The organism is Campylobacter sp. RM5063, from assembly GCF_024723655.1.
Classification (GTDB): domain Bacteria; phylum Campylobacterota; class Campylobacteria; order Campylobacterales; family Campylobacteraceae; genus Campylobacter_D; species Campylobacter_D lari_D.
Genome location: NZ_JANQDA010000016.1, coordinates 1 through 41,751, shown reverse-complemented (window position 1 = coordinate 41,751; position 41,751 = coordinate 1). Strand labels below are relative to the sequence as shown.

The 41,751-nt window shown below is 28.6% G+C and carries 40 protein-coding genes, 1 tRNA gene and 3 pseudogenes; 14 read left to right on the top strand and 30 right to left on the bottom strand.

All coding sequences use genetic code 11. The annotated features are described in order from the left end of the window. Positions 1–379: pseudogene (locus tag CAMP5063_RS06395) on the bottom strand (sodium-dependent transporter); the annotation flags it as partial. Positions 380–574: 195 nt separating this feature from the next. Here CAMP5063_RS06395 and CAMP5063_RS06390 point away from each other — a divergent pair. From CAMP5063_RS06390 to cetZ, 4 genes are all read left to right on the top strand, one after another. Next, entirely contained in the window at positions 575–898 is a 324-nt protein-coding gene (locus CAMP5063_RS06390; RefSeq protein WP_012661906.1) for a F0F1 ATP synthase subunit C, read from the top strand. Positions 899–927: 29 nt separating this feature from the next. Further along, a tRNA-Leu gene (locus CAMP5063_RS06385) sits at positions 928–1,013 on the top strand. A 30-nt stretch (positions 1,014–1,043) separates the two neighbouring features. After that, on the top strand, positions 1,044–1,478 hold the full coding sequence (locus CAMP5063_RS06380) for a hypothetical protein (RefSeq protein WP_263659757.1): 435 nt from the start codon (positions 1,044–1,046) through the stop codon (positions 1,476–1,478). A gap of 64 nt (positions 1,479–1,542) precedes the next feature. Next, positions 1,543–2,838, top strand: a complete 1,296-nt coding sequence (cetZ, locus tag CAMP5063_RS06375; RefSeq protein ID WP_337195025.1) for an energy taxis response protein CetZ — start codon at positions 1,543–1,545, stop codon at positions 2,836–2,838. An 11-nt stretch (positions 2,839–2,849) separates the two neighbouring features. Here cetZ and CAMP5063_RS06370 read toward each other — a convergent pair whose 3' ends face one another. The 9 genes from CAMP5063_RS06370 to CAMP5063_RS06330 all read right to left on the bottom strand — a co-directional run bounded on the left by CAMP5063_RS06370 (position 2,850) and on the right by CAMP5063_RS06330 (position 13,370). Further along, positions 2,850–4,013: a metal-dependent hydrolase gene (locus CAMP5063_RS06370; RefSeq protein ID WP_337195024.1), complete on the bottom strand. Its 1,164-nt coding sequence runs from the start codon at positions 4,011–4,013 to the stop codon at positions 2,850–2,852. Continuing rightward, the gene (locus tag CAMP5063_RS06365) at positions 4,010–4,912 is read right to left on the bottom strand and encodes an NAD(P)H-dependent glycerol-3-phosphate dehydrogenase (RefSeq protein ID WP_133319694.1); all 903 of its coding nucleotides are present in this window, start codon (positions 4,910–4,912) and stop codon (positions 4,010–4,012) included. Before CAMP5063_RS06365 ends, CAMP5063_RS06370 begins: the two co-directional genes overlap by 4 nt. 2 nt (positions 4,913–4,914) lie before the next feature. After that, positions 4,915–6,333, bottom strand: coding sequence for an Asp-tRNA(Asn)/Glu-tRNA(Gln) amidotransferase subunit GatB (gene gatB, locus CAMP5063_RS06360; RefSeq protein ID WP_133319695.1), 1,419 nt, complete (start codon positions 6,331–6,333; stop codon positions 4,915–4,917). A 123-nt stretch (positions 6,334–6,456) separates the two neighbouring features. Then, positions 6,457–7,137 carry a F0F1 ATP synthase subunit A gene (locus tag CAMP5063_RS06355; RefSeq protein ID WP_258107998.1) on the bottom strand — a complete coding sequence of 227 codons (681 nt, stop codon included), beginning with the start codon at positions 7,135–7,137 and terminating at the stop codon, positions 6,457–6,459. 60 nt (positions 7,138–7,197) lie between these two features. Beyond that, complete coding sequence (locus CAMP5063_RS06350) at positions 7,198–8,706, bottom strand: phytoene desaturase family protein (RefSeq protein WP_258107999.1); 1,509 nt, start codon at positions 8,704–8,706, stop codon at positions 7,198–7,200. Next, complete coding sequence (radA, locus tag CAMP5063_RS06345; protein WP_258108000.1) at positions 8,697–10,037, bottom strand: DNA repair protein RadA; 1,341 nt, start codon at positions 10,035–10,037, stop codon at positions 8,697–8,699. Before radA ends, CAMP5063_RS06350 begins: the two co-directional genes overlap by 10 nt. A gap of 41 nt (positions 10,038–10,078) precedes the next feature. Continuing rightward, positions 10,079–11,914: a motility associated factor glycosyltransferase family protein gene (locus tag CAMP5063_RS06340; protein ID WP_337195023.1), complete on the bottom strand. Its 1,836-nt coding sequence runs from the start codon at positions 11,912–11,914 to the stop codon at positions 10,079–10,081. 44 nt (positions 11,915–11,958) lie between these two features. Next, complete coding sequence (gene ftsY / locus CAMP5063_RS06335; protein WP_337195022.1) at positions 11,959–12,825, bottom strand: signal recognition particle-docking protein FtsY; 867 nt, start codon at positions 12,823–12,825, stop codon at positions 11,959–11,961. Next, entirely contained in the window at positions 12,825–13,370 is a 546-nt protein-coding gene (locus CAMP5063_RS06330; protein WP_220566674.1) for a TlpA family protein disulfide reductase, read from the bottom strand. Before CAMP5063_RS06330 ends, ftsY begins: the two co-directional genes overlap by 1 nt. Positions 13,371–13,436: 66 nt before the next feature. Between CAMP5063_RS06330 and CAMP5063_RS06325 the strand changes: the two genes are divergently transcribed. Genes CAMP5063_RS06325 through CAMP5063_RS06310 form a run of 4 tightly spaced genes read left to right on the top strand, consistent with a single transcriptional unit; the run spans position 13,437 to position 17,371 of the window. Beyond that, entirely contained in the window at positions 13,437–14,066 is a 630-nt protein-coding gene (locus tag CAMP5063_RS06325) for a 5-formyltetrahydrofolate cyclo-ligase (RefSeq protein WP_263681077.1), read from the top strand. Then, complete coding sequence (gene rny, locus CAMP5063_RS06320; protein ID WP_337195021.1) at positions 13,990–15,543, top strand: ribonuclease Y; 1,554 nt, start codon at positions 13,990–13,992, stop codon at positions 15,541–15,543. The genes CAMP5063_RS06325 and rny overlap by 77 nt, the downstream gene beginning before the upstream one ends. 8 nt (positions 15,544–15,551) lie before the next feature. Beyond that, positions 15,552–16,115, top strand: coding sequence for a DedA family protein (locus CAMP5063_RS06315; RefSeq protein WP_133319703.1), 564 nt, complete (start codon positions 15,552–15,554; stop codon positions 16,113–16,115). Then, positions 16,112–17,371 (top strand): ComEC/Rec2 family competence protein, encoded by a 1,260-nt coding sequence (locus CAMP5063_RS06310; protein WP_337195020.1) that lies wholly within the window; start codon positions 16,112–16,114, stop codon positions 17,369–17,371. The genes CAMP5063_RS06315 and CAMP5063_RS06310 overlap by 4 nt, the downstream gene beginning before the upstream one ends. Here the strand turns inward: CAMP5063_RS06310 and CAMP5063_RS06305 are convergent. The 3 genes from CAMP5063_RS06305 to CAMP5063_RS06295 are packed head-to-tail and all read right to left on the bottom strand — an operon-like array spanning position 17,318 to position 20,222. Next, complete coding sequence (locus tag CAMP5063_RS06305) at positions 17,318–18,130, bottom strand: YihY/virulence factor BrkB family protein (protein ID WP_133319705.1); 813 nt, start codon at positions 18,128–18,130, stop codon at positions 17,318–17,320. The two genes, CAMP5063_RS06310 and CAMP5063_RS06305, sit on opposite strands and share 54 nt — an antisense overlap. After that, complete coding sequence (locus CAMP5063_RS06300) at positions 18,130–19,512, bottom strand: FAD-linked oxidase C-terminal domain-containing protein (protein WP_337195019.1); 1,383 nt, start codon at positions 19,510–19,512, stop codon at positions 18,130–18,132. Before CAMP5063_RS06300 ends, CAMP5063_RS06305 begins: the two co-directional genes overlap by 1 nt. Continuing rightward, positions 19,512–20,222: a plasminogen-binding N-terminal domain-containing protein gene (locus CAMP5063_RS06295; protein ID WP_442863213.1), complete on the bottom strand. Its 711-nt coding sequence runs from the start codon at positions 20,220–20,222 to the stop codon at positions 19,512–19,514. The genes CAMP5063_RS06300 and CAMP5063_RS06295 overlap by 1 nt, the downstream gene beginning before the upstream one ends. A 127-nt stretch (positions 20,223–20,349) precedes the next feature. Between CAMP5063_RS06295 and CAMP5063_RS06290 the strand changes: the two genes are divergently transcribed. The 3 genes from CAMP5063_RS06290 to tpx are packed head-to-tail and all read left to right on the top strand — an operon-like array spanning position 20,350 to position 23,382. Then, complete coding sequence (locus tag CAMP5063_RS06290) at positions 20,350–21,507, top strand: M23 family metallopeptidase (protein ID WP_337195017.1); 1,158 nt, start codon at positions 20,350–20,352, stop codon at positions 21,505–21,507. Position 21,508: 1 nt separating this feature from the next. Then, entirely contained in the window at positions 21,509–22,852 is a 1,344-nt protein-coding gene (gene mgtE / locus CAMP5063_RS06285; protein WP_263666405.1) for a magnesium transporter, read from the top strand. 11 nt (positions 22,853–22,863) lie between these two features. Beyond that, positions 22,864–23,382 (top strand): thiol peroxidase, encoded by a 519-nt coding sequence (gene tpx, locus CAMP5063_RS06280; protein ID WP_133319710.1) that lies wholly within the window; start codon positions 22,864–22,866, stop codon positions 23,380–23,382. Here tpx and CAMP5063_RS06275 read toward each other — a convergent pair. The 4 genes from CAMP5063_RS06275 to CAMP5063_RS06260 form a co-directional block, all read right to left on the bottom strand. Next, complete coding sequence (locus tag CAMP5063_RS06275; protein WP_133319711.1) at positions 23,379–24,764, bottom strand: replicative DNA helicase; 1,386 nt, start codon at positions 24,762–24,764, stop codon at positions 23,379–23,381. The genes tpx and CAMP5063_RS06275 overlap by 4 nt on opposite strands. A gap of 12 nt (positions 24,765–24,776) precedes the next feature. Beyond that, on the bottom strand, positions 24,777–25,679 hold the full coding sequence (gene cysK / locus CAMP5063_RS06270; RefSeq protein WP_263661221.1) for a cysteine synthase A: 903 nt from the start codon (positions 25,677–25,679) through the stop codon (positions 24,777–24,779). 96 nt (positions 25,680–25,775) lie between these two features. Continuing rightward, on the bottom strand, positions 25,776–26,078 hold the full coding sequence (locus CAMP5063_RS06265) for an HU family DNA-binding protein (RefSeq protein WP_039619003.1): 303 nt from the start codon (positions 26,076–26,078) through the stop codon (positions 25,776–25,778). A 92-nt stretch (positions 26,079–26,170) separates the two neighbouring features. Continuing rightward, positions 26,171–27,085, bottom strand: coding sequence for a glycosyltransferase family 9 protein (locus CAMP5063_RS06260; protein WP_337195016.1), 915 nt, complete (start codon positions 27,083–27,085; stop codon positions 26,171–26,173). Between the two features lie 52 nt (positions 27,086–27,137). Here CAMP5063_RS06260 and CAMP5063_RS06255 point away from each other — a divergent pair, with 52 nt between their 5' ends. Beyond that, positions 27,138–27,938 (top strand): glycosyltransferase family 2 protein, encoded by an 801-nt coding sequence (locus tag CAMP5063_RS06255; RefSeq protein ID WP_337195015.1) that lies wholly within the window; start codon positions 27,138–27,140, stop codon positions 27,936–27,938. A gap of 4 nt (positions 27,939–27,942) precedes the next feature. Here the strand turns inward: CAMP5063_RS06255 and CAMP5063_RS06250 are convergent. The 11 genes and pseudogenes from CAMP5063_RS06250 to CAMP5063_RS06200 all read right to left on the bottom strand — a co-directional run. After that, positions 27,943–29,670: pseudogene (locus CAMP5063_RS06250) on the bottom strand (motility associated factor glycosyltransferase family protein); the annotation flags it as partial. Positions 29,671–29,725: 55 nt separating this feature from the next. Beyond that, entirely contained in the window at positions 29,726–29,866 is a 141-nt protein-coding gene (locus CAMP5063_RS06245; protein WP_337195013.1) for a hypothetical protein, read from the bottom strand. Then, the gene (gene ptmA / locus CAMP5063_RS06240; protein WP_258108291.1) at positions 29,866–30,630 is read right to left on the bottom strand and encodes a flagellin modification protein PtmA; all 765 of its coding nucleotides are present in this window, start codon (positions 30,628–30,630) and stop codon (positions 29,866–29,868) included. The genes CAMP5063_RS06245 and ptmA overlap by 1 nt, the downstream gene beginning before the upstream one ends. Beyond that, on the bottom strand, positions 30,630–31,337 hold the full coding sequence (locus CAMP5063_RS06235) for an acylneuraminate cytidylyltransferase family protein (RefSeq protein ID WP_337195012.1): 708 nt from the start codon (positions 31,335–31,337) through the stop codon (positions 30,630–30,632). Before CAMP5063_RS06235 ends, ptmA begins: the two co-directional genes overlap by 1 nt. Further along, the gene (locus CAMP5063_RS06230; RefSeq protein WP_337195011.1) at positions 31,330–32,232 is read right to left on the bottom strand and encodes a Gfo/Idh/MocA family protein; all 903 of its coding nucleotides are present in this window, start codon (positions 32,230–32,232) and stop codon (positions 31,330–31,332) included. The genes CAMP5063_RS06235 and CAMP5063_RS06230 overlap by 8 nt, the downstream gene beginning before the upstream one ends. After that, complete coding sequence (locus CAMP5063_RS06225; RefSeq protein ID WP_337195010.1) at positions 32,229–33,257, bottom strand: nucleotidyltransferase family protein; 1,029 nt, start codon at positions 33,255–33,257, stop codon at positions 32,229–32,231. Before CAMP5063_RS06225 ends, CAMP5063_RS06230 begins: the two co-directional genes overlap by 4 nt. After that, the gene (neuC, locus tag CAMP5063_RS06220) at positions 33,254–34,414 is read right to left on the bottom strand and encodes a UDP-N-acetylglucosamine 2-epimerase (RefSeq protein WP_337195009.1); all 1,161 of its coding nucleotides are present in this window, start codon (positions 34,412–34,414) and stop codon (positions 33,254–33,256) included. Before neuC ends, CAMP5063_RS06225 begins: the two co-directional genes overlap by 4 nt. Then, on the bottom strand, positions 34,404–35,414 hold the full coding sequence (gene neuB, locus CAMP5063_RS06215) for an N-acetylneuraminate synthase (RefSeq protein WP_337195008.1): 1,011 nt from the start codon (positions 35,412–35,414) through the stop codon (positions 34,404–34,406). The genes neuC and neuB overlap by 11 nt, the downstream gene beginning before the upstream one ends. After that, a pseudogene (locus tag CAMP5063_RS06210) lies at positions 35,401–36,523 on the bottom strand (N-acetyl sugar amidotransferase). The gene neuB and the pseudogene CAMP5063_RS06210 overlap by 14 nt, the downstream one beginning before the upstream one ends. Before the next feature lie 2 nt (positions 36,524–36,525). Next, entirely contained in the window at positions 36,526–37,089 is a 564-nt protein-coding gene (locus CAMP5063_RS06205) for a NeuD/PglB/VioB family sugar acetyltransferase (protein WP_263661232.1), read from the bottom strand. 7 nt (positions 37,090–37,096) lie between these two features. Then, positions 37,097–38,104, bottom strand: a complete 1,008-nt coding sequence (locus tag CAMP5063_RS06200; protein ID WP_337195007.1) for an NAD-dependent 4,6-dehydratase LegB — start codon at positions 38,102–38,104, stop codon at positions 37,097–37,099. A gap of 106 nt (positions 38,105–38,210) precedes the next feature. Here CAMP5063_RS06200 and CAMP5063_RS06195 point away from each other — a divergent pair, with 106 nt between their 5' ends. Continuing rightward, a complete protein-coding gene (locus CAMP5063_RS06195) occupies positions 38,211–38,996 on the top strand; it encodes a hypothetical protein (RefSeq protein WP_337195006.1) in 786 nt (261 codons plus the stop codon). Continuing rightward, complete coding sequence (locus CAMP5063_RS06190) at positions 38,993–39,913, top strand: glycosyltransferase family 2 protein (protein WP_337195005.1); 921 nt, start codon at positions 38,993–38,995, stop codon at positions 39,911–39,913. Before CAMP5063_RS06195 ends, CAMP5063_RS06190 begins: the two co-directional genes overlap by 4 nt. Here CAMP5063_RS06190 and CAMP5063_RS06185 read toward each other — a convergent pair. Next, positions 39,908–40,972 carry a glycosyltransferase family 4 protein gene (locus CAMP5063_RS06185; RefSeq protein WP_337195004.1) on the bottom strand — a complete coding sequence of 355 codons (1,065 nt, stop codon included), beginning with the start codon at positions 40,970–40,972 and terminating at the stop codon, positions 39,908–39,910. The genes CAMP5063_RS06190 and CAMP5063_RS06185 overlap by 6 nt on opposite strands. Next, the coding region (locus CAMP5063_RS06180; RefSeq protein ID WP_337195003.1) for a glycosyltransferase family 2 protein at positions 40,969–41,751 on the bottom strand (783 nt) is incomplete at its 5' end. The genes CAMP5063_RS06185 and CAMP5063_RS06180, both read right to left, overlap by 4 nt.

Here is a 41,751-nt window from a genome sequence, read left to right as displayed (position 1 = left end):
CACTTTCTTCTATGCTTTTTGGTAAAGGAAAAAACCCAAAATAAGCATACTTAACAATCCATCCTATTATCACGCTATAAAAAGAAACAATCAAAATAGCACCTATTAAAGAAAAACCAACTATAGACCAAGCTCTTTTATGTTTTGGAGCTAAAGTATAATAGGCATTTACAGGATCTTTTTCACTAAGTTTTCCTATGCTAAGTTCAGCCAAAAATATTACAAACCCTACCCCCAAAGTCAAAAGCAAATATAAAAGTACAAAAGCTGAACCTCCATTTTGTCCTACCAAAGTTGGAAATTTCCAAGCATTTCCAAGTCCAACAGCTGAACCTGCTACCGCTAATACAAAGCCTATTTTAGAAAATTTTTCATTCATAAAGATAACCTTAAATTTATAAAACTATAAAAAACTTTTAATGTAGCTAAAAAAAACTTTAATTTATTTTAAAATATATAATATTAATTTAAATTTCAATAATTTTAAAGTTATATTTGTATATAATTTCGCTTTTATAAATCACGAGTAGGGATACGCAAGCCGAAAGGATTTAAATTTTTACAAGGAAAAACTATGAAAAAAATCGTATTTTTAATGCTAGCTTTAAGCGGTTTTGCATTTGCAGCTGAAGGTTCTATGAATCAATGGTTAGCTTCTTTTTCTATCTTAGCAGCAGGTTTAGGACTTGGTGTTGCAGCTTTAGGCGGAGCTATCGGTATGGGTAATACTGCAGCAGCAACTATAGCAGGTACTGCTAGAAACCCTGGTCTTGGTGGTAAATTAATGACTACTATGTTTATTGCTTTAGCGATGATTGAAGCTCAAGTTATTTATGCACTTGTTATTGCTCTTATCGCTCTTTATGCTAATCCATTCCAAGCATTAGTAGCAGCTTAAAATTTTCAAAGCCCTCTTGTAGGGCTTATGCGGTTATGGTGGAATTGGTAGACACGCCATCTTGAGGGGGTGGTGCGCTCAGCGTGTGCGAGTTCAAATCTCGCTAACCGCACCATTTTTATTTTTTAAGGATTATCAAAACAAAATGACTTTCTATATTTTAGTCAGTGCAATAGCTTTTTTAATTCTTTTTTTTGCCATAAAAAAATATACTCTAAAACTAGATGAACAAGCCTTACTTGAACCTATTAAAAATGATATTTATCCTGAATTTTGTGATCTAATTAACGAAGAGATAAGAAATATAAAAAATAATCTTTTGCAAAATACCTTTACACTCCAAGATGAAAATTATAAAGATGAATTTTTAGAGAATTTAAGCAATATGAGTAGAAAACTTAATCATATCCAAACAATGAATTTAAGTAAAAGAAATAATGCTTTGTGGGAAGAAACACTTTTTGGATTTTTAAAAGAGCTTGAAGAACTTAACAAACAATATCTAAATGACAATGAGAAAATTAACGATGAAATAAGAAATTCTCTCCAAGAAAAATTTTATAATTTAACAAAAAGCTAATATAAACAAATTATTTATTTTAAAAAGCACTATATAATTCCGAATTATTTTATAAAGGGGTTTTATGTTTATCAACAAGAAAAAAATTAATGAACAAATTACTCAATTAGAGCAATCTAATCAAGATTTTCAAGATATACTTAATGCTATTAGCAAAACTATGGCCATGATAGAATTTCAAACAGATGGAACTATTATTAATGCTAATGAAAATTTTCTAAAAACTATGAATTACTCTTTAAATGAAATCAAAGGTAAACACCATAGTATGTTTTGTTTACCAGAGGTTGTAAAGTCACAACGCTATGTTGATTTTTGGAGAGATTTAAAAAGTGGTATATCAAGAAATGGACTTTTTAGACGTATTGCAAAAGGCGGGAAAGATATTTATCTTGAAGCCAATTATCTTCCTATTTTAAACCAAAACAATGAAGTGTATAAGGTTATTAAATTTGCAAATGACATTACTCAAAGAAACTATGAAATGCTTGATCTAAAAAACACCATAGATGCCGCTAATCGTTCTATGGCTATTATTGAATTTAATCCTTATGGAGAGATTTTAAATGCTAATGAAAACTTCACTCAAACCATGGGTTATTCACTAAGTGAAATCAAAGGAAAACACCATAGTATGTTCTGCGAGGAAAAATTTAGAAATTCCAAAGAATATACAATTTTTTGGGAAGAGCTAAGAAGTGGTAAATTTCAATCAGGAAAATTCATACGCTTTGGTAAAAACAACAAACTAATCCATTTAGAAGCAAGTTATAATCCTATCAAAAATGATGATGGAGAAATTTACAAAGTTATTAAATTTGCAACAGATATTACCGAACAAGTTGTAAGAGATGAGGAAAAATTAAAGCTTATTAGTGAATTAGCTGAACAAAATGATAATCTCACTCAAGAGGGCGATAGTGTTATAGAAAATACGGTTCAAAATATTCAAGGCATTGCTGATATGATGAACAATAGTAGTAATCTCGTATCATCATTAAATGAGCAATCAGAAGAAATTAAAAATATTATTCAAACCATTAGCGATATAGCCGATCAAACCAATCTTTTAGCTCTAAATGCGGCTATTGAGGCAGCGCGTGCAGGTGAGCATGGTAGAGGTTTTGCTGTTGTTGCTGATGAAGTTAGAAATCTAGCTGAAAGAACTGGACATTCAGTAAATGAAATCACTACTACCATTAATTCTATTAGAAATGTAACAGCTGAAGTTGTACAAAGCATTAAAGACGGCTTAAGTGGCGTAAATCAAAGCGTGGATTTAGCTAAAGAAGCTAGAGAATGTATGGAAAAAATTAGAAATAGTTCAGCTCAAGTAGCTCAAGCTATGCAAGATAAATAAAAGTTTTTAGCTTAAAGGCTAAAAACTTTTCCTGCTATAAAACTTTTTTCTACCTTGCCTTGCAAGATATCATTTGCATATAAACCTTCTCCATTAAAAGAAAGTTTTTCATCAAATACAACCAAATCAGCATCAAAACCAAGTTCTATTTTACCTTTATTTAATCCCAAAAATTGCGCTTGATTATAGCTTGTAAAATCACATAATTCTTTCCAAGTTAAGATACCTTCTTTTACTAAATATGTAAAACATAAACTCATATATATAGCTATGGCATTAACTCCAAAATCTGCTTCATCAAAAGCCAAATCTTTTTTAGTGTTAGGAGCATGCAAAGAACTTAAGAAAGTAATTTTCTTATCTTGAAGCAACTTTTTAAGATTTGTTACTTCATCTTTTGTTCTTAATGGAGGTAAAATTTTTGCTTGAGTGTTAAAATTTTCACAAGTACTTTCATCTTTGATTAAATGATGGATTGAAATTTCACTATATTGATCATGTAATAATTCAAACGATCTTGTAATTGCTAAAGAGCTAAAACAAACTTTATTTTTATAAAATTCCACTAATTCTTTCATTTTTGCCACTTCACTAGTTTCAGCTATATCACTAATTCCTATAAGTCCTAATTCAAAGCTTATTTGTCCATCATTCATTACTCCATGATCGTCAAAACTCTCATCAAAACACTTTAAAAATACAGGGGTTGATTTCATATTGGCATATTGCATACATTGTCTTAAATAATTTGCTCCTAAAGTACTTGAAAGCTCTAAGCCTTTTGCGCCCATATCAATTAAGGTAGCAATATTTTTTAATTTTTCTGTTTTATCTAATACATTAATAGTAGGTAAAACATTAATATCTAAAGATTTTAATTTATCAAAATAAAGCGCATAGCCTTGAGTGTTAGCTTCTAAACTATCTTTTAAAACAATAGTCCCTACCCCACCTTTTAAGCATGCTTTTTCAAGATCATATAATTTATCTATACTAAATTCATTATCAAGTAAACTAACATTTAAATCAATAAACGAAGGAAGTAAAGTTTTACCTTCTATATCAACAATATACTCATCATCATTTAAATCATTAGTAATTTGAGTAATTTTCCCATCTTCTATTTTAAGATCAAGCTTTTGTTCGCCATAAATTTTTGCATTTTTGATGATCATGATATTTCCTCCTTTGATGACATCAAATCTTTCAAAGATTCCCAAGCATTCTTACCCTCTAGCATTAAGACTACTTCGTTAACAATCGGGGTATAAATTTGAAATTGTTTTGATAAAGAATGTATAGCATAAGCAGTTTGCACTCCTTCAGCTACCTCGCCAAGTTCCATTAAAATATCTTTTATATTTTTGTCACTAGCCAAACTCAAACCTACTCTATAATTTCTTGATAAGTTACTTGAAGCTGTTAAAAATAAATCTCCAGCCCCACTAAGCCCTAAAAATGTTTCTTCTTTAGCATTAAAAAATTGCCCAAAGCGGTGCATTTCTACTAAACCTCTTGAAACTAAAGAAGCTCTTGCATTATTGCCTAAATTTAAACCATCGCAAACTCCACTTGCAATTGCTAAAACATTCTTATATGCACCACAAATTTCAGCGCCTTTAACATCAGAACTTGTATAGGTTTTAATATAATTTGGAAAAAAACTTGCAAATTGATTACAAAGCTCTTGATTTTTACCACTAACAACCAAAGCACAAGGTTTTTTTTCTAAAACTTCACTTGCAAAAGAAGGACCACTTAAAAAACAAAGTCTATCACTACTTATGAACTCACTAAAAACCTCATCCATAAATTTTAAACTTTTACAATCAATACCCTTAGAAGCTACAAGAATTTTTTGATTTAAATCTTTAAAATTATTTGCAAGCCATTCATGCATTCCTTGAGCATATAAAGCAAAAACTAAATATTCATATTCTAAAGCTTCTTTGGTACTAACAAAATAAGAAAGATCTTTTTCGTGAAAAGAAGTTATTACGCATTCATTTTTAACGCTCAATGCATCATATAAAGCACTTCCCCATTTTCCTGCACCAACAACTGCTATTTTCATATTTAACCAAGTTTTGCTTTTAAAATTTCATTTACCTTAGCAGGATTAAATGCACCCTTACCTGCTTTCATTGCCTGACCGACAAAGAAACCAAAAAGTTTATCTTTACCACTTTTATATTCAGCTACTTTATCTTCATTGTTTGCTAAAATTTCATCAATAATCTTTTCAATAGCACCATCATCACTTACTTGTTTTAAACCAAGTTTTTCAATAGCATCATCAATTTCAACTTCTGTATTTTCAAATACATAAGCTAAAATATCCTTACCTGCTTTAGCGCTAATAACACCTTCTTCTATACGTTTGATCAAAACAGCTAATTTTTCTTGTTTTATAGGTGAGTTTTCTATAGTCAATTCGCCTTTTAGAAGCCCCATTAACTCTGTCGTAAGCCAAGTAACACAAAGTTTTGGATTTAATTTTTGATTAATTAGATACTCAAAATATCTACAAAGCTCTAATGAAGAAACAATCACTTCACTATCACTTTCTTTAATACCCAATTCACTCACAAATCTAGCTTTTTTCTCATCAGGAAGTTCAGGTATATCTTGATTTAGCATTTCATCATCTAAAATTACAGGTAAAAGATCAGGATCAGGGAAATATCTATATTCAGCAGAATCTTCCTTACCTCTCATACTTCTAGTAACTAAATTAACCGTATCAAATAATCTTGTTTCTTGCACAACTTCTTGATCGTATTTTCCATCTTCCCAAGCTTCACTTTGGCGTTTTACTTCATACTCAATCGCCTTTTGAATAAAACGGAATGAATTTAAATTTTTAATCTCCACTCTAGTATAAAGCTTATCATCACCCTTTGGACGAATACTAACATTAGCATCACATCTAAAACTACCTTCTTGCATATTTGCATCTGAAATGTCTAAAAATCTTATAATAGAATGTAATTTTTTCAAATAAGCCACCGCTTCATCGGAACTTCTAAGTTCAGGTTCACTGACAATTTCAAGCAAAGGCGTGCCTGCTCTATTTAAATCTACTTTTGAAAAATTACTCTCATGTATATTTTTTCCTGCATCTTCTTCTAAATGAGCCCTAGTGATACCTATGCGTTTATTTTCTCCATTTACATTGATAAATAACTCACCATTTTCCACTATAGGAATATCAAATTGCGAAATTTGATAAGCTTTTGGTAAATCAGGATAAAAATAATTTTTTCTATTAAAAATACTTTTTTTATTTATAGTTGCATTAACTGCTTTTCCAAATGCTATGGCTTTTTTTACCGCTTCTTGATTTAATACAGGTAAAGCACCTGGTAAAGCTAAACATGTTGGGCATACATTAGTATTTGATTTTTCTCCAAAAGAAGTCGCACATGAGCAAAAGATTTTTGTTTTTGTATTTAATTGTGCATGAACTTCAAGTCCTATAACAACTTCAAACATTAAAATTTTCCTTAGAATTTTTTGTTTATTCTAGCGTTTTTTATTTCAAAAAGAGTTTAAAAAAGAATAAAAGAAGAAGATTAAAAAAGAAAAAAGCAAAAAATATCTTTTGCTTTTTAAAAATTAATGATGCTCATCAACTACAGTTGCACCTGCTAAATAAACATAAGTTAAAATCATAAAAATAAAAGATTGTAAAAATGCCATAAAAGTTAAAAGCATATAAGCAGGCAATGGCGCAACCCAAGGCACAAGAGCTAAAATAACTGCTAAGAATAAATCATCTCCCTTGATATTACCAAATAAACGGAAAGATAAAGAAATAACTCTTGAAAAATGAGAAACCACTTCTATAGGAAACATCAAAGGTGCTAGAATTTTCACAGGTCCCATGAAATGTGCAAAATACTTAAAAAATCCTTGAGTTCTAATACCTTCAAAATGATAATACACAAATATTATAATAGCCAAAGAAGCACTAAAATTTAAACTTGCTGTTGGAGCTTCAAAACCAGGGATGATTCCTATGATATTACTAAAAAACACCATAAAACCTATAGTTGCAACTAAAGGTAAATATTTTCTAGCAGCTTCATCGCTACCCATAGTATCCCTACCCATGCTTAAAATGCCTTCCATATAAGCTTCAGCCAAATTCTGACTACCTCTTGGGACAATTTGCATAGATCTTGTAGCAAGTTTTGCTAAAATCAAAGAAATCACAACCACTATACCCAAATGAAAAAAGTATGCAAAAGTGTGGCTAGAATCTATAAAAGAACTAAATAAAAATAAATCTTTCATTAAAAATCCTTAGCAGAATAAATATTTCAAAGCTAATATTATAAAAAAATTGCTTATATTTTAATGAAAATTCATTTTATTAGCACAAAAATATCCACCCAAAATCGCACCTGTAAAACCACCTCCAGGAAATATAAAAGCATTAGCAAAATATAAATTTTCTATACTTTTACTTTTATAATGCAATCTATATTTAACCCCTTCTTGATCTTGAGAAAATCCATAAATTGTACCCTCATAAGCTTTAGTATATCTTTGTATAGTTTTTGGCGTGGCTAATTCTTGATGGATTAAGTGTGAACTTAAATTTGGAAAAATCTCATCTAGTCTTTGCACTATGGCTTTTAATACTTCTTCTTTTTTAACTTTATAATCTTGCTTATTTAAATCCCACTCTTGATAATTTGAACTAAAAGCTACAACACCTATGTATTTATCACTAGCTAAGCCACTATCAACCTTAGAATAATTCACAAAAGCCATAGGCCTTTGTTTAATATCTAGTTTTAAAATATTAGTGTTTTCATATGAACTATTTAAAAAATCATCTTCAAATATAAAATTACAATAATCCATATTTTCATAAATTTTAGAAATATCTTTATCATAAATAAAATAAGCGCTTACTAAAGAACAAGCACGCTTTTTAGATTCTATTGCTTTGATTTCTTGGGTTAAATTTAACTCTTTAAGCAAGTCTTTATATACGATTAAAGGATCGCAATTTGCGATGATATTTTGCGCATGGATGGTATGTTTTTGATTATTTTGAATGTATTCTACTCCATAAGCTTTTTGTTCTTTTGTGAGTATTTTAACAACTTCAGCCTTAGCTAAAACCTGCCCTTGATTTTCTTTGATAACCTCAGCCAAAGCATCACTTAAAGCTTGCGAGCCACCTTTAATATACACTCCACCATCATAATAATGCTTTTGAGCAATGCCATGAAAACTGAAAATAAATTCTTTACTATCATGATGATAATAACTCATATTTGCATTTAAAATCTTTTTTAGCTTATCATTTTTAATATAAGCATTTAAAACATCATAAACTTTTTTATTAAACAATCTATTTTTAATAAATATCCAAGCAGTGTCAAAAGGAAACAACAATAACTCACTTAATTTTAAATCCCAAGGAAATCTTCGAATAGCATAAGCTTGCGTTTTTATAGCTTTAAAATATTTATCTATACCTTTGCACTCTTGCGGAAATTCTTTTTTCAAAACTTCTTTTACTTTTTCTATACCATGAGGTAAAGTTAGATTATAATTTTTACTTTTAATACTCCATGCACTTGGTAAAGGTAAAATTTGAATTTTATTCTTTATACCAAGCTTATCAAAAACCAAATGCTTCATATCAGTTTTTGCTTCACCTAGGTCCATCTCATGAAGTCCCGCATCAATCAAAGCGCCTTTTCTTTTAAAACAAGTAGCACAACCACCAATTAAAGAATGCTGTTCTAAAACTAAAACCCTTTTTCCATTTTTAGCTAAAAAAGCGCCTGCACTTAAGCCTCCAAGACCTGAACCTATAATGATTACATCAAATTTTACATCCATTCTAAAACCTCACGCAATTCTTTAGCTACAAAACATTTTAAGCCAAGTTCCTCCATAGGTTTTACAGGTACTATGGCATTTTTAAATTTTTGCATTTTAGCTTCTTTTAAACGCACATCAAGTGAAAATACTTCTTTGATTTCACCATTTAAACTAAGCTCACCCACAAAAACACTATCTTTACTCAAAGGGCGGTTTTTAAAACTTGAAATAATTGCTGCAACCACCGCTAAATCTGCTGCAGTTTCACTAATTTTTACCCCACCACTTACATTAATAAAAACATCATAATGCCCCAAGGGAATTTCAAGCTTTCTCTCTAGTAAAGCTATGAGCATATCTAAACGATTTTTTTCATAGCCTGTTGCACTACGCTTTGGATAAGCACTCTCACAAACTAAGGCTTGAATTTCTAGCACTAAAGCTCTGCTTCCTTCCATCACTACACTCAAAGCGCTACCACTTACTGCCTTACCACGCGTAAAAAATCTATTAGCTATATCTTTAGCACTAATCAAGCCTTTGGAAGTCATTTCAAAAATACCAACTTCGGAAATATTTCCAAAACGATTTTTAAAGCCTCTTAAAATTCTTATTTCTTTATTGGCATCGCCTTCAAAATAAAGCACTACATCTACCATATGCTCTAAAATTCTAGGTCCAGCTATAGCCCCATCTTTAGTGATATGTCCTATGATAAAAGTGCTAATATTATTGGCTTTAGAATAGCGCATCAACTCAAAAGTAATTTCTCTAACTTGAGTGATACTACCTGCTGCTGAAGTAATTTTATTAGAATATAAAGTTTGAATAGAATCAATAATTAAAATTTCATAATCTTTTTTAGAAAGCTCGCTTAAAATATCTTCCAAGCAAAGCTCAGTAAGTAAAAATAAATTCTCACAATTTGCATTTAAACGATCTGCACGCAGTTTGATTTGAGATTTACTCTCCTCGCCACTTACATAAAGTACTTTTTTACCACTTTTAGCCAAATTCGAAGCAATTTTTAATAAAAGTGTGGATTTTCCAACCCCGGGCGAACCCCCAATTAACACCAAAGAACCCACAACAAGCCCACCACCTAAAACTAAATCAAGCTCATTATCATCAGTGCTAATGCGTGTGAAATTTTCTGCTATAACATCATTTATACATACTGCAGAACTTGGAGTATTTGAGAGTGAATTTAACTCTTTTAAAACCTTAATTTGTTCTTGCTTTAGCTCAACAAAACTATCCCAAGAACCACATTCAGGACATTTGCCTAGCCATTTACTTTGTTGATTTCCACAAGCTTGACATTCAAATAAAATGTGTTTTTTAGCCATAAATATTACCTAGATTTTTAAAAAGATTATATATTTTATTTTTAAATATTATCTAGTTGTCTTTTTCGAATCTCATCTTTTAACGGATCTAAATGTTTATTTATCTCATCTTTTGCCATTTTTATATTTGCTATTAAAATTTCAAATAAAAATATATGATCTTTCACCCAAGCTATATTCTTATCAAACCATTCTTCATTAGTCCTTGGATTAATCACATAAATTCTTGCTAAATTAAATTCAAATTGCTGCAAAAAAGGTCTAATAAATTCATATAAAAAAGTTTTACAATACTCATCAAGCTTAGTTTTATAAAAATCTAAATTTTTTATACTTTGGATAATCAAACTCTTCTTATCTTCAAATACCTCCAAAAATTGAATTTTATTTTCTATTTGAATCAAATTTTCAAAATAAAGTTCAAATTCCTTAACAAATCTATCGCAAAACTCTAAATTATCATTAATTACTTTATAACTTTGCAATAACAAATCATCTTGAGCATTCTTATCTATTGGCGATGGTTTTTCAAAAGGCTTTGTTAAATTTTCATCTAAAAATTCTTCACAACACTCTTTAAATGGTTTTTCTATAGTGCCTTCTATCCTAGCTCCACCTTCTGTGGCATTATAAAATTTAAAACCTTTTTTATTAGCTATATAATTTTGCATAGTAAATCTGAATGTATTCCAAGTACTATGAGTAAAAACTTCGCCAATTCCCCCATAAGCTATAGCTTTTTCCTCAACATCATTTAACTCTTCATCTTCATAATAATATCCACTGGCATGAGTTTTTCCATCTTCTCCATATGATAAATCTTGACCTATAAAAATAATATTTTCATGATTAAAATCACACGCTAATTGTAAAGCATTATAAGCTACTGTTCCGCCCGATGGAGATTTTCCAAAACCAAATAAATCAATTTTATTAAAAAATATGGTTGGATATGGAATTAGTAAAAAGTCTCTATTAGTGTTTTTTAAGTATTTAATCACTAAAGGGTGTACTAAGGTTAATAAAATAAATACTATATTATTATCTATATTTTCATAATTTTGCTTTAACAAATCAGCACTAAAATGAGTTCTTTCACTCATTAAAACAAAATCGGGTTTAATATTATTTTTTGCCAAAATAGAATAAGAACTATCAACACAAAATATACTAAATTTATCTTGATATTGTTTTAGTAAAGGAAGTTGCTTACTTAAAGATGGGCCAGTAGAAACTATAATAGCTGATTTAACTTTTTTATTTCGCATAAGCCATAAATTTTTCAAGGGAGGATTTTTTATCATATTTGGTAAATTATAAATATATTGCACCAAACCTTGCAAAGAATCTTTAATATCATTACCTTGATGCAAAATAATAATTTTTAAAATTTCTGAAATTTTTTTGTTTAATTTGAGAATGTTATTTTCAAATTTTTCATAGTATTCATTATGTATGTGCATATCATATATTCTTAAAAAATTGTAAAAAGGTTTCATATAAAGTAAATACTCTAAATCTTGATTTGAAATTTCACTATTTAAAATGATTATTTTTCGCTCTTTTAATTCATTCGAAAAATCTAAAACACTAAACACACTATATAACAATTCTAAATCATCTTCAAAAACAACTATATGCTTTAAATTTGGATTATTCAGTAGGCATTTATACAAAACACCGCTACCAAAACCATAAAAATATAAAACAGGATATAGTAGATATTTATTTTGATATAAAGCAATGGTTTCTTCTAAATATTTTTTTGGGTTTTTATATAAATATTCTCCATTTTGATTTATCCAATTTAGCTGATCTACCCCCCCCCTATTATCCATCACCCAAGTGCTACTGTGTTTTTGCTTTAATTTTTCCATCAAGTAAGGATTATTTAGTGCGGATAAATTTTTTAACAAAAAGCTCATTTATACATCGGTTCCAATATAGCTTCTAAATAGTCTTTAATACTAAATTCACATAAATCTTGCATTTTTTCCCCTACTCCTACATATAAAATAGGAAGTTCAAGCTCTCTTGCTATGCTAAATAAAGCTCCACCTTTGGCAGTTCCATCAAGTTTTGTAATAACCACTCCATCAAGTTTTACTAAATCATTAAAAGCTTTTGCTTGCAAAATTCCTGCTACACCTTGAGTGCCATCAAGTACAAGGATTTTTCTATGAGGAGCTCCTTGCATAGCTTTATCACTTATGCGGACAATTTTTTCAAGCTCATTTGCAAGATTTTTTTGATTTTGCAAGCGTCCTGCTGTATCTAAAATAACCCTATCATAGTTTTTTGCCAAAGCTTTAGAAATAGCATCATAAGCAACTGCCGAAGGATCATGTCCTTGTGAAGTAGCTATGATATCTATATTTAATTTTTGTGCCCATAATTTTAACTGCTCTATAGCTCCTGCTCTAAAAGTATCACAAGCTCCAAGTATAACTTTTTCACCATTTTCTTTATGCAAATGTGCCATTTTAGCAATGCTTGTAGTCTTACCTACCCCATTTACACCTAAAATCAAATCCACAAAAGGCTTAGCATTAGCAAGTTCAGGCTTATCGTAAATAAAATAAGTCCCCATAACACGCTCTAAATCAGCCTTTTTAACCTCATCACTTGGAGGAAGATAATAAATAATCTCTTCAACTATCTCATATGCCACATCAGCTTCTAAAAGCATCTCTTCAAGCAAATCTTTTGTAATGATTTTATTTGAAGCCTTAACTAAATGGATGCTTTCTAAAGTCTTTTTTAAACCATTCTTTAAAAATCCAAACATTACATTATCGCTTTTTGTATATCTATATCTAACATTTCTTCAGGAATTAAACCTAAATACTCTTTAATCTTTTCACCCTTTGCATTAAATAAAACCATTGTTGGTATAGAGCTGATATTTAAAACTTTAGAAAAAATAAAACTATTCTCTCCTAAAACCGAAGGAAAATTCATCTTTTCTTTTTGTATAAACTCCAATAATTCTTGTTTTCTATCTTCTTCTAAAAAAAGCGCTATGACTTCAAATCTATCTTGATATTTTTTATTTAAATTATTTAAATGTGGAATTTCAGCTTTGCATGGCTCACACCAACTTGTAAAAAATACAAACAACTTAGCTTTTGCTGTATCATCAAAATTAAATTCTTGTTCATGATATTTCACATACATTTTTCTACCATCTAAAAATTTCAAAGTAAAATCAGTATTTTCACTTTGACTTAAACTTGCATTATCAGTATTTTCATTACTAGAATTTTCTTTATCACTTGAGCATGAAGTAAAAAAAATCATAGCAAAAATTGCTAAAAAAATTTTAAATTTCAAGTCATATCCTTATGATTTTTTAAGCTTAAAAGTATAACATAAAAAGTTAAAAAACCAAGGAAAGCTTTGATAAAAAATGACTTTAGAATAAAACAGAAATTTAAAATGAAATTAAAACTAAAATTTCAATACAAAAGAGATTTTTTAGTTTTTCAAGAAGTAAATAAAATTTTAAAATCTTGTAAAAATTATAAAAATATCCTTATATATATTCCTTTGAAATATGAAATTAATCTTTATAAATTCAGACATTTTTTAACAAAAAAATACCGAATTTTTGTTCCATTTATGCAAGATAAAAGTTTAAAGGTAGTAAAATTAAGGTTAGCTCTTGATAAAAAGAGTTTTGGGGTATATGAACCAAAAGATTCTTTTTTGCAAACTCGTATAGATGTTGCAATCATCCCTGTTATAGGAGTAGATGCAAAATTAGGAAGAGTTGGTCATGGCCAAGGATTTTACGATAGGTTTTTTGAAAATATTTCTTATAAAAAACCTTTAGTTATTTTCACACAAATGATGGATGCAAAATCTCATCAAATTTTTAGTCAAGACCATGATATAAAAGGAAATTTTTATATAAACCCTTATAAAAAATATTTTAGGAAAGTTAAAAACAATGATAGAAATATTAGTCGCATTAATAGCCGTTTTCATAGGCGGAGGGATTGGATATATAGTCGCCAAAAAGATTAATGATGCAAATTTCAATATCTTTTTAGAGCAAGCAAAAGCAAAAGCAAAAGCCATTGAATATGAAGCTGAGCTAACACTTAAAGATGCTAAAAATTCAGTTGCTGAGGCTGAATTTGCAGCAAAGAAAAAATTTGATGAAAAAATTCAAAAACTACAAAAAGAGCATTCTATTAAGCTAGAAGAACTCAACAAAAAAGAACAAAATCTTCATTATCAAGAAAAACTTCATGAAGAAAACAAAAACAAATTAGCAAAAGAGCAGCAAACTATAAAAGCTTTACATGAAGAAAATGAAAATTTAAAACAAAGCTACGAAATAAAGTTAAATGATGTTTTAAAAATTCTTGAACATTCAGCTGGTCTCACACAAGAAGAGGCAAAAAGTATAGTCTTACAAAAAGTAGAAGAAGCCTCAAGAGCTGAAATTGCTCATATTGTTAGAAAATACGAAGAAGAAGCTAGAAATGAAGCCAAAAGAAAGGCTAATTTTATCTTAGCACAAGCTACTTCAAGATTTGCAGGAGAATTCGCTGCTGAAAGGTTGATCAATGTAGTAAATATCAAAAATGATGAGTTAAAAGGACGCATTATAGGCAAAGAAGGGAGAAATGTTAAAACCTTAGAAATGGTTTTGGGTGTTGATATTATCATAGATGATACGCCTGGAGCAATTATAGTAAGTTGTTTTAATCTTTATAGACGCGCCATTGCTACAAAGGTGATTGAACTTTTAGTTGAAGACGGTAGAATACAACCTGCAAAAATAGAAGAAATCCATGAAAAAGTTTGCAAAGAATTTGAAGATAATATCTTAGAAGAAGGTCAAACTATAGTAATGGATTTAGGACTTAATAATATCCATCCTGAAATTGTTAAATTAATAGGAAAATTAAGATATAGAGCAAGTTATGGACAAAATGCTCTAGCACACTCTTTAGAAGTAGCGCATTTAGCTGGAATCATAGCAGCTGAGTGTGGTGGCGATGAAAAACTAGCAAGAAGAGCTGGAATTTTACACGATATAGGCAAGGCTTTAACGCATGAATTTGAAGGTTCTCATGTAGATTTAGGAGCTGAACTTTGCAAAAGATACAAAGAACATCCTATAGTGATTAATGCAATTTATGCTCACCATGGACATGAAGAGGCTACAAGTATAGAATCAGCTGCAGTTTGTACAGCAGATACACTAAGCGCTGCACGCCCTGGAGCAAGGCGTGAGGTTTTAGAGGCCTTCTTGAAACGAGTTAGCGAACTTGAAGATATAGCAAAAAGTAAAGAAGGGGTTAAAAAAGCTTATGCTATTAATGCTGGTAGAGAAATTAGAGTTATTGTTAATGCAAAATTAGTCAATGATGATGAATCTGTGCTTTTAGCTAAAGAAATAGCTGAAGAAATTCAAGAAAAAGTTCAATACCCTGGTGAAATAAAAGTTAATGTCATCAGAGAGCTTAGAGCTGTTGATTTTGCAAGATAAGGTTTTTCATGCAAGAAATGATTGATAATCTTAGCACTTATGGTTATTTGATTTTATTTTTTTATTCTTTTGGTGGAGGAATGGTGGCCATACTTGCTGCCGGGGTACTTTGTGCAAGTTCAACTAAACTTGATTTGCATTTGTGTATATTTTTAGCCTTTTTGGCTAATACTATAGGTTCAACCCTATTATTTATTCTAGGAAAATATTATAAAAAAGACATAATGCCTTATTTTAAAAATCATAGAAGAAAAATCGCGCTTGCTATGATAAAAATCAAAAAATATGGAGATTTACTTTTAGTAGTGCAAAAATTTATTTACGGGGTAAAAACTATCATTCCTATAGCAGCAGGCCTTTGCAAATTTAGCTTTGTAAGATTTTTTATCATCAATACCCTAGCTAGTTTAATTTGGGCTATAATACTTGGTTATGCTGGATTTATTTTTGGAAACACCTTAAAGGAGGCTTTTGAAATTTTTTCAAATCATCCTTATATAGCACCTGCCTTTATAATCACTTTAATTTTTATTATATGGTTATACTTATCACGCTTTTCTAAGAAAAAATGAATTTAAAATTCTCTATAAAAGATTCTTATAGAGAATTTTTAATTTTATTATTATGTTTTTTAGCAATTTTTAGCCTAAATCTCACTTATGAGTATAAAAAATACCAAAATTTTAAACTCACAAAACATTTATTGCTTAAAAATAATATCATTATATCTAGCTATCAAAAAACTAATAAAAAAGGTAAAAAATACCAAGTTTTTAAAATTAAAAATTCTGATTTTGTTTTTTACACTACTAGTTTTAAAGATCTAAATTTAAGTAAAAATGATATTATAAATCTTAGGATTATTACTAAAAATATTAACTTTAAAGATTATCTTAGTAAAAATTTTTTTGTACCAAGTTATGATTTTCATAAAACTAATACTCAAAAAGAAAATATCTTAGTGGAGTATTTTTTAAATCAACATCAAAATGAAAAAATCAAAGAATTTTACGGGGCTTTATTTTTTGCAAAAAATGTATCAAGTGAACTTAGAAATGATGTAAATTTTTACAATATCGCGCATTTAATTGCTATTAGTGGATATCATTTGGGCTTGTTATTTAGTTTTTGCTTTTTGATTTTTGCTCCTTTATATACCTTTTTTCACAAACGATATTTTCCTTATAGAAGTTTAAAACTTGATATTAGTATTTTTACTTTCTTGCTTTTAATTTTGTATATATTCTTAATAGACTTTAGCCCTTCTTATATAAGAGCCTTATGTATGAGTATTTTTGCTTTTTATCTATTTAGCAAAAATATTAAAATTTTGAGTTTTAAATTTTTATTCTTAAGTGTAATTTTATGTATAAGCTTATTTCCAAATTTATTATTTAGCGTTGGCTTTTTGTTTTCAAGTTTAGGAGTATTTTATATTTATTTATATTTACATCATTTTAAAGATAATTTTTCAAAAAATTATATTCATATTGTTTTTATAAATTTTTGGACTTTTTTAGCAATGATGATTCCTGTATTATATTTTTTTCCACTTATTAGTTTTCAACAATTTTTAGGTATACCTCTAAGCATATTATTTGCTTTATTTTACCCTATAAGTTTATTACTGCATTTATTATCTTATGGAGATGAATTAGATGAAATATTATTAGCATTATTTGATTTTAAATTAAATAGTATATTGTTACACATACCATTAGAAATTTATCTTATTTATATATTTTTATCCTTCATGGCTATTTTTCATCGTTATTTAGCTCTTTTTGTAATTTCTCTTGGTTTTATTCCCTTTATTTTCTTGATTTAAAATCAAATAAACCCTTAAACCCAAAAGATAAATAATCCAAGAAATATAAATCCACAAAAAGAAAAACAATATCACAGAAAAAGAACCATATACATTTAAATAAGTTTTATTATATACAGCATAATATACAAAAATCATCTTAGAAATATACCAAATCACAGAAGCACCAAAAGAACTAATAAGCAAAGTTTTTAAATCACCTTTTTTACTCACTGAACTTGAATAAGATGTAAAAAACAAAGCCCATATAATCACATAAGGTAAAATCTCAAAAAAATTTAAAGCAATATTAAAATCATCTAAGGTTTTTTGTATAAAACCTGAAATGTAAAAACTCACTCCAAGTCCAAGTGGAGTTAATGTTGCCAAAGTCCAATAAGAACTTATACTATGCCAAAGACTTTTAGAGTCTTCTTCTAAAAGCTTATTAATAACATAATCATAACCTGAAAAAAATGCCAAAGAAGTCAAAGCCATAGCTAAAAGACCAATTAAACCAAGATTGACACTATTTTTTAAAAAAGTGTTAATATATTGTGTTATTAATTCTTGTTGAGTTGGGATTAAAAAAGTAAAAATTAAATTTTTAATTCTTTCTTGATACATTTCAAAACTTGGAATTTGAGTAAAAACCCAAAAACATAAAAATAAAAGCGGTATTAAAGATAAAATAGTATAAAAACTCAAAGCTGCAGCATAATTTAAAATTTCTTTATCTCTTATGCTTAAAAGAATTTTTATGAAGTTTTTAAAATTCATCAAAGTCCCATTTTAAAAGGATTAAGTATATTATTTGGATCAAATGCTTTTTTGATATTTCTCATCAAGTCCATTTCAGCTTCGCTAAAAGCAAGCTTCATAAAAGGAGCTTTTGAAATGCCTATACCATGCTCCCCACTTAAGGTTCCACCCAAAGAAACTGTAAGCTTAAACACCTCTTCTACAGCTTCGTAACCTTTTTTAACCAGCTCAGGATTATTTTTATCACTTACCATTACATTAGTATGTACATTACCATCGCCAGTATGACCAAAACAAGGGATTTTAAAACCATATTTTTTAGAAATTTCAGCTATGCCTTTTAAAAGATCAGGCAGTTTTGAACGCGGCACTGTAATATCTTCATTAAGCTTTAAATTTCCATACATTGCTATACTTTGAGAGCAGTTTCTTCTAGCAAACCAAATATTGGCTGCTTCTTGCTCATCTTTTGCTATTTTAAACTCTCTTACGCCAGATTCATAAAAACTCTCTTGCAAAATTTTTAAATCTGCTTCAATAGCCTCTTCTACATTGCCATCTACATCAGCGATTAAAATCGCACCCGCATCCATAGGTAAGCCTTTTTGGAATTTTTGTTCTAATGCTTGTATGCTTAATTGATCTAAAAATTCCATAGATACAGGAGTCACACCTTTAGCTAAAGTTTTATAAACTGCATTCATTGCTTCATCAATGCTGTTAAAAATCCCCATAGCTGTCTTTTTAAACTTTGGCAAAGCTACTAGTTTTAAAGTAATCTCACTAAACACAGCCAAAGATCCCTCGCTTGCTATTAAAATTCCAGCTAGATTATAACCCGCTACATCTTTTATAGTTTTTTTACCTGCTCTAATGATTTCTCCATTAGGTAAAACAGCTCTTAAAGCCATTACATAATCTTTAGTTATACCATACTTAGCAGCTCTCATACCCCCTGCATTTTCGCTTACATTCCCCCCTAAAGAAGAATACTCCATACTAGCAGGATCAGGTGGATAAAATAAACCATATTCTTTTGCTTTTTCTTGTAAAGCCATATTTATCACACCAGGCTGCACTACTGCAACTAAATTTTCAAGATCAATTTCTAAAATTTTATTCATATGTTTTTCAAAGCTTAACACTACTCCACCATTAATAGCTAAGCTTCCACCGGTAAATCCACTACCTGAGCCCCTAGGAATAACGATGATTTTATTTTCATTACAATATTTTAAAATTTGACTAATATCATTTTCATCTCTTGGAAAAAGCACTCCATCAGGTAAATAATGCTTTTTAGTAGCATCATAACTATACGCTCTTTTATGGATAGGATCAAAATGAGCATTTTCAACCCCTAAAAGATCTTGAAAAAATTTTTGATGGATTTCTTGCATTATTTTTCTCTAGTTAAGCTAATTAATTTTTCATAATATACATAATAATTTCCAATAGTCTCATCATTTAAGCTAAAAATATCGCTTTTATAACCTGTAATTCTTGAATAAAATGGAATTTGCAAACTTTGAGCTTGAGGTATGTTAAATTCTTCTATCTTGCCAAAATCTTGACAATCAACTATCTCAGCTTTATTTTCTAAAGCTACCACTAAAAGCCCAACAGCATTTTTTGAACAAAAAGATCTAAAATCTGATCTTCTTGGAGTTTGGCGGTATTCTTGTATCATATGAGCACCAAATAAATCAGGGTGTAAAAAATAAAGTCCATTTAATTTTTGAGCTATAAAATCATACACATTTTTATCAGGAGCTATAATCAAGGCTCTATCATATAAATAATTTAAAACTATTTTATCGCCTACTTGTGGCAATACATTTGGTAAAGGCATAGCATCTTGAGCTAGCATATCAAAAACTTTAAATTGTAATTTAACTAAGCCATTTTCACGCCCTATCACACTAGCTCTTGCAATAATTGATTTTTGTGTATCAATTTCATGCACAACTATACCACTTGAGTGCAATAAAATTCTAGGATCATCTTTTATATAACCATAAATATCATCTACTTTTTCAAGTTTTGTTTGTATTAAATCAAAATTTTTAGCTTGCAAAAATGCTAAAAAACAACAAAGTATTAAAATAATTCTTGACAACTGATACTCCTTAAAAAAGTGTAAAAATTAAATTATATTGTATTTTCCTTACAAAATTGTAAGAAAAATTAAGTAAAATACAAATTTATGTTTAAATTTTAGAAGGCTTTAAAATACCATGAAAAAAATTTTCATATCTTTACTTATATCGATAAAACTTTTTGCTATTTCAAGTATTGAAGAACTTTCTTGGGAGAATGGCAAAACTTTACTTGATTTTTTACAAGATCACTCCATACCTTTGAATTTATACTATAATCTTGATGCTGAAGATAAAGAACTAAGTGCAGAAATTGCAAGTGGTATTAAATACCAAATGTTAAAAGATGATCAAGGAGAATTAGAACAGGTTTTAATCCCAATCAGTGATGATTTACAAATTCATATTTACAAAAATACTGAAAATAAATTCGTATTAAGTTTTACTCCAATTTCTTATACCAAAGAAAAAAGAACTATTCGCGTAGCTATTAACAATTCAGCTTATCAAGATGTTTATGATGAAAGTGGTAGCGTAACCTTAGCAAGAGCTATGGTAAGAGCTTTTAAAAATAGTGTTAATTTTAAAAATGTTAGAAAAGGCGATAGTGTAGTATTAATTTATGAGCAAAAAAGAAGACTAGGAAGACTTTTTGGCGATATTAATATCCAAGCAGCTTTAGCTAATATTAGAGGTAAAGAATATTCTGTATTTTTATATAAAGATTCTTATTATAATGCTCAAGGAAAAGAGCTTGAAAATTTCTTTTTAACTAAACCTGTCAAATATACAAGGATTTCAGATCGTTTTACTAGAGCAAGATACCATCCTATATTAAAACGCTATAGAGCACACCTAGGTATTGACTATGCAGCTCCAACGGGTACTCCAGTTAAAAGTGCAGGAGATGGAACGATTAGCTTTGTTGGGACAAAAGGTGGTTATGGTAAGGTTGTACAAGTAAAACACATGTCAGGCTATATGACTTTATATGCTCATCTTAGTCGCTTTGCAAAAATCAAACGCGGACAAAAAGTTAAGCAAGGACAAGTGATTGCTTATGTAGGCTCTACTGGTATGAGTACTGGACCACATTTGCATTTTGGACTTTATCTAAATAATAAAGCAATTAATCCTGAAACTATAGTTAAAATTCCAAAATCAAGCTTAAGTGGAAAAAACAAAGAAGAATTTTTAAAAATGGCAAAAGAGTATGAAAACCGCTTGCAAAGCATTGATGAAAATTATAAAAATCCACCAAAAGAACAAAATATAGAAAATTCTATGGAGCTTTGAGATGATGAATGATTTTTTAGAAGCACAAGAACTTTTAAAAAATACTTTCAAAGATCAAAGTACCTATGAAATCAATGAAGCCTTAAAAACTATCAAAAGACATAATGAAGAGCTTTATTTAAAAACTCTTAAATCTTTTGATACTTACACACTTGCAAATGTAGCTACTATAACGCCTGAACATATCTTAGAAGATATTTTAGAAAACTTAAGCATTATAAAGATTGCAAAAGCAGTAGAAGAGCTTGAAAGTGATGATGCAACAGACTTAATTAAGCGTTTTGAAGAGCTAAATCCACAAAAAACTTTAGCTATTTTAAACCGCTTAAGTTCAGAAGACAAAGAAGAAATTTTACGCCTTAAAAATTATGATGAAAATACCGCTGGTGCTTATATGCAAACAGAAATTTTCACAGCCTCTATTAATGAAAGTATAGAAAAGGCCATTAAAAGATATAGAATTTTAAAGCATTCAGGACAAGTAGATCAAATTTTTCAAGTTTATATCATAGATAAACAAGGAAAACTTTGCAATGCTATCAACCTAAGCGATCTCTTGCTTTGGGATTTTAAACTAAGTTTTGCAGATATTATTAAAAACAACAATGAAAAATATAAATGTTATAGCATTAAAGATCATGAAGATATACAAAAGGCTATTGATATAGTAGAAGATTATGATTTAAGTGTTTTGGCTGTTATAAATGATGATGGAGTGCTTTTGGGTAGAATTACTTATGATGATATTCATGATTTAATCCAAGAAAATGCAACAGAGCAAATTTATAATTTAGCCGGAGTTGATGCAGATGTTGAAGAAGAAAGTGCTTTTAAAGCGGCTAAAGCAAGAGCTTTTTGGCTCATGATTAATCTTACAACTTCATTAATTTCAGCTAATATCATCAGTCTTTTTTCAGGTGAAATAGAACAACTTGTAGCTCTAGCAGTACTTATGCCTATTGTAGCTTCCATGGGAGGTAACACAGGCTCACAAGCCTTAGCAGTAACAGTTAGAAAACTCTCACTCAATGAAGTAGAATTTAAAGATGCTAAAAAAGTTATATTAAGAGAGAGTGGAATTTCTTTATTAAATGGGCTTATATTTGCTAGCGTTATGAGTATTATAGCTTTTATATGGTTTAAAACAGCCCTTTTAGGACTTGTTATAGCTTTGTCAATGCTAATCAATCTAGCCTTAGCCGGTTTTGTAGGCTCTTTTGTGCCATTAACTTTGAAAAAATTTAAAATTGATCCTGCGGTAGGTTCAAGTGTTGTGATTACTGCAATTACTGATGGTTTGGGTTTTTTCAGCTTTTTACTTTTAGCTAAGATGATTTTATTATAAAAAGGAAAATTGTGTCAAGCATTATATATAAAAAACAAAACATAAAACTCACAGGAAATCAACTACAAATTGGCGATAATGCTCCAAAAGTGACTTTAAAAACTAAAAATCTTGCCTCAGTAGAAATAGCACCACCTGGAAAAACTCAAATTTTACTAACTTTTCCTAGCTTAGACACTCAAGTATGTTCCAAACAAGCTAAAGAAACTAACAAAAGATTGGCATCTATAAAAAACATTGAAGTGATTGTTATTAGCATGGACTTACCTTTTGCTATGGATCGTTTTTGTGCAACTGAAGGAATTGATAATATCATAGTTGCAAGTGATTTTGCCTTTAAAGATTTTGGCACTAATTATGGAGTATTAATACATGATAGTATATTTGCAGGATTATTAGCAAGATCAGCTTTTGTAGTTAAAGATGAAAAAATAATATACAAACAGCTCGTAAAAGAGCTGATGGGAAAAATTGATTTTAAAGATTTAGAGCTTTTTATACAAAACGATTATCGCTATTCTTTAAATTAACCTTCAAAATTGGTAACCACAAAATCTTCTTTTGGAGCTTCAATAAAGCACGATTTTTCTTTTAAGAAAAGCAAATCCACATGCCCTACAGGACCATTTCTATTTTTACCTATAATAAGCTCAGCCTTTTCTTGCACAGGATTTGGCATAAATTTTCTCTCATAAGTTTTGCCTTCATTTTTAGCTTTATTTTCTCTTTCTTTTTCTTCTTGCTCTCTATAAACCTCATCTCTATATACAAATAAAATCGTATCTGCATCTTGTTCTATAGCGCCACTTTCTCTTAAATCACTAAGCATAGGACGCTTATTTGCCCTACTTTCTAATGAACGATTAAGCTGTGAGAGTGCCACTACTGGCATATTTAATTCTCTTGCTAAAAGCTTTAAACCTCTTGAAATTTCACTCACTTGTAAATGCCTATCATTAAAAGCTGAGTTACTCATCATAAGACCGATGTAATCAACTACGCAAAGCTCAATACTCTCATCTTGAGCCTTGATTTTGCGTAAAATTGAACGAATGTCTGCTATGCTAGCATAACCACTATCATAAATATAAAGATTTTTTTGCGCATATTCATTACAAGCATCACCTACCCTACTCCACTCATCATCGTTTAAATCTGCGATTAGAATTTTTTGCAAAGGAATGGAAGTTTTTGCACTGATTAATCTTTGCATGATTTGCGTAGCAGGCATTTCTAGTGAAAACATTACAACACCTTTATTTTGCCTTAGTGTTTTTTCTATAAAATTTAAACAAATTGTAGTTTTTCCCATGCCAGGGCGTGCTGCGATGATTACAAGATCGCCGGGTTTAAAGCCTTTTGTCATTTTATTAAGCTCACTAAAACCTGTATCAAGTCCCAAAATATCTTTATTTTCAGCTTCTTTTTGCTTTTTAAACTCATCCATAAGCTCAGACATCACCATAGTCATATCCTTAATACTATTACTATTTACACGGTTTGTAAGATTAAAAATTTCTTTGCCTATTTCATCTGAGATTTGAGAAATGCTTTTATCTTCATTTACCCTTGTAGGTATAGTATAAGCAAAATTTAAAAGCTGGCGTCTAATGGATTTTTCTCTTAATTCATAAGCGTATTTACTCACATCTGCTATGGAAGTAGTAGCTAAAACTTCAGCTAAAATTTGCTCATCTACTTTTTTATGTTTTCTTATAAAACTTGCACTTATAGGCTCGCCTGCATTCACACAAGCTAAAATAGCTTTATAAATATCTTGATGAGCTTTGAGCGAAAAATCATTAATCTCAATATCCGAAGAAACACTAAAAAAAGAATCTTCACTATATATACAAGAACTTAAAATCGCCCTTTCAAGATCTAAATCAAAATGCTCATTATTTTGACTCATACACACCCCTAATTATAAATTTGCAAATAAATCAGTTGACAAATATCGCTCGGCTGTATCATTTAACATAGTCAAGACTTTTTTATCAGGGTTTTCTAAAGCAATTTTTCTAGCCATATATACATTTGCACCACTTGAAATTCCTGCCATTATGCCATTTTTACCAAGCTCTAAGGCTGTATTTATAGCATCTTCATTGCTTACACAAACTATCTCATCTATAATTTTTTGATTTAAAATTTTAGGGATAAAATTTGCACCTATACCTTGAATTTTATGGCTTGCAGCGGTATTTTGGCTCAAAAGTGGCGAAGATGCGGGTTCTAAGGCTATGATTTTGACATTAGGATTGTGTTCTTTTAAAATTTCTCCTACCCCGCTAATAGTCCCGCCTGTACCAAAACCTGCTAAAAAAATACCAAGATCGGGTAAAGCTTTTAAAATTTCTAAAGCAGTATTTTTTTTATGTGCGTTTTTGTTGTTGATATTTTCAAATTGACTTACCATAAATGAATTTGGAATTTCACTCAAAAGCTCATTAGCTCTATCAAGCGCTCCTTGCATGCCTTTACTTGCTTGAGTAAGTTCTAGCTTTGCACCAAAAAAACTCATCATTTTTCTACGCTCAATACTCATAGACTCAGGCATAGCTATGATAAGTTTAAGCTTTAAGCTTGCACAAATCATTGCTAAAGCTATGCCGGTATTTCCACTTGTAGCTTCTATAATGGTTGTTTCTTGATTGATTTTACCTTCATTTAAAGCTTGTTTTATCATCTCCACAGCCGCTCTATCTTTTATAGAATGACTTGGATTAAAATACTCGCATTTAGCATAAAGATTTGGAGCAAATTCTTTTAAAGAAACAATCGGGGTGTTACCTATACAATCTAAGATATTATTATAAACTGACATTGTCTTCCTTTAATATTTTTAAAAACAATATCAAAAGAAAATTAATACTTAACTATGAAGAAAAACGCAAAAGTTTTTTAACTTTTGCGCAAAGAATTATTTTTTAGCTTTTTTAGCAGTTTTAGCAGCAGCAACTGCGTCTTTAAGGTTTTTACCTACTTTAAATTTAGCAACTTTAGTAGCAGGTACTTTGATAGTAGCACCAGTGCTTGGTACTCTAGCTTCTCTAGCAGCTCTTTCAGCTACAGAAAATGTACCAAAACCAATAAAGCTAATGCTATCACCTTTAGCTAATACATCAGTAATAGTAGCGATTACTGCATCAGTAGCTGCAGTTGCATCTTTTTTAGTTAGCCCAGCAGTTTGAGCAACTTGAGAAATAAAATCTGCTTTAGTCATAAAAAGCTCCTTGATTAAAAATGATTGTTAAGTTTAACACATTTATCAAGCTTTTGCAAGAGGTTTAAACCCAAATCACAAAGAAAAATATGCTAAAAAAATGTTTTTGCTAAATTTATTACCACTTCAGGCTTTAAATCTTTCATGCATTTGTGGTGTTTTAAAGGGCAGACCTTTTGCATACAAGGCATACAAGCTAAATTTAAATGTGCTATTTTAGCATTTTCTTGCCAAGACGAGGTTTGACTAAATTTAGTAGAACCAAAAATAGCCACCGTTTTCACCCCATAAACTGCACCTATATGCATAGGACCACTGTCGTTTGTGATGAGCAAATCAAGCATAGAAATATTTTTACATAAAGTATAAATACTAGTTTTACCACAAAGATTTTTTGATTTGATACCTTCTTTTAGAAGAAAATACTCAATTTCATCACAAATTTCTCTCTCACTTTCTACTCCAAAGATTAAAATTTGATGAGTTGAGCTAAATTCTTTTGCTACCCTTGCAAAATAGCTCGCTTCCCATCTTTTGGCACTTCCAAAATGCGCACCCGGGTTTATACCTAAGATTTTTTGAGTTGATTTTGCTTTTATAGGGAGTTTTAAAGCATTTGAAGTGGCTTTAAAATTTAAGGCTTTTTCTATGAAATTTAAGTATTTTAAGACTTGGTGTTCTTCTTTTAGAATATTTTTATCAAAATAAAATCTTTTTTTTGCTTTGATTAGATTTAAAATGATCTTGCTTGAAAATGCCGAGCGAAACGAAAAAGCTAGATCAAATTTACCAAAGTTTTTTCTAGCTTTTAAAATTTGCTTATATCTTTGCTTTTTATTTTCTACTAAAATTTGAGCATTTTCAAAGCGTTTAAAAAGCTCTGTGCTTACAAAAGAACCATAAAAAGTAAATTTAGCTTGAGGGTATTTTTCTTTCATAGCATAAATAGCCGCACTAGCCATCACCGCATCGCCAAGCCAAGTAGGAAGGTTGATAAAAATATTCATAATTTTCCTTAAAAATAAAAGCTATAATTATATCAAAAAATAAAGAGCTAAAATGAGTCAAATTTCCATCATACTACCAACTTATAATGTAGAAAAATATATTGCTAGAGCATTAGAAAGTTGTATTAAACAAACTTTTAAAGATATAGAAATCATTGTGGTAGATGACCTTGGCAATGATAAAAGTATAGATATAGCTAAAGAATATGCTAGCAAAGATGATAGGATAAAAATCATACATAATGAAGAGAATTTAGGAACTTTTGCTAGTAGAAATATAGGTGTATTAAATTCAAGCTCACCCTATATAATGTTTTTAGATCCTGATGATTATTTAGAGCTTAATGCTTGTGAAGTTGGGCTTGAAAAAATCAAAAATGTAGATATGGTAGTGTTTGATGCATATGTACATAGGGTGAAATTTAAGAAATTTTATAGATTTAAACAAGATGAACTTTTTAAAAAAGATGAATTTTTGGAATTTTTACTTAAACAAAAGCATTTTTGTTGGAGTGTTTGGGCAAAAGTATATAAGAAAAATTTGATTTTAAAAAGTTTTGAGCATGTTGATTTTAAAGAAAAACTTTGTTATGGAGAAGATGTGCTTTTTAACTATATAAATTTTATGCTAAGTGAGAGTTTTTTTGTATCGCAAGAATGCATATACCGCTATGAATTTAATGAAAATGGTAGATATGAAAACAAAAATAAAGAAATTTTATGGCAAAATTACAAAGATAAAATAAGAAGCTTTGAGCTTATAAAAAAGCTCTCGTGTAATTATAAAAAATTTAATGAAAAATTACTTGAAATTTTTGAAATCGATTTAATAAATTTAAAAAATAGATTATAAAATATCAAAAATTGACATTTTTTAAAGCTCTGTGCTCGATTTTTTCTACTAAATTTAGAAAACCTTTTTCTATAAGCTCATCTTTAGTTGTAACTATACTTCTTTGTAAAACTTCCTTTTGAGAGTCTATATGAGCTATGATTAATTTTATCCAATCTAGGTGTTCTTTTATCCAAAGCATTGATTTATTGTAGCTATCTTCTTGTGTTTTTGGATTTAACACATAAATTCTTGCTAAATTTAATTCAAATTGTCTAATTAAAGGTCCATTTGACAAACCACAACGATATATGCTAGTTTTAAGTTCATCAATTTGTTTTAATATTAATTCAAACATATGTATAGAATCTTGAATATCTAAATTATCAATATATAATAAATTTTTATTTATAGATATATTTCTTTCGCATAATTCTTTTTTTAAATTTTCATATTGTTTAATGTTTTTTATAATTTTGAAATATGCTTTTAATAATAATTCATTTTGTTTATTTAAATTTAAATTTTCAAGTTTTGTAAAAGGCTTGTTCAAATCTTTTTTTAATAATTTTTCACATATTTGCTTAAAAGGCTTTTCAATAGTTCCATTTATTCTTGCTCCACCCTCAGTGCAGTTGTAAATTTTCATATTCATCTTATTAAAAGTAAGAATATCATTTTCAAGTACTTTCTTAAAAAAAATCCATGTTTTATGTGTTTTAACATGGCCTATTCCACCATACCCCAACACATCTATATGTTCATAGGTATCAGTTTCGAAAGTTGATGAATTTTGATAATCTTTTGGATGGGATTCTCCTATATCATTATAAGCTAAATCTTGCCCAATAAATATTATATTACTATGTTTTAAATGAACCGATAAATAACAGGCCATATGAGCAACACTCCATCCCATGTTAAAATACCCAAAATCATTTAAAGAACAATATTTAAAAAAATATTCTGGAGTTGAAACTATCATATATTTTCTTTTATTTTTTTCTAAATACTTAATAGTATTTGGATGAGTAACTGATTTAATAACAAATAATATATCTTTATCAAATTCACCAAAATCATTGTTAAAAAATTCACTAGTAAAATCAGTTCTCTCGAGTGAAAAAACATAATCAGGTTTAATATTTGCTTTTGCAAGTATAGGATAAGCACTATCAGCACAAAATATACTGGCTTTGTTTTGGTATTGTTTTAAAAGTGGAAGTTGTTTAGTTAAGCTAGGTCCTGTTGAGACTATTATAGCTGTATCACTTAAATTTTTTCTTTTATTTAATAATTCTTTATAGCTTGGATTGGCTATCATTTTAGGAATATTTTGTGTAAAATGTTTTATACCTCGCAAGGCATCTAATGGATCATCTCCAATAGAAATTATATTTTCTTTTATAGCATCTTGTATTAAAGAATTTAATTTCAAAATTTCTTCTTGATACTTGCCATCATAATAATCACAATGTATCTCTAAAAAATAAGTCCTTAAAAATTTAAATATCAAATTGCTTAAAAACAAATTTTTCAAATCATTGATATTTTCATTATTTGGATCTAGTAGTAATAATCTATTTTCTTTTAATTCTTGAGAAAAATCTATCGCTTTAAACATAGTATAAATTATATTTACATCAGGTTCAAATACTAAAATAACCTTATGATTTGGATTTTGCAAAAGAGCTTTGTATAAAATTCCATTTCCAAAACCATAAAAGAATAATATAGGATATAAAAGATATTTATCATTGTATAAATTTAATGTTTTATTTAATTCTTCTAGCGGCTTATCATAAAGCCTATACCCCCCCCCCGTCTATAATATTTATATCTAAATTATCATCACCTTGCACTATTTGATAAGTTTGATTTACTTTTTTTAATTGCTCTTTTAAATTATGATCAAACACTGCATTAATATTATTTTCTAAAATACTCATCAAAGTCCCCATCCATCATCTACTATTATAGTTTGTCCTGTTATAAATTTAGAATAATCTGACATTAAAAATATCAAAGTCCCGCACACATCATTAGCATCTAACATACCTTTAGAAGCACAACACTTTCTATAAGCATCTAAAAACACTTGAGGTTGATTGTCTTTTATACCACCAAAGGCTACGCTATTTACTCTTATATTTGTATTAAAAAGCTCCTTAGCAAGCCAAACACCAAGATGATTAATGCCAGCTTTAATCACACTATATTCTAAAGAACTTTGCATGGAAGTTCCTTTATAATTTTCAAATTTAGGTGCATAAACACCCATAATCGAACTTAAATTAATAATATTTCCAAAGCCTTGCTTTTTAAAAAATTTTACCATTATATTAGCTATAAAAATAAAACTAGCTAGATGCAAATTCAAACTTTCACAAATTTGTTCATAACTTGCTTCATAATAAGCAATTTTCCCCCAATCTTTACTCACAGGATAAGCACAATTAACAAAAGCATCAATTTTTCCAAATTTTAAAATAGCTTCTTTTAAACAATCTTCAATTGCTTTATAATCGTTTATATCAATTTTTTTGCTTAAAATGCGTTCTTTATTATTTAATTTTAATACTAAGTGAAATAATCCCTCCTCATTAATATCTGCGATGATAATTTTTCCATTATGCTCTAAACATGCCTTACTCAAAGCACTCCCTATACGGCCACATGCTCCTATTATAAATACTACTTTATCTTTAATCATTAAAAATCTTCCTGTTTTAAATTAGCCTTTTTGATTAAAAATTCAACTATTTCAAAATCAAACTCACTATCTATATCAAAAGCTGTCTTTTCATCCATTATATACAAACTCGTATCTTTTCCAAATAAAGTATTATTTTTTAACAATTTTTCCCTAGTAAAAATATAAATACTAGCATTCATATCATAACATTTTGGAGCACTTTGACGCGTAGTGAAATTTCCTTCTTTAGACTTTTTTACCTCATCATTATCTACTTCTATTAGATTAAAATACGGGTTGCGTCTTGCTGGAGTAGCTGTAATTAAATTTGACTTTTTTTCTTGTTTAAAAAGCTCATATGCTTTGCAAATATCTTTACTATTTCGCAAAGGTGCAGAAGCATCAAGATCTATTATAGTGTTAAATTTGGTATTAAAGTATTCTTCGCTTTTTAACAAAGCATCTTTTATCACAGGCAATTTAGCACTATCATCTTTTGCCAAATTTTCATCTCTTTTGAAAAAAACCTCTCCGCCATATTTTAAAGCAACTTGTGCTATTTCATCACTATCTGTACTAATTACAATATGTTCAAAAAGTTGAGAATTTTTTGCTTGGATTATACTATAAGCAATTAATTCCAAATCATTAATTTTTCTAATGTTTTTATTTTTAACCCCTTTACTACCACCTCTTACACATATTGTGCATAAAATATTATTCACTAGATCTCCTTTTGACTTCATCACATAATTTTAAAACATCAAAAGCTTCATAAAGATTGCACACGCTACAATCCTTTTCTATAATTTTTTCATGAAGACTTATTAAATTTTTTATCGTATCACTTTGGCATTCTTCCACCTGCAACAAGGTAGTTGTTCCAAAAATGCATAATTTATTATTGACTAAATCTGCCTTATAAGTTTTATCACGAGAATGCAAAACAATCTCTCTTTTTGTAAATTTAGAAAAATAATCAAGTTTGATATGAATTAATTCTTTTTTAGATTTTAAAGATAAAAATGCAAAATCATCACTATTAATTTCAAGTTCAGAAATTTTTAAATTTTGAGCATATAATAATTTTAATTTTTCAAAAAAATAATACGCTAAATCAAGCTCATGGGATAAATCCAATAAAACTCCTCCGCCTAATTCTTTTTTTGCACTATAATTTTGAGTATAATCACAAATTCTCCAGTTTGGTAAATATGATGAGCAATTAAATTCAACAAAATAAATATATTGATCTTTTTGTATAATAGTTTTTATTTTTTCCACTAAAGGATGAAAGCGTAGCAAATAAGCTACATAAATATAATTACCATTGATAGAGTTAAACTCTCTATATTTTTCAAATAAAGGCTTTTCAACTAAAATAGTTTTGCCTTTTACTTTTTTATCGATTGATTCTAAAGTTTCATAGTGATTTATCGTTATAGTTGCTATAACAAATAAATCAATTTCTTCTAACTTTACTTCTTGCAAGCTCTTAAAGCATTGCAAATCATTCTTTTTATAACTTCTTGAAACTACGCTAACTTCATAACCTAAGTGCTTTAAAGCTAAGTAGTGTTTTTTTCCTATACTACCAAATCCTATAATCAAAGCTTTCATTGAAAATCCACAATCGCCTTTTCATATTCTTCAAGTCTTCCTATATCAATCCAATAATCTTGCAATATATAAGAATTTATTTTTAATTTTTTATCTAACAATCGCTTAATCAAATTAGGCATATCCAAATACACATCTTTTTTGATATACTTTAAAACTTCTGGTTCTAATACATAAATTCCAGCACTAACTAAAAATTTCTGTATAGGTTTTTCTTCTATATCTTTTATATCGTTGTTAGAAATTTTCACAATACCGTAAGGAATTTGATGCTTAAATTCTCTAAGTACCACACTCATCACTGCTTTACTTTTTTTATGCTCTTGAATAAGTTGATCAAAATCAAGTTTAGTTAAAATATCTCCATTCATAACAATAAATGATTTTTTCATATCTTTTACCAAAGACAAAGCCCCGGCAGTGCCAAGCTTTTGTTTTTCTTTAATATAAGAAATTTCAACACCCCAACTTTTGCCTTCTTGAAAATAATCACAAATAACTTCTTTTTTATAATTTACACAAAATATAAACTTTTTAAAACCTTGTTCTTTGAAATTTAAAACAATATTTTCGAGTATTGGTTTTTTACCTATTTTTAACATAGGTTTTGGAGTATTTTTGGTAAGTTCACCCAATCTACTCCCAAGACCTCCAACCATTAGAACTACTTCATTTTCAAAACTTTTTTCTTTAAGAATTGAAGCAATAGATTTTATAGCTATGACTTCATTTTCACTATTTAAGACAGGAAAATCATAAATATCAGTTTGACTAGCTAATTTTAAAAGCTCTTCTTTACTTGTATTTTCTTTAATAGTTAGCGAATTCTTAGTATAAATTGTTTCTATACTATCTTCAAGCTTTTTGCCATTTAATAAAGCTCTTCTAATGTTAGAATCACTAATTACACCTAAAAATTTATCATTTTCTACCACCAAAGCTATTCTAACACGCTCACTACCTATAATTTTTAAAGCTTCTTGTATGCTTGCATTTTTAGCAAGTTTTAATTTTTCAATACTCATTGCATATCCACAAATTTTTTATATAAAATTTTTTCCAAAGAAATATTTTTTAAAATATCCTTTATCATTAGACTTGTATTTTTACCTTCACACTCAAAAGGATTAATGAAATTTTTTAGCTTATCTTGATATTCTTTGGTATTAACATACAAAAACGCTTGTTTTAAATGATAAATATCACAATTTATAATATTATCAGCAAAAATTCTTCCTTCTTGCCTGTTACCTATATTGATACAAGGAATTCTTAAAAAAGGACTTTCGCAAATTCCACTAGAGCTATTTCCTATAAGTATATTTGCTATTTTCATTAAACTTAAGTATCTTTTAGAGCCCAAATTATCAAATAACTTTGCTTTATGAGATTGTTTTATACAATACTCATTTAAAAGCTCATTAATATATAAACCATTCTCATCAGCATTTGCTTTCGTAAAAATTAAAGTAGAATTTTCCAAATTATCTAAAAATTCAAGCAATAATTTTATTTCTTTTTTAACGCTTGATTTTTGTATCGTTTGAGGATGATAAGTTATTAAATATATATTTTCATCAAATATCAAATTCAATTCTTTTTGCAAATCTTCCTTGTTTAAAAAATTCATATTATTGATATTTTCTCCCCCTAGAGAACCTACATTAAAAACTCTATCTTTACTTTCTCCAAGTTGCAAAATTCTATTTGCATAAGTTTGAGTACTAGCAAAATGCAAATGCGCCATTTTACTAATAGCATGCCTAATGCTATCATCAATAGCTCCCAAAGTAAGCTCACCTCCACAAAGATGCGCTAAGGGAATTTGCATTACCAAACAAGCGCTAGCACAAGAGAGCATTTCATATCTATCGCCTAATATCACCACAATATCAGGTTTTAATTCTTCAAAAGCTTCACAAAGTGAAATTTGTAAAAGCCCCATACTTTTACAAATACCTACGCCGTCATTGTTATTAAGCAAAATGGAAATTTTTTTATTTACTTTAAATTCTTTTTCAATCTCTTGATAAGTCAAACCAAAATCTTGACTTAAATGAGCTGCTGTAACAATAAGCTGCAAAGTTAATTCATTATCTTGTTCAATGTATTTACATAAATTTCTTAACAAATACCATTCAGCCCTAGTGCCACTAATAACACAAATTTTTCTATTCATCAATTAACTCATCTTCGGCATAATCTCTACTAGCAATTTTACCTAAATATTTATCATATTTCATAGCACAAATTCCATCCCCCGGTCGCTTTGTGGTAAGATTTTCTTCACTAAAACATTCGCCCTTTTTTATAACTTTTTTAGCTACAAGAGATTTTCTAGCAATGGCTTTGTTTTTACTTTCGCTTTTGCTTGGAATTTTAACACCATTTCCAAAAGCTTGTTCTAGCTCTCTTATGGATTTAATCATAGCTTTTAATTCTTCAGGTTCTAAGGAAGCTTGATGATCAGGCCCTTGCATACTTTTATCTAAAGTAAAATGTTTTTCTATCACACAAGCTCCCATAGCTACAGCTGCTATAGGTATAGTTATACCCAAAGTATGATCAGAATATCCTACGGGCAAACAAAAGGCTTTTTTTAAAGTTTGCATAGCCCTTAAATTTACATCTTCAAAAGGTGTAGGGTATTCTGTATTACAATGTAAAATAATGATTTTATCTCTTTGAGTACCATTTTGCACCAAAATATCTAAAGCTTTTTCAATCTCACCTAAAGTGGCCATTCCTGTTGATAAGATGATATTTTTATTGAAACTAGCAATTTTTTTCAAGTAAGGAAGATTAGTTAATTCTCCGCTTGGAATTTTAAAAATTTCTATATCAAATTTTACAAGCAAATCAATACTTTCTAAATCAAAAGCAGTGGAAAGAAATTTAATATTAAATTTTTTACAATGTTCTATTAAAATTTCATGATCTTGTTTAGAAAGTTCTAATTTTTTAACCATATCAAACTGGCTTTGATTTTCATCAGTAGCTTGGAGTTGATACTCTGCTTTTTTGGCATTTTTACTTATACAATTTTCAGCTACAAAAGTTTGAAATTTTACAAAATCAGCCCCAGCTTCACTGGCTACTTCTATAAGCTTTTTAGCTAAATTTATATCACCATTATGATTAACTCCAGCTTCTGCTATAACAAGGGTTTTATTGTATTTCATTTTTTAATTTATATTCTCCAAATTCATTTTTATAAAATAACTCTTTATTATAATGCTTTTCTACTATACTCCAAAATTTAGATTTTGAAATACCTAAAAAACTACAAAAATCTTCTATGCATTTATTATCCAAATTGTGATCTTTTTGTTTTACTATTTTTACGGCTTCATCTCTGCTTAAAAGTCCATATCTTACAAATCTAGCAGCATAATCACTAGCCATAGCATGACCAAATTTTGGGTATTTCATCCAAGCATGTAAAATATAAGCAATACTATCTACTTGATCAAAATTTTCAGCACAATGCCTCCTGTCCCATTCTCCATTTAAATCACTAAAGCCTCTATTTTTGGCAAAAACATAACTAGAATAAGAATTCCGCCTAACAAAATAACTTAAATATATAGGATATAACTTGCCAATATCGTCTTTGCTAGGATCAAAAAACAATTGCAAATTCTCTTCCTTTATTTCATCATCTATAAATTCATTAATATCCAAATCACTTGCTACCCCATTTAAAAAAATACCACTTGCATCAGGAGTTTCAATGTTGTCATTCCCGCCATATTCATATGAAATATTTTCCCCATAGACAAGCAAAGGTGTATTAAATTTCAAAGCCATAGCAAAAAGGGTAAGAAATAGATTAATCTATCTATAAACCAGCTAGGTTTTCCATACTTTTCAAAGGTTTTCAACATAACTTTTTTTGAGTTTTTATATCAGGTTTTAAGCTTATAAGATGACAGTCAAATTCTTCAGAAATATTTTTTAAATTTTTCTTCCCAGCTTCAGTCATAGTAAAATTATCTTCTACGCTAAATAAAATAGGATTCATTCCTAATTTTTCTTTCATAATATGTACTTGAAAATGAGAACCTTTGCCTCCACTTACCGCAATAGCACAATCATACTCATATTTATCATTCATTCTTCTATATTTATCACAAAGTTTTTCTAATTCTTTAAATCTAGCTTCATAATCGATATTTTCTTTATTTTTATGATTTACACAAGCTGAACAAATATTTTTGCCATTTTTATCTTTACTAAATTTTATCCCTGGTCTCGTATCTGGCATTACGCAATAATCACAATATTTCATCATTATACTCCTTTCATATATACTATACTATCTTCGCCTAAAATACTACCATGTTTTAAATGAGTATTTGACCCCAAAAAACTATGCTGCTTTATCAAACAACCCCCATTAACAACACTAGCTGTACTAATATGACAAAAATTTTCAATTATAGCATCATGTTCAACTAATGCTTTTGAATTTATTATACAACCTTTACCTATCTTGACATTTGTATTTACCAAGGCATGATGCATTATTATACTTGCCTCATCAATAAAAGATCTTTTTGACACATGAGCAAGCGGCGAAATAATAGTTGGCAATCTAAAACCTATAGTTTTCAACTTATCATAAATTTGCACTCTCGGCAATGAAGTTTTAATTTGTCCAATACCAATTAAGGCATATTTATATTCTTTAAATAATTTTTTTAAATCATCATCATTCCCAAGCAATGGATAATACGCACTTTCTATATCATTATCCACAAAACCAGCAATTTCAAATTTACCTTCAAGCTCTATAACATCCATACATGCTCTTGCATGTCCTCCAGCTCCAATAATGATTATTTTTTCTTTCACAAAAATCCTAAATATTATAAATATCACTTTTATATTTTTTTAAATTTAAAGAACTACTAAACCACTCTATAGTTTGAGCTAAACCTTTTTCTATATCATATTGTGGTGAAAAGTTAGTAAGGCTTTTAATCTTGCTATTGTCACACCATAGCCTAAATACTTCACTATTTTCGGGTCTAACGCGTTCATTTTCTGTGATAAATTCTACATTTGATTTCATAAGTTTTTTAATGAGTTCTAAAGTATCTTTTATGCTTATTTCATAATTTGATCCTATATTTACCACTTCACCTATAGCCTTTTGGCATTTAGCTAACTCTAAAAACCCTAAACAAGTATCTTTTACATAATTAAAATCTCTAGTAGGACTTACATCTCCAAGCTTTATTTGTTTAGCTCCATTTGCAATTTGAGTGATGATAGTTGGGATCACCGCCCTTGCACTTTGCCTTGGGCCATAGGTATTAAAAGGTCTTGCTATGGTCAGCGGGAGGTTGAAAGCATTATAAAAACTCATTGCCATAGCATCAGCACCTATTTTGCTTGCTGAATATGGACTTTGTGCTTGCAAAGGATGTTTTTCATCAATAGGCACATACAAAGCCGTACCATAAACCTCGCTTGTACTTGTGTGAATAATACGCTTTACATTATTTTCTAATGCACTTTGGCAGATATTTAAAGTACCTTTTATATTAACATCTACATAACTATCTGGAGCAACATAAGAAAAAGGTATGGCTATTAAAGCTGCTAAATGGAAGATGATTTCTACATCTTGAGTGATATTTTTACAAAAATGTGGATCTCTAATATCTCCACAAACTACTTCAATATCTTTTAAACACTCTATATCTTCAAGCCAACCCCAATAATTAAAAGAATTATACTGGCTTAAAGCTTTAATTTTATAACCATAAAACAAAGAATCCTTGTCTTTGCTTTGTGTATAAAGCATTTCAACTAAATGCGAACCTATAAAACCATCTGCACCTGTGACTAATATATTCTTCATTATAACTTCTCATATATTTTTTGTGTAATAATAACATTTATATAAAAAATAAAGCAATTTTATGGCAAAATTAAAAAAATAAAAATAGGATTGAGAGGAATAATAAATGTCTATATATGATGAAGAATTTTATAAACAACAATCTCAGGGAAGTTATCAGTCAGCAAAAGAAATTATACCAATAATAAATAATTTTATCCCAAATATTCAAAGCGTATTGGATGTTGGTTGTGGTATTGGTACATGGCTTAAAGCATGGCAAGAACAAAACAAATTAATAGAAATTTTTGGAGTCGATGGAAATGACATATCGGAAAGCTTTTTTTATATCGACAAACATAATTATAAAAAAGTTGACTTAACAACCACCGCAAATACAATTTTAGATGATATAAAACAATCGTTAAAAGATATTAATAAAAATTATTCAAAATTATTCAATTTGACTCAAAGTTTAGAAGTCACTGAGCATATTGATGAAAAATATGCTCAAAATTTTATAGAATTGCTAACATTAACTTCAGATATTATTTTATTCTCTGCAGCTATTCCTAATCAAGGAGGATTAGAACATATCAATGAACAACCACCAAAATATTGGGCAAATTTATTTGAAAAATACGATTATTTATGTTTTGATATTAGAAATTTATTTTGGGAAAACGATAAAATTGATTTTTGGTACAGACAAAATATTTTTTTATATATTCATAAAGACAAAATTAACTCATTAGAATTACCTATAAAATCCACACAAAATCCTATGCATATGGTACACCCTGAAAAACTTATAGGATTACTAGGAGCAAAAAAAGAAAAAGAAAATAAGAAAAACAAAGGTTTTAGGTTATATCTTCGTCATCCTAAAAAAATATTCCAAAGTAAAAAATGAGTCAAATTTCTATCATACTGCCAACTTATAATGTAGAAAAGTATATAGCTAGTGCATTAGAAAGTTGTATTAACCAAACTTTTAAAGATATAGAAATCATTGTAGTAGATGATTGCGGAAGTGATAAAAGTGTAAATATAGCTAAAGAATATGCTAGCAAAGATGATAGGATAAAAATCATACATAATGAAGAGAATCTAAAACTCCTAAGAGCAAGATGTGAAGGTGTTAAAGTAGCAACTTCACCTTATATAATGTTTTTAGATCCTGATGATTACTTAGAGCTTAATGCTTGCGAAGAATGTGTAAATAGTCTTACGAAAGATACAGACCTGCTTTGTTTTAATTACTTCACACTAAAACAAAGTAAAATTCAAAAAAAATTTTTTAATAAAAATCATTTTCAACAAAAAGATTATTTTGTTTTTTTACTAAAACAACTCCCGGATTATCAATGGAGTGCTTGGGGAAAAATATACAATAGAAAAATTTTACTAACAATTGTCCATCAAATAGAAAGCAAGCTTAATAATATAAAACTTACCATGGCAGAAGATGCTGTATTATATATGCATTATCTCGTTTTTATAAATCAAGTAACAACACTATCAAAATGTTTGTATGTTTATAATTGCGATAATATGAACTCATCTACCAAAACAATAGATTTCACAAAACACAAATCATATATTCAAGATTTATCAAAAGTCATAATTTTAATTCAATCCATACAAAATACATCGAAATATTATCAGCAATTACAATACTTTGCCATTAATCAATTAAAATTAGATAAAGTATTATTATTATATCGTTTATCTAAAAGTAAAGTATTATTTAAATTATATCTAAAAATAAAAAGGAAAATATTACTCTTTAAAATTAATAATTTTCTAAAAACATTAGAAAAATTATAAGTTAAACCATTTTTTTATTACAACTTCTTTAGAAAATTTTTTATCTATAAGTACTCTAGCATATTTTCCTATTTCTTTTCTAGCATTATCATTTTCCATTAAAAATACTAACTTATCTGCAAATTCATAAAAGTCTCCATCTTTAACCAAAAAACCACTTTTGTTATTTTCTATAATATCACTAGGACCTGTCTTAACATCAAATGCAACATTAGGCAATCCAAATGAAGAAGATTCCAACAAAACCATTGGCATTCCCTCAGAATAACTACACATAGCATAAATACTAGCATTTAAGTAATGTTTATTAATGTTTTGAGTAAATGGTAAAATTTTTATAGAATTTTCTAAATTTTTATCTTTTATTTTAGTTTCTAATTCTTTTTTTAAGTCTCCTTCGCCAACAATATATAATTTCCAGTCTTTATCATTCATTTTTTTTTGAGCTATTTCCCATATGTCAACTAATCTTAAAAAACCTTTTTCTTTACTAAGTCTACCTATACTTAAAACTATTTTTTGATTACAATCAGTAACTTTTAAAGGCATATTTACAAAATTTGGAATAATTTTGATGTTTTTAAAATACTTTTGAAATTCATTCAATTGCTTACTTGAAAGTAATACAATTGTATCGAAAAATTTATTTCTATTAAGATCTCTATCTGTATAATTTTCAAATTGTCCATGTAAAATTTTAATATACTTAGTTTTTTTATTTTTAAAGAAAGAATTATATAGAAAATAATTATTAAATATGACTATATCATAGTCATTAGCTATCTTTTTAATACGGTAATCCCTAATTCTTTTTTCAATACTTTTCTTGTATAAATTTTTAAAAATATTCTTTGTTTTAATCTTTTTTACACCATTATCATAAAAAAATTTTAAACCGATATTTTCATTTATACAAAAAGGAATTTGTGTATTTTCTTTATAAATGCTAAGTATATCCACATGAAAAGATTTTTCAAACAAAGCATTAGCCAAATTAGCAATCACTCTGTTTACACCTCCCATGATAGTTATATCAAATTCTACTAATAAAATTTTCATAATATATTCTTTTGCGCAAATCTTGAAATCACATATCTGATTTTAGAAATTTTATAAGGTTTTAATAGTTGTAATTTCTCTTTAATACACAAAGGATCTTTACCAATTTTTTTAATTTTAAATGCATTTTTGATATAAAAGTATAAAATAACATCTCTTAATAGTGAAGAAATTTTTTTATCATGATAATTTTCTATAAATCGCACTAATTCTAAACTAGTTTGCACCCAACTAGCGCATTTAAAATACTCTTTTGCTAAAGTTGCATTCTCTTCAAATGCAATAAATATATCTTTAAAATATGGAAGAATATTATCTTTGGTAATTTTTTTATCTTGATTTGTCAAAGAATTAGCTCGAATTCTATAATAATAAAATATTTTAGGATAAATATAAATATTCTTAGCTTGCGAAAAAAGCAAAATTCCAAATAAATGATCTTCAGCAAAAATACCATCTTTAAATTTTATTTTTTTATCTATTATATGATTAAAATTTATCATACCTGAACAAGCAAAAGAAAAATCTTTCATCTTGCTTCTTGCTAAATGTCGCAACCATTCTAATGGAGTAATCTTTTTTTCTTGTTTTATATTAATATCTTTTAATCTACTACTTTGACTTTGATTTTTACAAGATATTTCATAGTATTTTGCTTCATCAAACCAAACCACATCAACCCCATCCATTCTAGGTACACATTCTTCTATGCAGTTTAATTCCCAATAATCATCAGAGTCTAAAAAGATAATATAATCTATAATAGGATAAGTAAAGTT

What these genes read in the sequence shown, in the direction of transcription:
- CAMP5063_RS06390 (WP_012661906.1), top strand. Translation starts at nt 575, where the DNA reads ATGAAAAAAATCGTATTTTTAATGCTAGCTTTAAGCGGTTTTGCATTT.
- CAMP5063_RS06380 (WP_263659757.1), top strand. Translation starts at nt 1,044, where the DNA reads ATGACTTTCTATATTTTAGTCAGTGCAATAGCTTTTTTAATTCTTTTT.
- cetZ (WP_337195025.1), top strand. Translation starts at nt 1,543, where the DNA reads ATGTTTATCAACAAGAAAAAAATTAATGAACAAATTACTCAATTAGAG.
- CAMP5063_RS06370 (WP_337195024.1), bottom strand. Translation starts at nt 4,013, where the DNA reads ATGATCATCAAAAATGCAAAAATTTATGGCGAACAAAAGCTTGATCTT.
- CAMP5063_RS06365 (WP_133319694.1), bottom strand. Translation starts at nt 4,912, where the DNA reads ATGAAAATAGCAGTTGTTGGTGCAGGAAAATGGGGAAGTGCTTTATAT.
- gatB (WP_133319695.1), bottom strand. Translation starts at nt 6,333, where the DNA reads ATGTTTGAAGTTGTTATAGGACTTGAAGTTCATGCACAATTAAATACA.
- CAMP5063_RS06355 (WP_258107998.1), bottom strand. Translation starts at nt 7,137, where the DNA reads ATGAAAGATTTATTTTTATTTAGTTCTTTTATAGATTCTAGCCACACT.
- CAMP5063_RS06350 (WP_258107999.1), bottom strand. Translation starts at nt 8,706, where the DNA reads ATGGATGTAAAATTTGATGTAATCATTATAGGTTCAGGTCTTGGAGGC.
- radA (WP_258108000.1), bottom strand. Translation starts at nt 10,037, where the DNA reads ATGGCTAAAAAACACATTTTATTTGAATGTCAAGCTTGTGGAAATCAA.
- CAMP5063_RS06340 (WP_337195023.1), bottom strand. Translation starts at nt 11,914, where the DNA reads ATGGAAAAATTAAAGCAAAAACACAGTAGCACTTGGGTGATGGATAAT.
- ftsY (WP_337195022.1), bottom strand. Translation starts at nt 12,825, where the DNA reads ATGTTTGGATTTTTAAAGAATGGTTTAAAAAAGACTTTAGAAAGCATC.
- rny (WP_337195021.1), top strand. Translation starts at nt 13,990, where the DNA reads ATGATAGAAATATTAGTCGCATTAATAGCCGTTTTCATAGGCGGAGGG.
- CAMP5063_RS06315 (WP_133319703.1), top strand. Translation starts at nt 15,552, where the DNA reads ATGCAAGAAATGATTGATAATCTTAGCACTTATGGTTATTTGATTTTA.
- CAMP5063_RS06310 (WP_337195020.1), top strand. Translation starts at nt 16,112, where the DNA reads ATGAATTTAAAATTCTCTATAAAAGATTCTTATAGAGAATTTTTAATT.
- CAMP5063_RS06305 (WP_133319705.1), bottom strand. Translation starts at nt 18,130, where the DNA reads ATGAATTTTAAAAACTTCATAAAAATTCTTTTAAGCATAAGAGATAAA.
- CAMP5063_RS06300 (WP_337195019.1), bottom strand. Translation starts at nt 19,512, where the DNA reads ATGCAAGAAATCCATCAAAAATTTTTTCAAGATCTTTTAGGGGTTGAA.
- CAMP5063_RS06290 (WP_337195017.1), top strand. Translation starts at nt 20,350, where the DNA reads ATGAAAAAAATTTTCATATCTTTACTTATATCGATAAAACTTTTTGCT.
- mgtE (WP_263666405.1), top strand. Translation starts at nt 21,509, where the DNA reads ATGATGAATGATTTTTTAGAAGCACAAGAACTTTTAAAAAATACTTTC.
- CAMP5063_RS06275 (WP_133319711.1), bottom strand. Translation starts at nt 24,764, where the DNA reads ATGAGTCAAAATAATGAGCATTTTGATTTAGATCTTGAAAGGGCGATT.
- cysK (WP_263661221.1), bottom strand. Translation starts at nt 25,679, where the DNA reads ATGTCAGTTTATAATAATATCTTAGATTGTATAGGTAACACCCCGATT.
- CAMP5063_RS06265 (WP_039619003.1), bottom strand. Translation starts at nt 26,078, where the DNA reads ATGACTAAAGCAGATTTTATTTCTCAAGTTGCTCAAACTGCTGGGCTA.
- CAMP5063_RS06260 (WP_337195016.1), bottom strand. Translation starts at nt 27,085, where the DNA reads ATGAATATTTTTATCAACCTTCCTACTTGGCTTGGCGATGCGGTGATG.
- CAMP5063_RS06255 (WP_337195015.1), top strand. Translation starts at nt 27,138, where the DNA reads ATGAGTCAAATTTCCATCATACTACCAACTTATAATGTAGAAAAATAT.
- CAMP5063_RS06245 (WP_337195013.1), bottom strand. Translation starts at nt 29,866, where the DNA reads ATGAGTATTTTAGAAAATAATATTAATGCAGTGTTTGATCATAATTTA.
- ptmA (WP_258108291.1), bottom strand. Translation starts at nt 30,630, where the DNA reads ATGATTAAAGATAAAGTAGTATTTATAATAGGAGCATGTGGCCGTATA.
- CAMP5063_RS06230 (WP_337195011.1), bottom strand. Translation starts at nt 32,232, where the DNA reads ATGAAAGCTTTGATTATAGGATTTGGTAGTATAGGAAAAAAACACTAC.
- CAMP5063_RS06225 (WP_337195010.1), bottom strand. Translation starts at nt 33,257, where the DNA reads ATGAGTATTGAAAAATTAAAACTTGCTAAAAATGCAAGCATACAAGAA.
- neuB (WP_337195008.1), bottom strand. Translation starts at nt 35,414, where the DNA reads ATGAAATACAATAAAACCCTTGTTATAGCAGAAGCTGGAGTTAATCAT.
- CAMP5063_RS06200 (WP_337195007.1), bottom strand. Translation starts at nt 38,104, where the DNA reads ATGAAGAATATATTAGTCACAGGTGCAGATGGTTTTATAGGTTCGCAT.
- CAMP5063_RS06195 (WP_337195006.1), top strand. Translation starts at nt 38,211, where the DNA reads ATGTCTATATATGATGAAGAATTTTATAAACAACAATCTCAGGGAAGT.
- CAMP5063_RS06190 (WP_337195005.1), top strand. Translation starts at nt 38,993, where the DNA reads ATGAGTCAAATTTCTATCATACTGCCAACTTATAATGTAGAAAAGTAT.
- CAMP5063_RS06185 (WP_337195004.1), bottom strand. Translation starts at nt 40,972, where the DNA reads ATGAAAATTTTATTAGTAGAATTTGATATAACTATCATGGGAGGTGTA.